Consider the following 57,671-nt stretch of genomic DNA (forward strand, 5'->3'; position numbering starts at 1 on the left):
ATTTCGCCTTCGGGCTCTTGCACGTATATGATTCATCACTACGCGAATTTGTTTAAGGATGAGCCGGAGTGGATGGAGAAAGCCACACAGCTTCAGAATAAAACGTACGAATTTACACAGTTCCTAGTTAATGTTCTCGATATTAAGGACATGGGTGCTGTATTTCCACATAAAGTCACCTATCATCCGTCCTGCCACGGAAGCAGGCTGCTCGGCGTGAAGGAAGAGCCGCTTGCGCTGCTGCAAGGCGTCAAAGATTTGGAGTTGGTTCCGCTGCCTTTTGCCGAGGACTGCTGTGGATTCGGAGGGACGTTCTCTGTGAAAATGGCGGATATTTCCGGTGCTATGGTGCAGGAGAAAGTAGACCACGTGAAGGAAACCGAGGCTGAGGTATTGGTTGGGTTGGATTTGGCCTGCTTGATGAATATTGCAGGGAATTTGCGTTATCGCAACGAGCCGGTGAGAGTGATGCATTTGGCTGAGCTGCTATATGAAGGAGTGAAGCACGCATGAGCCACACAGCTACGGGGAAAGCGACAACGGTTAAGGAACGGGCAGATATCGCGCTGAACGATGAATTTCTGCGCAAAGCGGTTAAGTTTACGACGGAGCGGCTACGCGGCGGGAAGCTGAAAGCAGCGGCTGATCACGGAAACTGGGACGATTGGCGTGAGCGCGGCAGGCAGATTCGTCTGCATACCATTGCGCATTTGGATTATTACTTAACGACGTTTGCGAACAATGCGCGAGCGAACGGGGTTCATGTGCATTTTGCCGATACCGATGCCCACGCGGTCAAAATTTCCCTGGAAATCGCCGCAGCCAAACAGGCCAAATCGGTTGTGAAATCCAAGTCGATGGTGACCGAGGAGCTGCACTTGAATAAAGCGCTGGCCTCTATTAACGTTGAAGCGATCGAGACCGATCTAGGCGAATACATCATTCAGCTGGCGGATGAAACGCCATCGCATATTATCATTCCAGCTATTCATAAAAATAGATATCAAATCGCTGAGCTCTTATCGAAGGATGCAGGGGAGACGTTGGCCCCGGATACGACAATTCTGGCTGGCTATGTGCGCAAGAAACTAAGAGAGAAATTCCTGGAAGCTGACATCGGGATGACGGGCTGTAACTTTGCCATTGCGGAGAGCGGATCGATGGTCCTTTTTGAAAATGAAGGCAACGCCCGCATGGTCACGACGGTGCCCAAGACGCAAATTACGTTGATGGGGATGGAGCGGATTATCCCTACTTGGTCAGACCTCGAGGTCATGGCAACGTTGCTTCCTCGTTCAGCTACAGGTCAGAAACTGACCGTGTACATGTCCGGCATCACAGGTCCGAGAAGAGACGCAGATGCCGATGGGCCGGAAGAGATGCACATCATCATCGTGGACAACGGTCGCTCGCAGCAACTTGGCGATCCGGAGTTCCAAGAGCTGCTGAACTGCATCCGCTGCGGCGCATGCTTGAACGCGTGCCCGGTGTACCGCCATATCGGCGGTCATGCCTACGGGGGCACGTACAGCGGACCAATCGGCGCTGTGCTCACGCCAGCGCTCAAGAAAAATGTGGCGGAATGGGACGACATCGCCAATGCTTCAAGTCTTTGCGGCGCCTGCTATGAAGCATGCCCCGTGAAGATTCCATTGCACGATATGCTGGTGTCGCTGCGCAGGCGTAAGGTCGAAGCCGGCCATGGCGATAAAGTCGAGGCGGCGGGGATGAAGGGCTTTGCAGCGTTGATGGGCAACTCGAAGCGAATGAGCGCCGTGCTCAAGCTAGGCAGAATCGGCCAGAAGCTGGTCGTTCGCGACGGCGGCATCCGCCTGAAGGTTGGACCGCTCAAAGGCTGGAACAGCTATCGCGTAACACCGAGTCTGCCGAAGGCATCCTTCCGCGAAGGCTGGAAAACACTGGAGCAAGAGATTCGCCATGGACTTACGGAGACCGATCCGGCGATTCAAGCCAAGTTGGCTGAGGCATTGGCAGCGCGGAGCAAAAAGGGAGGACATCATCATGGGTAAACGAGACATAACGCCAGAGTGGCAGGAGAAGCTGCAAGTTCTGGATCAGCAATCGCTGGCCGAGCAGGAACGTTTTATCCAAGGCATCGCCAACAAGCTAGGGCGTGCTAGAGTGACGGAGAAACCGGCGCATCCTTTCCAAGGCGCTTCGGATAGCTGGAAAGCGTTCAACTGGTCCCCAGAAGAACGTGTCGAGAACTTCACAGCGAACTTCCATGCCGCAGGCGGATACGTAGTTAGGGTTCCATCGATGGATGAAGCCAAAGCTAAAATCCAAGAACTCGTCAACACGTTAAGTGTCAAACGTGTGATTCACCAGGATCAAGCCGAGCTGCATGCGCTTGAGCTAAGCGAATCGCTTCCAGAGGTTGACTTCTCGGTATGGAATACCGATGAAGGCACCAACTGGAAGGCCAGTGCAGCGAATGCCGATCTGGGCATCGTGATGGCGGACCATGCCGCGGCTTACACCGGATCGCTAACTGTGTTATCATCGAAAGAGAAGGGCCGATCGGTGAGCCTGCTCCCTACGGCTTTGATCGTCCTGCTGCCGATTGAACGATTGCGAACGAGACTAGGCGAGATACTCGCCCCACTCGATCAGATAGCAAGACAAGATTTGCCTGCCGGCATCCACTTCATCTCGGGTCCAAGCCGCTCGGCGGATATTGAGAACGATTTGACAATTGGTGTTCACGGTCCAGGGATTGTGCACGTGCTACTTATCGGATAGAAGAGGTACTCCTATGGAAGTTACGAAGCTGCAGAAACAGAATCACTATGATGAGATCGCTCAGCAGATCAAAGAGATGATTGTGCAGGGACAATTGAAAATGGGGGATAAGCTCCCTTCCACCAAGGAGCTGTCCGAGCGCTTCGGCGTCGGACGCTCCACGATGCGGGAAGCGCTCAGCGCCTTGAAGGCGATGGGTCTCATTGAGATTCGACAGGGGGGAGCAAGCCGCGTCATTCGCGATGCGCCCTCCGAGGTGACGCTCCCCGAGTGGACGTCGCTTCGCATGAATCGGACCACGCTTCTTGAGCTCATGGAAGTGCGGCAATCGTTGGAGATTTCGATTGCATCCATTGCTGCACGGAAACGAACGCCTGAGGACTTAGCCCAGCTGCAGCGCATTATGCAAGACATGGGGAGTTCGGTAGGCAATGATGCGGAAGGGGAAAGAACGGACCTCGGATTCCATCAGCTGCTCGTTCAAGCGACGCATAATAGCATTATGGAGCAAACGTTTGAGTCCATCCGCAACGCCATGGAAATGATGATTCGCGATATCCGCCGTGCGGAGCTTTATGCGAATCAGGAAGTAGCGGTCAAGCTGCTGAAGGAACATAAGGTGATTTATGAAGCGATCGTCAGCGGAGATCCCGTGCTGGCCTCTGCGGCGATGCGCGAGCATTTGGAGCATGTCGAAAGTATTTTGATTAAATATATATGAATACCCAGAGGGGCTTCCCACAACTCAATGAGGTGAGGGGGAAGGCCTTCTCTTTGTGCATCTGTCAAAATCATACACGACATGCGACAAGAATATACACGCCCCCTCTGCCCACAATTCATTACAATGAAGGCAGTAAGGAACAACTTGAACATGAAGAGAGGGGATCTTCAATATGAAGAAATCAATAACGGCTGGCATGGCCCTGCTGACTTGTGCAGCATTAATCACAGGTTGTTCATCAGGCAGCAAAACGGCGACAAGCAGCCCTAACGAAAGTGCAGCTGCCCAAACCGCTAAGGCGCAAGCTCCTGTGACGATTAATTATTTTACATGGGAAGAAAAGCCAGGATACAAAGAGAAGGTTGAAGCTTTCCAGAAGAAATACCCGAACATTAAAGTTGATACCAAAGTGCTTGTTCCCAATGACTCTGCGGAAACGATTAAGAAATTGGATGTTCTCATTGCCGCAGGCGAGAAAGTGGATGTATTTAAGCTCGCGAATATCGAGCAGGTCACGCAGCGTGCAGCGAACGGCGCAATTGCTCCTTTGGACGAGTTTTTTAAGAAGAACAATGTAAAACCAGATGAAGAGTATCATGCCACTCCGAAATACAAGGATCACTATTATGGTGTTATGGATGCCCTTACATTCTGGTTTGTAGCTTTGAACAAGAAGCATTTGGATGAAGCGGGCCTAAGTGTGCCGAAGATGGGCTGGACCTGGGATGATTTCCGTGACTATGCGAAAAAGCTGACCAAGGGTCCGCGCGCTGGTGCTTATTTCCATACATTTGGCGAATATGCGAATCCAACGGCCTTTAGCGAACGTGTAAATCCCTACGTAACCGCTAGTTTGGCGCCGAACTACAATGATCCATCGTTTAAGTCATTTTTCGAATTCAGACGCGCGCTGGAAAAAGAGGATAAATCCGTAAAGCCGATGGCAGACGTCGTGGCATCCAAATATAACAGTGTCCAAGAGTTCCTGAACGGGAATGCGAGTATGCAGTTCGTCGGCAGTTTTATCTTAGCTAACGCGTTGGATGTTACGAAGTATCCGCATGATTTCCAAACGGTTTTCGCCCCAATGCCTAGAGCATCGAAGGATTCAGAGCTGGGCAATACCATTATGGGTGGCGAGTACATGGCCATTGGTGAGAAGTCCGAGAATAAAGAGGCGGCATTCACGTTCGTTCGCTATATGACGTCGGAAGCAGGCGGTACGAAGGAAGGTCTTCAAGGGTGGAAGAAAGGCGATGGGAAAACGGTTATTGCTAAGATTGTTGGTGATAAGAAGAATCTCATCGATGAGCAATCACTTTTTGACACGGTATATGATAAAAATGTGAAGACAAAGGCAGATTCAGGCATCAGCATCTCATACGGTGCTCAGTTGAAGAAAGATGTGACAGAGAAGCTGTTCTCGAAATATATGTTAGATAATGCCCCATTCGATCAGATCCAGAAGGAAATGATGGCAGAGGCAGAAAAGATTGCAAAGCAGAATACAAAATAGTGTATGTAAGGGGAGAGTACTCGATACTCTCTCTTTTTTTACGTTGGGGGGTGAGCGCGATGCTTACCCCTCTATTTCTCATTAAGCATCTCTATCCGAGCAGAGAACTGCAAAAATACATCCTTTTTAGGAGAATAGACCGTTTATTTGAGAATTGCTGCGAAAATACATCTTTTTTTAACGAAACTCAATAAAAAGGAGGAAATGGCTGGAAAAAGATGCATATTCGCATCTTTCCTAATAGACCGAGACTTCTCTAGTGGAAAAAGATGCAAATTCGCATCTCTTTTAGATTCTGACTCTCCGAGGTCGGCACAGCCGTGTTTTATATGGTCAAAATTATACACACAAGACGTCAAAATCTGAAAAAAGATGCTGTCGTCCAACTTATATACTTGATTTATAAGAACAAGGGATGGAGTGAGCAGGATGAAAGGGAAGTATTGGACGAACCGCAGGAGAGAAGTGCTGGTAGGGTATGCATTTGCGACACCGGAGTTTCTAGGCATCTTGATGCTAGGTGTGTTTCCGCTCGTATTCTCCTTATATTTGAGCTTTTGCGAATGGAATTTAGTCGGTGGGTTCTCTGCCATTAAATTCGTAGGGCTGCAGAATTATATCGAGATGTTCCAGGATGATAAATTTTATTTGGCTGTTAAAAATAATTTGATCTACACCTTATTTACGGTGCCTCTAGGCATGCTGATTGCGCTTTTATTCGCTATTCTCATTCATTCACGCGTCTTTCTCAAAGATTACTTTAAGGTTAGTTTTTTTATCCCCTACATCTCAACAACGGTTGCCGTCGCTGCGGTATGGGGAGCTCTGCTGCATCCGTTTAAAGGGCCAGTTAATCAATTTCTAATCTCCATAGGCATGACCAATCCACCAAAATGGCTGGCTGACAGTTCATTCTCGCTATACAGCATTATCATCATCGCGATCTGGGTATCGATCGGCTACAAAATCATTATTTATTTAGCAGGGTTAACGAATATCCCGGCGGATTTATATGAAGCGGCAGATATCGATGGTGCCTCGCGAATCAAGCAATTCTGGACCATCACATTGCCTCTGCTGAGTCCTACTTTATTTTTTCTCAGTATCACGTTAATCATCTCCTCCTTTAAAGTATTTGACCTCATTAAATTTCTCACAGATGGGGGTCCTAATGATTCATCGCTAGTGCTTGTTTATTACTTGTACGAAGAAGGGTTCCTACACTTTAGAATGGGCTATGCCTCTGCGCTATCCTGGGCGTTGTTCCTGATTATCACACTCCTGACTTCCTTCACATGGGCAGCTCAGAATCGTAAAATACATTATTAATTGGAGGACCTTCACATGTTGCAAAACCGTCAGATCGATTATGGCAAATGGGTGATCACTATTCTGATGGGGATTATCTCCATCTTCATGTTGGCACCTCTCGTATGGATGCTTTCCGCTGCTGCGAAGTTCGAGAGTGATGTCATGACGTTCCCCATCCAATGGATTCCAACGCGTTGGAATTTGGTTCATAACTTCACAACCGTCTGGTTAGGGGATGTCCATTTCAGCCTTTACTATTTCAATTCAATTAAAATTGCACTCATCAAAACGTTTTTTACCATTCTATTTTCCTCCATGGCGGCCTATTCGTTCTCGAAACTGAGGTACCCGGGGCAAAACATCATCTTTGCGCTGCTGATCGGCTTCATGATTATTCCTGAGCAGTCGACGTTGGTGCCAAGGTATGTACTGATTAAGACGCTTGGCTTATATAACACACATGCTGGATTAATCCTTATGGGGATGTTCTCAACATACTTCACGTTCATGCTCCGCCAATTCATGCTGGGTATTCATCAAGAGTATATTGAAGCAGCCAAAATGGATGGGGCGGGCTTCCTGCGTATCTACTGGAATCTCATGTTGCCGTTATGTAAGCCGATTATCGCAACGGTGGGTATTATTAAGTTCATTTGGGTGTGGAACGATTTCCAGAATCCACTCATTTTCTTGTATACAGATACCCTCTATACAATCCCGCTTGGTATTTTGAAATTTAAAGAAGAATTTAGCGCGAACTATTCCATTACGATGATGGCTTCTCTTTCAGCTATTATTCCAGTCATTGCTGTATTCATTTTATTACAAAGACAAGTTATTAATGGCATTGCACTCGGAGGCGTGAAAGGGTAAGGAGAGGTGAAGTGAGCTTCCAGTTCTCTACCTTCCTCCCAGAATCAACCTAAGCTACAATGGAAAGTAATAATTAAGCGAGCGAGGTTCAAGAACCGATGAGCATATTCAGAAATGTATCCTACTATCAGAAGCTGCAGCTGCTGCTCATTCTCTTTGTGCTCTTGCCTGTGCTCTTAATTTCGATGCTTTCCTACTCCGTGCTGAAGAATGTTATTACCGATAAGGTTGAAAATAATAATCAACGCTTACTTGAAGTCATCGGCATCCAGGTCAGCAAGATGGTCGATGAAATCGCGTATTTATCGATACAATTAAATCAAGATCCGATTCTTCTTGAGGGGATTAGTGAGCTGAATCGCGTTAAGAAAATTGCAGGCTTTCGAGAATATATGTATTTGGAAAATATTCAAAAGGAACTCACTACGCTGACAACCAAGCTGGCGCAAGTTAACGTGAGAACCTTTATCGTCACACCGGGTGGTTACATTATCAAAACCGAAGCAGGCTCTTCCGATTATACGGAGCTGCAGGATCTCATTTCGCAGGATCTGAATGAGCTTGTACAGGAAGATATGGGAGGCGCACGCTACTCCATTAAGTGGCAGAATACGGCGCTGAATCGCACGCCGACAGCCAATGATAATGGCAGAAGGCATCACTATGTGGCGCAATTGCTGCGTAATACCAAGACGAATGAGACGCTCGGTGTATTGTATATTGGCATTCCTTTCAACTATTTCGCTGAAGTGATTGGTGATCTGAGTAACAGCCAGTTTAAGATTGAGGATCAATTCGGTGGTGATATTTATCATACGGGGGACTCGGTTAAAGAAGCTGCTGATGATCAGGCTCTGATGCGGAATGACTATCAGATTCCCAAATCGAAATGGCAATTAACGCTGCAGACACCACAACGGGAAATAACAGGGGAAATATCCAGAGTTTTCTTCTCGGTAGTCTTGTTAATCATCCTGTGTATACTGCTATTTATTGTGGCTTCCATGTGGATGGCCAGAAGACTTCATATTCCGATAACAACGCTGAAAAACGTCGTTGCCAGATTCGGTACAGGTGATCGCACAGTTCGCTTCGAGGTGCAAGGAAAGGATGAAATTGCGTTTTTGGGCAGCTCCTTTAACAGCATGCTGGATGAGATCACGCAATTAATTATGGATATTGAGAAAGAGCAGGAAGCGAAGCGATTCATCGAATTGAAAGCGCTCTATGCGCAGATTCATCCGCACTTTTTGCTGAACACATTAACATCCATTAAGTGTAATCTGATGTTGGATGGGGATAACGTGCATAGCGGGCAGATTGATTCGTTAATTAGACTATTGAGAGCCTATATGAATGTCTATACGATGAACTCGCTGGAGCAAGAATGTGCACTCTTAAAGGATTACGTGAAGATTATGCAAATGCGTAATGGCCTCGATATCGATTTTATCGTGGAGCTGGATGAGGAGGTTCGGGCCATGCGTGTTCCTTCCCTTTTGCTGCAGCCGGTGGTAGAGAACGCGATTGTCCATGGTTTCATTGATGCGCCAGAGCATCCTCGGATTGCCGTCCATGCGAGCAAGATGGGAGACGTGGTCTCCATCCGGATAGCGAACAATGGTGCAGCACTTACGCAAGCTGATAGGGCTGCCTTACAGGAAATGATCCAGTCGGGTGGTCAGGATGAGATGTTTAATGGTCAAGAGCATGTCGGCATGAAGAACACACTCTCCAGAATGAGACTCACCTATGGGACTCAGGCGGAGATCGTGATTCAGCAAGGAGATCAGGTAAGTGTGACGCTAATGATTCCAATAACGAAGGGGGAGGAACGCTTATGAAGAAATTGATGCTCGTCGACGATGATGTTCCTATCCTTCGTTTCTTGGAGAGGCTGCTTCCGTGGAAGGATATGGGCTTCAGTGAAGTGCGAGTGTGCCAATCTGGGGTTAAAGCACTCCAGCAGGCAGAAACTTGGATCCCTGATGTCCTTATTACGGATATTGGGATGCCGCAGCTCGATGGAATCGCGCTTGCTGATCAAGTGAAAAAGCTGAACCCGGACGTGCTCCTCATTTTTCTAACACATCATGAGAACTTTCAATATGCGAAGAAGGCGCTGCAGTTAGATGCGCTCGACTATATTAACAAGGATGAGTTAAGCGCTGAGCGTATGCTGCAAGCTGTACATAAGGTGATTCAAGCGCTTGAAAGCAAGCATCGAATCCTGGCGCATAATGACTATATGTCGGATATGCAGCGGAATCTGATTTTGCTCAAACAGGGTTTCATGGAGGATTTGATGAAAGGCTTCCACTCTGTCGATAGCGTGATTCGATTCGGTTCAAGGCTTGGTGTGGATTGGGTATATGCCGATTTCATATTAGGACTTGTTCATCTGGACGGCGCTTCTTTTCGTCTAAAATACGCTCGTCAGGATACGCCTACTATGCGATATGCGGTCTATAACATTGCGCAGGAAATAGCAGACAAATTTAATATGGCGAACAATTACATGAAGCTGACGCCATTTCTACCCGGCCGATATATGACGGATCATGATGAGAATGCTTGCTTTATCGTCATTATGAATTATAGGCAAAGTGATCTACAACTGAAACCTTTTGAGAATCTGATCTGTTATTTGAACGAGGTGAACCAGCTAGTGGAGCGTTATTTACAGCTGACCTTGCGAGGTATGTATTCAAACTCGTTCACAAATGTCGAAGAAGTGCCTGCATCGTATAAGAAATTGCGTGAAGCGAATAGGACTTGTTTTTACGAGTCCAATCCATTTGTGCGCTTGCCTTTATCGCAGGTGAAAGCTTGGAAGTCTTCAACACCGCCTCGATTTGAGGAGGAACTTCAACTTTTCCAAGAAGCTTTGGAACGCAGAGACGGTGATACAGCACAGCAGTTGTTAGGGAGTCTACTTACAATTAGCCGAGAGGCGGACATGAATCCTGCGTTAGTCATTGAGCATTTTGTACAAAGACTACAAGTACTTCATATTCCTATGGATCCAGAGACGATTCAGGAAGTGAAGCAGGCTCAGAGAGTAAATGAGATCGCGTCTCTCATTGAGGCACTCATTTGTCGCAGTTTTGCCAAGACGGAACAGGCCGCAGTGAGCTCCAGAGAAATTAAACTGCATGCGATTGAAACGTATATTCTAGAAAGGTTGACGGAGAATGTGACTTCCGGTGAGGTGGCTCAACATTTATTCCTGAATCCTAGTTACTTTTCCAGACAATTTAAGAAGCTAACTGGCGAGAATTTTACAGATTACGTGCACAAACTCAAATTGAATTTAGCCGCACAAATGATTAAAAACGGTTCAGATTCCACCGAGACGATTGCACAAAAATTAGGCTATTATGATCGTCCTTATTTCTCCCGTCTCTTCAAGAAGTACATGGGGATAACCCCTTCCGAGTTTCGCGAGAAGTTCGGGAGAATTTAGCCAAGCCGGTTGCTCACTAGCTGTAGTACAAGTGCAACAAAATAATACACGAAAGGAGTAAAAATCTTACCCTTTTTCTAAGGGTGAGATCGTTACAATATGAATTGTAAGCGATATCATTTTGGGAGAGGAGTGTTTGAATTGACTATGGAGCGACTGAGGAGGGTATATGATGTATGAGAAAAAGAACATGGGTTAACCTAGTGCTCAGCTTATCCATTTCTTTGGTTACTTTCGCTAGTGCACTGGCCTTGCCACCCGTAGTTTCCGCTGCAGGAAATACCTACTATGTGGATTCATCTAGGCTGGATGATAGTGGGAGTGGACTGAGTGCAGCGTCCGCTTGGAAAACGTTGACTAAGGTGAACAGTGTAACCTTTCAACCAGGTGACCAGATTCTCTTTAAAGCAGGCGGGATATGGACTGGACAGTTGCGCCCAGGTGGATCTGGAAGCGCAGCGGGCGGAGCTATTTCTATTGATATGTTCGGTTCGGGTTCTAAGCCAGTTATTGACGGCAATGGGATGACGGGGCAAGGCGTTGTTTATTTCTCCAACCAACAATATTGGGAAATTAATAATCTCGATATTACGAATGATGCAGCAACGGAAGGGGATCGCCGAGGGATTGAAGTTGTAGCAGATACTTCGGGGACGATTAACCATTTCTACATTCGCAATAATGTGATTCATGATATTGAGGGCTCTGTCGGTGGCACGCTTGCGAACAAGAAAACAGCAGGCATTTATTTTGAAGGAAAGTCAGCAACGACGCAGTGGAATGATATCCGTATTGAGGATAACTTGATTCACGATGTGAAGAATGAAGGAATCGTCACTTACAACTCAGTGATTGATTTCGATGCACCTGCCTATTACCCTGGTGAAGCCGACTGGAGCAACGTGAAGTATGCCAATTTAGCTATTCGCAATAATACGCTGTATAACATTTCTAAGAACGCGATGATCATACGTCTGGCAGACGGTGGTGTGGTCGAGAATAACGTTGCGCATGATACAGCGACGGGAACAACAGGGAATACCTTCTTCACAAGAAGCTCCAGAAATACGGTTCTGCAATATAACGAAGGCTATCTCAACAGAAGTACGGGTGTCGATGGTAACATGTATGATCCCGATCTCATGAGCCCGGGAACGATATGGCAGTACAGCTACAGTCATGATAATCATCATGGTCTCGTGTGGTTCTGTACCGTTGCGGAAGACACAGGCTTAGTGGTGAGGTATAACATCTCGCAGAATGATTTGGGCAATATCGTTTATTTAAATTATGCTTTTGCCGGTGCCGCTATTTATAACAATACCTTTTATATAGGCGCAGGGTTGTCACCTACCATTGTGAATGAATCGACGAACCCACACACGTACTCGTTCTATAACAACATTATCTACAACAATAGTACGACGGCAAAATATCAGTTTGGGTCTGTGAACAATACACGTACTTGGGATTCGAATACGTTCTATGGTCAACATCCTGCTAATGAGCCTTCTGCTACGATGGATGTGCATAAGTCAACAGCCGATCCGAAGCTAGTTGGACCAGGAACAGGCGGCATTGGGCGTAATAGCGTGGACGGCTATAAGCTGCTTGCTGGTTCACCAGCTATTGGCAGCGGCACGCTAATCTCAGGTAACGGCGGGAAAGATTACTGGGGCAACACAGTTTCGGCTACAGCAGCACCGAACCGCGGAGCTTATGGCGGAGCGGGTGTCACGTACACAGGCTTCACGCGTGAAACCGAGGATTTAGTGGCTTATGACAGCTCAGGCGATCGTCATATTTCATTCGATGATGCAACGTGCAGCAATGATTTATGTACCAAATATTCTTCGAATGAAGTCAATGATTTTGTGACGTATCGCATAAATGTACCTAAAGCCGGAACGTATCGTGTGAAGGTTGGCGTTAAGAAATACTATGACCGCGGTAAGTTCCAATTAATGGGCGCTGGTGTCAATGTGGGTACGGAGCAGGATCTCTACTCGGCTAGTGCTAGCGTAGTTGAGCTCGATGTGGGTACCGTAACTTATAACCAAACCGGGGATAAAGGATTGAAATTTATCGTGACAGGCAAAAACGCCGCAAGCACAGACTATTTATTATCCTTTGATTACATCAAACTAACCCTGCAGTAATCATTGTAGGGGGGATTGGCAAACAGAGATAGACAGGCGGACAGAGGCAGCTTCGGCTGCCTCATCTAGCTGTTTTTGAAACTGTATGGAAGAGAGATGAATGCGATGAAGGCTAATCGAAAAGGCAGTAATAGCAGCAAGAGATTCTTTGCTTGGATTTGTGTGTGCGTGTTCTTCACAGGCGTTGTTGGAGCCTCGATCTTCTATAAAACATCAGAAGCTTCCAATGAGGCTTATGTCATGCGGATTAACGAAACAGAGGTAGATTTGCGTGAGTTTAACTTGATTCTCTCGCAGGAGCGTGCCGCTACGGCGCAGTATTTTAAAAATAAATATCAAGCTACAATGAATGCCTCGTTCTGGAAGACGGATTACAGTGGTGTGAACCCGGCTGAATATGCAAAAGAGGCTGCGGTGGAACGATTAATCACATTAAAGGTTCAGCAGCAACTTGCACGTGAACATGATATCGAGGTGCCAGCGAGCTATACGGATTTCGTGAAGCAGTGGCAGCAAGAAAACGTACGTAGAAAGGCTGCCGTATCAGAGGGAAGCCCAATCTATGGCCCCACACAGTACGAGGAATGGAATTATTACGACTATTTGCATTCGAATTGGATGATTGCGTTGAAAGATAAGATGAGGGACAACGAACTAAGCGTAGGACAAGATGAGGTTCAAGCTGCTTATGAGACATGGAAAGAAACCCGATATCGACTACCGGATGAAGTAACGATGAATATAATGACATTCCCTCTCAGCCATAAGGCGAAGGCGGAAGAAGCGGTGTTTATGATACAAAATGGTGCCTCTTTCGGGGACACACGCAAGCAGTTCTCGGCTGATGTGCTGTTGCGAGGACGGAATCAAGAGGGAATGAAGCTAGGAGCCAAAGGCTCGGAGGATCCATCCGCCATTGATGAGCTTCTCCTTACCGAATCTAGCAAGCTTACTAAGGGGGATGTTGTTCAAATAACGAACGGGAATAACATTTATGTCCTGCAGTTTCTTGGAAAAATAGTGCAAGGCTATGTGAGTTTCGATGATGTGAAAGAAGCGATCAAAAGTGATCTTATGAAAAAACAATTCGATGTGATCATTGAGCAGTTGAAGAAGCAAGCGAAAGTTGAGCGCAATGAAAGTGTCTATAACCGAGTAGTGGTGAATTAGTAAGAGAGGTAGGAAGGACGAAGAGATGATGAAGAGATGATGAAGAGATGATGAAGAGATGATGAAGAGATGATGAAGAGATGATGAAGAGATGATGAAGAGCCAATATCTAGATATGTTGGAGCTTAGCTTGGGTGCGTATCCGGAAGAACAATTGAGAAAACGGTTGGTTGCAGATGGTCAGACACGCCTGGATTTACATTCCTATTCGCGCATTCTTACCGTAATCGCTTGTTTGATTCACGGGGGAAGACGACTGCAACTGGTACCCCTATGGGAACAAATCATGACGGATTGCTGCCTTGAAATTGTCACGATTCAGAGGGATTACCCTGCTGATTTTGCCATTAAGGAGATCATGTTCGCTTATCATATGATGCATGAGACAGGAAGGCTCCGCGCGGATGATGTTATCCGCTGGGATACACTCCTGCGAGAAATTTGCCCCAGCAGGAACTATAAATCGGTTGCTCGTGATGAGGTTCCTATCGAAAAGCTTCACAACATTAATGTTTACAATATGGTTGGTGAGTTCTTGCGTGAGAAAAGAGGACTTACGGATGTGACGTCTTATTTTGATCAACATTGGCCAATCCAGCTTGGCCGATTCGAGGAATCGACTGGCATGTACAAGGACCCAGGCTGTCCGATGCTCTATGACTTAACAACGCGCAGTCATATTCAGTTGATGATTGGGCTGGGCTATGAAGGGAAATATGCGGAGCAACTCGATGGTTATTTGAAAAAAGGTGGGTTAACCACCTTATATACACAATCTGCTGCCTATGAATTTGCATTTGGAGGGAGAAGCAACCAATTCTTGTTCAATGAGGCGTTGGTCGCCGCGAATGCAGAATACGAGGCTGTTCGATATGATCGTATGCACAACAGCGAACTTGCTGGTGCCTTCAAACGTTGCGCACACTTGGCAGTCACTTCTATTACACGTTGGCTGACCCAAGTACCGCCGCGGCACATCAAAAATAATTTCCCTATTGCTTCCAAGCATGGGACTGAAGAGTATGGTTACTATGATAAATATATGATCACAATGGGTGCTTTCTTAGCGATTGCCTATTGGTTCGCTGACGATGGGATACCAGAAGCAAGCTGCCCTGCGGAGGCAGGAGGCTATGTTTGGCAATCGCCGGATTGCTTTCATCAAATCGTTGCTAATGCAGGCGGGTACTCCCTACAAATTGATACCTCTGCCAATGCCAGTTACGATGCTACGGGGCTAGGAAGATTACATAAGCGAGGGGCACCAACGGAGCTTGCTTTATCTACACCACTGACAATCGGGGAGCATTATCAGATTAGCCCGGGTCTGGAACGAATCGCCGCTGCTATAGGTCCAGGTTGGCGAGGGGATAAAGAGTCGATCCAGTATTTGGCGGCATGCAGCGGTCTGGAGCATGAGCTTACGATCGTGACTCAACAGGAAGATCTTGTTCATTTTAGTGTGACATATACGGGGGATGGTTTGATAGGTTGCGATGCCATCATAGAAACGTATGAATTAGATGGAACGGGACTGCGTCTGGGATTCGAGCTGCTAGGTTCGAAACAGGATGAAATTTATGTCCAAATTCCGTTGCTGGTGGATAACGGGGAAGAGCGAACAACCATCACGGTGAATGAGGGAGACATACGTGTTTCATTAGGCGAGTACGCGTATCGCGTGAAAGCTTCGGATGATAGTTCTTGTGTGATTTCGGAGATGGGCTATGGCAACCGAAATGGTGCTTATCGCATGGCGGCATTACGTTTCGCGGGGAATAAGGCAGAGATACATTTGGATATTATATCTGTATAAAATCGAGGGTCGCAAGTCGGGAAAATCGACTTACGTGCTCCCCAAGTGCTAGCTGAGCGCACGCAACTCGAAAAATTCGAGTTACAGCAGAAGCAAAAGCAGCAGCGGTTATTTTTGCAGAGATAGGACCGCACGTAGCAGAATTATTTTCAAGTGATGCTCAGTTTGCTTCTTGGGCGGGACTCTGTCCGGGTAATAACGAAAGTGCAGGCAAGAAGAAACAATCAAAAACAGTACAAGGGAACAAACACATTAAATCGACACTCTGTCAGGTAGTTTGGGCAAATAGTAGGTCTAATAATCGGATCGGTCGTTTCTTTCGACAGATAAGGAAACGAAGAGGAGACAAAATAGCGAGTGTAGCTACGGCGCATCTACTTTCTCGGATTCTCTATGCGTTAATGAGAGATAAGACGGCATATAAAGAAGACGCACCCATTGGCGGTGGTGCGCCTAAAGAAAAAACGCTAGAGTACTACATAAAACATATCCAGCAGATTGGATATCAAATTCAATTAAACAACAAGGCGCAAACTAATTTTTTCGGAAAAAGTTAGTTTTTCGGGTAGTGGGACTTTTTTTTGCCTATACGCATCATTATATCCAATTTGCAACATTTTATTTCGTATTAAATCGACTTACAGCACGAAATCGCGGTCTATTGGTTGCCACAACTCGAAAAAATCGAGTTACAGCACGTAATCGCGGTCTATTGGTTGCCGCAACTCGAAAAAATCGAGTTACAGCAGGTATCCGTGGCCAACTGGTTGCCGTAACTCGGAAAAATCGAGTTACAGCAACCAATCGCTAGCTGGTCACGCATCCTAATGTACCAATCCAGTGCCTTGGATTTTAACATGCGTTTCTACCTCGAACTTCACCTCTGGATATACGGACTTCCAGTACTCCCAATCCTTCTCTTTACCAAAGTGCTGCCCCAAATAATGAAGCCCAAACCCATACGGGTCAACCTTGGCATCTCTGATCTTGTAGAGGAGCGCCTCTACAGTTTGATTGACATGCTGCTCAAGCTGCGGTTGTACCTTGTGAATATTTAACTTCAAAGTGCCCTGTTCAACCATGCCAGTAAGATGGAGTTGCATCTTAACAACCGGAATATCCGCTTTGGGAATCGAGATATGTTGGGTAACTTTCGCTACATAGAAGGCGAGCGGTTTCTCATTATACGTGATAGCGATCCCTGCCTTGCTAAACTCATTAGCACTCATATTATACAGCTGTGTCTCCTGCGGATTGAGGACGAGACACTGATTGCTTTTGTTCAACAAAGCCAGATGCTCAACAACGTAAGAATCACCATCAAAGCTTATGATCGGAAAATAGGGATCTAACCCTTTTTCCTTGAAGCGTCGGAAGGTGTCAAACAATAATGCAGTTACTGTGTAAGGAGATACTGTTCCCTCTTTTCCGAAGGTGAGAAAAAAGGAGTTCCCTGCAAGTCTTTCGGTTGTTGGGTTGGACTCAAGCAGCTTTCGTGCACTAGGTTCGGCGATGGCTGTATAAGAAATTAATTGAATGTCACGTCTTCGGGTAAGCCAATTCAATGGCTCTTCGAGGGATTTATTCGCTAAGGTAGCTCCAAATAAGAACATACGGCAATGACCGAAATCAAGCTCTTTATCGACGTGTGCTTTGAGGTTCCTTACGGCTTCTGCAATACTTTTGGCTTCTTGGTGTTCGATCTGGCTTTCGGCGAGCCCCTCGCCGACCTTTGAAGCGGGGATAGCGAGCCGCAGTGTGACTAGATAAGGTTTATCCTCTTTGCCTGTCCAATCGACACCCATGGCGACGACGAAGAAGCGCTTGTCAATATCCTTAAAGCTGCATCCGCTAAGACATGAACAGATAAGTAGAAGGGATAGACAGGTGAGCAATAGTTTGTTTCTCATAACTGGATCTGTTCCTTTTTTTGCTTCCATACGAAATACATCATGAGGAAAAGGAAATAGATTTCAAGGAAAAACCGAAGTATTAACCAGCCCTCGGAGAGATACTGATTTCGTTCCAGATTCATAACCCGCATGAAAAGAAGAGCGATGAAACCGATGCCTAATCCGAGCCATACGTTCACCCAAGGAGCAGGGTCTTCTTCAACTTCAATGGAGCCATTGATCATGTAGCGCAGCAACATAATCGTTGTGTGCCAGGTATTCATGACGAACAATAGCGATAGACCTGTAAAGAGGAGCAGAAAGGCAAACAAAACACGGTTAATAAACCCGTACTCGAGCACCATGGAATCCGCTGTCATACTCCATAGGTAAACATAATCCTCAACCCCAACTGTCCCATGAAAACCGATAGGCACAAAAAAAGTAATCAGCAGGAATAAAATACCAAATAACGGCACGATCCAGCGGAAATTAAATTTAAACCCCACTGTATATAGCCGATTAAAAATGAGGAGGCTGAGATAGCCAGAGAATAAGAAGGTAGAGGCCGCGATCGTTGTGAAAGAAGGAGGCTTATTCACATAGCCTGCCACATAGCGTATCGCATCCCAGTTAATATTTTCATTGAAAATGGCTTTTATGATAAACAAAATGAGCATGGGGGAACTAAGAATAACCACGGTTTCATGAATGAATTGGACAGTCCTTGTAGATCGCGTGCAAGCCCACACGGCCGCGGTTGCCATGAGAAACAAATTCATATAGGGGTTAATATCTGGGTAGAAGAACATACGAACCGTTTCTGAATAAGCATAAATCACGATAATGCCAGCTGGTAACCATAGGATTAGCGCAGCAAATAAGATATTGGCTTGCGTAAACCACCTGGGGGTATACCGATCACAGATCTCAGGAAAGCCGAGTCCCGGAAACCGCTCAAAGCATGCCATGGTACCAAGCGAAAGAATGGTGCCAATCATCATCGCGATAAGCATACCCGAAACAGCACCATTGAACCGATCTCGGATCAACAACGAGGGGACAAACATCATGATATTAATCATGCCGACATAGAGCACGTGATAGTAGGTATACCGCGACATGACTTATTTTGACCCCTTTCTAAGGTTATAGTGGTGTGCTTTCGCCTCAAGTTTGGGGATATAGAAGGCCAGATAAGGTTGACCGAAGCTTCTAAGACTGCACCAATAGGAAATTAAGATGAAGCCTAGAACGACGACACCTAGTAACCCAAAGAATATGGCAGCTATGACAAAGATATATTTAACGAAGCGTACTGAGTAGCCAAAACCGTTATTAGGAATGACGAAATTGGAAATTGCGACAACGGAGGTCACGATAATCATAATGGAGCTGACTAACCCCGCCTGTTGGATGGATTGCCCCAGAATGAGACCCCCAACGGTTGTTGCGGTCGAGCCCACATAGCGTGGCAGCCTGAGGCTAGCCTCGTTCAAGGCTTCAATCATGAACAACATGATGAAGACTTCGATAAAGGACGGATAGGGGACGACAACACGGCTTCCTGCAATCGAAAGTGTCAATTGAACGCGAAGCACCTCAGGATTATAGGAGACAATTGCAATATACAGGGCTGGCAGTGTAATTGTTAAAAACATAGCCAAATAGCGAAGAATGAGTAAGCATTTGCTCATCCAATAGGATTCATAGTCATCATCCATGGCATGCAGGAAATCAAAGAGCCGTACCGGAAGAATGAGCCCAAAGCGGCTGCCATCCTGAAGAAGAGCGATTTTGCCGCGTTCCAGCATGGCTGCGATACGATCCGGCCTCTCGGTTTGGATAATGACGGGAAAAAAACGATGTCTCCGTCCCGATAGCGATTGCATAAGCTGGCCGGCAGCTTGAAGAAGCTTGATTTGTATATTGGAAATCCGTTCATTTAATAATCCAAGAACATCTTCATTGACCAGACCTTTGTCATAAAGAACGGTAACGCGCGTGTTCGAAATTTGACCAATTGTATGCGTTTCTACGCAAAGGGATGGCGCATTATAGCGCATCCGAACGAGGCTAATATTTAAATCCAAGTCTTCAGTTAAGGCACTTTGCGGTCCTTGAATCGCGACTTCGACCTGAACGGTGTCGGGCTTGTCCTGAAATTTCCGTTGTACATCGTATCGATAAACTTGATCTTCAATTTGAAAAAGGACAGCCCCTTTAAGCAGCAAAGGTGTCCAATGATCAGATTGATCCACTACCCCAAAGGCTGGATTCGCGTTAAGCATCCGTTCGAATTCTTCCGGATTAAAGCAATAGGAGTAAGGAACGGTCAATCCATTTTTGATTAAAGCAAGATCGCAGAGAGACGGGAAGTAGATCACTTCCATCGGCATATAGCCGTTGTCTAGGGTGTCATAGAATAGGTCAGCTGGATTGTTCAATTCAGCACGGATTTGTTCGATCATGCCAATTCCCCCAATTCCCTTACATTACCATGCGGTTTAGCGTGCCCTGAAAGGGGGGAGAATAAACAGAAGTGGAGGTTATCCTTGCAAATATTGTTCAAATCCAGTTCGCTGCGAATATTTCATTTGTATGCCTGGCTTATAAAATTGATAATTGTTTCGACCTAACTCTTTGGCGGCATACATGGCTTGATCGGCATGTTTAAGCAACTGCTCTAAGGTTTCTCCATCGTTGGGATACATGGAAATCCCCAAATTTGTAGATACGAAAATATCGCCAATGTCCATACGGAAAGGTATTTTTAACAAGGTAATGATGGTTTGAGCTTGTTCGATGAGGGTTACTTGATTCCCTTGGGGAAGTAAGATGACGAATTCATCCCCGCTAAGTCGGAAGGCGGAGCCCTTCTCAGGTAAGCAACTCGTAAGTAAGGAAGCAAATTTATGTAAGGTTTGGTCTCCAATCAGGTGACCGAAATTGTCATTGATCCATTTGAAGCGGTAAATATCTAAATACAACACGCCTAAGGTTTCCTGATGTCGCTGAGCATAGGATAGTGCTAGTTGGAATTGCTCATTAAATTGATTGCGATTGGGCAATCCAGTCAAATGATCGAAGTACGCTAACTGATGTATGAGTGCTTCGGATTTTCTTTTTTCAGTTAAATCTCGGAGGTAGGCTGTGAAAATGGTTTTTCCACCATACATCATATTCGTGATGATAATTTCTGCAGGAAAGGTTGTGCGATCAGCGCGGTATGCCGTAATTTCAAATCGTTTGCCGATGACGGAATCAGCCTTTTGACTTATTAGTTGATACAATAAAGCAGCATCTTGTCCATTTTGATCGAACGGGAAGAGAAGATCGAAAAACGTACGTCTCAGCGCTTCTTGGCGCGTGTAACCGAAGATCGTTTCTGCCGCAGGGTTGAATTCAATAATCCAGCCTTGCGATTTAAACATGAAAATACAATCGATAGCGGATTCCAAAATTGAAGCTTTGAGTGCAATCTGTTCGGCTAGTCGTCGATCAACGGATAACGAACTAATGAAGCTGATTGCAAAGATGAGCAAGGCTCCGAAGGCCACATACATAGCTACAACGTAGAAGTCCAATTCCATATTCATCGCATTGCTACTATGAGAATGAGTTTCTGTAGGGAACGACATGTCAGCAGCTACCATGCCCATATAATGCATGCCAGTAATTGCGGCACCCATAATGAAAGAGCTCGTTAACAGTCTCTGATGATTGCGTTTAAAAAAGAAATAAAGTGCTGTGATGGAAGCGAAGATGGCAATTACAATAGATAGTGTGAAGGGTAGGGGTCTGTACTGGATCGTCACATTTTGTAGAGCTGCCATACCGATATAATGCATGCCGCTGATTGCGAGTCCCATGATGGTACCCCCAATAAGGAAGCTAGAGCGAATCGAACCGGCTTGAAAGGCCACAAGGAGACCAATCAGCGCCCCACCGACCGCCACAAGAACAGAGATACTGACGATAGATATATGATACGTGATGCCACTAGGCAAATGATAAGCCAGCATCGCGATGAAATGCATAGACCATATGCCTACACCCATGACAAGGGCACTACACAGAATCCAACTTTTCTGGTGCCATCCGACTGAATTGGACACTTTCCGAGCTAAATTCAAAGCCGTGTAAGACGAGAGCAACGCAATGACGAAAGAAAGCAAAACAAGGACATAATTATAACTTTCCGCTTGCGAATGATGCATGAGAACCCTCCTACCCATTTCCCAGAATAAAAAAAGGATCATCCCGAATAAAGGATCATCCCTAGTTATTCGGCAACCTGTCAACCATAGCATTCGGGTAAGGAATGCGTTAGGCCATGGCTTTGCGTCTCATCGTTTCCGATGATTTGCCTTTTCAATTTGATCGTACTTACAGGCATAATACCCACTAAATCTATTACTATTTAACCATTATAGAGTAGGGAAAAATTAACTGTATATAGCGATAATTGCGGGCTTTTGTCGAATTCGATAAAGAAAGGTAAAGTCGACCCAGTTATTTACTTTATAGGTAAAATACAAGGATTAGTCCACGATTGAAGTGGCTAAGCCGATAGCTGAGGTGTGGCAGGGGATGGCATCAGGTACATGGACGCAGGCTTTCATAGGTGAATGTTTCATGCCTTTCATTTTGTTTTATTGATGATAATAATAATTTATCAATTTAATAAAACATAAAAATACACATTACCATTAGTAGGGTGTATTCTAGTTAGTAAGCAAAGTACTTTATGGAGGAAATGATAATGGTAAAGAGTACTGGTTAACCACGAGCGCAATCGCAAAAAAGTGAGGGGAATTCGCAATTTTTTTGAGACGCGAAAATTATTTAATTAGAATTTGGGCATACTTGTATTGCTAATAATTGGATCGGTTCTCTCCTCTACCCCATTCTACCTTGGAAAGCCTCGTCATATTATGACAAGGACATGAATTCATGCCCATGAGTGTAAGACTTCTTCAACGCACTTCTTGTCGTATGGCTTATAACTATCATATAATAGTAAGTAATAATTTTCGTTTGGCTTATTAATGATCTGGAAAAGGTGTCTCATTAGGCCGCGACCGGGCTTGCTGTAACGCTTAAGCAGGCGCGCCTTTATCTTTTCTGCAAACTTCAGGGTATAAGGATGGTAAAAATGAGCAACAGACAAACTACAACAGACGTCATTTTGATTGGTGCTGGCATCATGAGTGCGACTTTAGGTACACTTCTGAAAGAATTAGTGCCGGAATGGGAAATTAAAGTTTTTGAGAAACTTGAAAATGCTGGTGAGGAAAGCTCTAACGAATGGAATAATGCGGGTACGGGCCACGCGGCACTGTGCGAGCTTAACTACACGTCTGAAAAACCAGACGGTTCTGTAGATATAAGTAAAGCAATCCAAATTAATGAACAGTTTCAACATTCTATGCAGTTTTGGTCTTATCTTGTAAAGGGCAAGCTTATCGAGGATCCTCAGGACTTTATCATGCCACTGCCTCATATGAGTATGGTTCTTGGGAATCAAAATGTATCGTTTTTAAGAAAACGCTATGAAGCCATGTCGAAAAACTCCTTGTTTAAAGGGATGGAGTTCTCTGAGGATCCCAAAAAATTAATGGAATGGATTCCACTCATTATCAAGGATCGTCCATCCAATGAACCGATCGCGGCAACCAAAATTGACTCCGGTACGGACGTTAACTTTGGCGCTTTAACGCGTATACTATTTGATCATCTAAAGAAGAAAAACGTTGATATTAAATATAAACACAGTGTTGATAATCTAAGACGTACTGGTGACGGTTCGTGGGAATTGAAAATACGCAATATCAACAGCGGCAGTGTTGAGCGCCATACGGCTAAATTTGTATTTATCGGCGGTGGAGGTGGGAGCCTGCATCTTCTGCAAAAATCCGGTATTCCTGAAGGCCGAAATATTGGAGGCTTCCCAGTTAGCGGAATATTCATGGTGTGTAATAATCCAAGTGTTGTCGCGCAGCATCATGCCAAAGTTTATGGCAAAGCGAAGCTCGGAGCTCCGCCAATGTCTGTACCGCATCTGGATACGCGATTTATCGAAAATAAAAAGTCGTTATTGTTTGGACCTTTTGCCGGGTTCTCACCAAAATTTCTTAAAACAGGTTCCATGTTTGATTTGGTAACTTCAGTTAAACCGAATAACTTAGTGACGATGTTGTCGGCAGGTGCCAAGAACATGTCACTGACCAAATACCTTATCGAGCAAGTTATGTTATCAAAAGAGAAACGGATGGAAGAACTACGGGAGTTCATCCCTAGCGCCAAAAGCGAAGATTGGGATCTTGTTGTAGCTGGTCAACGCGTACAAGTTATTAAAGATACAGCTGCTGGCAAAGGAACACTACAATTTGGTACAGAAGTCATTAGTTCAGCAGACGGTTCATTAGCAGCATTGCTCGGCGCTTCTCCAGGAGCTTCTACTGCAGTATCGGTTATGCTTGAGCTAGTAGCGAAATGTTTCCCAGAGCGAATTAAAGAATGGGAACCGAAAATAAAAGAAATGATACCGAGTTATGGTGTGTCACTCCTGAAGCATCCAGAGCTTATTGATGAAATTCATTCTTCAACAACTCGGATTCTTGGTCTGAGCGAAAAGAAAACGTTACAGGCAGCACGTCAAACTTAATGATCTGTCATCACTTCGAATAAAAACAGGCTGTAATCCGACTTTGGGATTGCGGCCTGTTTTTTTATAATCTGGGAAATTTGGGCTAGCGCAAGGGAAATAGCGCCCGAAAGGGGCGCTAAAGCAGTGCAACGCCCGCTGGATGGGCGGGAAGGGAGGATTTAAGGCCCAAAAGAGGCGCTAAATCAGAGCGACCCGCGCACGGCACCGGAAATAGCGCCCGAAAGGGGCGCTAAAGTAGTGCAACGCCCGCTGGATGGGCGGGAAGGGAGGATTTAAGGCCCAAAAGAGGCGCTAAATCAGAGCGACCCGCGCACGGCACCGGAAATAGCGCCCGAAAGGGGCGCTATTGTGTAATTAATGCTCTTAACCTTTCTGACTGGAAAGGTGAGGGCTATTTGAGTTTTTAAACTTAGTTAATGACAGTAAGTAATTCATACTCATGGACTCCCAAAATAACCCAATCTTTTAAACTATTGAAAAATATGTCTTTTTACTAGTGTGATGTACAAGAATTAGAGGAACTAATTGACTATACTGTATAGATCTAAAAAACTATCATCGGGAGGGAAACAAATTGCCAACAAAACGGTCACAAGTTGAAAATCTACTAAATCAACTCGATATCGAAGATATTGAGAAGCTCAAAATTGAGTACTACAACGAACAAAAAGTAAAGCTAGAACTAGATGAAGATCTGGGACCAGTTCAAAGACAGCTAATGATTACTCAGTTTTTGGACAGCATTAATTGGTTTTTCGCAAAGGAATTTGAAGTTCAGATGTATGACGGGTCTGAAATGGAAATCGAATTCGAAGTAGGCGATGATACAGGAGTCACAGGCCCAACAGGAGCAACAGGAGCAACAGGAGCAACAGGAGCAACAGGAGCAACAGGAGCAACAGGAGCAACAGGAGCAACAGGAGCAACAGGAGCAACAGGAGCAACAGGAGTAGCCGGAGCAGCAGGTGCTACAGGTGCAACAGGCGCTACGGGAGCAACAGGAGCTTCTGGCATTACCGGAGCAACTGGAGCAACAGGTGCAACCGGTATCACGGGTGCAAGTGGAGCTACAGGTATTACAGGTGTCACTGGAGCTTCCGGAATCACTGGTGCAACAGGACCTACAGGAGCTACAGGAGCAACAGGAGCAACGGGTGCAACTGGTGAAACAGGAGCTCCAGGTCCTGAAGGAGGAGCAACAGGAGCGACTGGTGCAACAGGCGCAACGGGTGCAACAGGAGATACAGGAGCGACTGGAGATGCAGGAGCAACAGGTGCGACTGGAGGAACTGGCCCAATTGGCCCAACAGGCCCTACGGGAGCAACAGGAACAGGTTTAACAGGAGCGACTGGCGCCACAGGGGCAACAGGAGCAACAGGTGCAACAGGAACTCCAGGATTATCTGGCCCAGCAGGTCCAACAGGAGCAACAGGCCCAACAGGACCTACGGGTGCAACAGGAACTGCAGGTTTAACAGGAGCAACAGGTGCGACTGGTGGAACAGGCCCAACAGGACCTACAGGTGCAACAGGAACTGCAGGATTAACAGGAGCAACAGGCGCGACTGGAGGAACCGGCCCAACAGGCCCTACAGGAGCAACAGGAACTGAAGGATTAACAGGAGAATCAGGTGCGACTGGTCCTACAGGCCCAACAGGCCCAACAGGCCCTACAGGAGCAACAGGAACTGCAGGTTTAACAGGAGCAACAGGCGCGACTGGAGGAACAGGCCCAACAGGACCTACAGGAGCAACAGGAACTGCAGGTTTAACAGGAGCAACAGGTGCGACTGGCGGGACAGGCCCAACAGGACCTACAGGTGCAACTGGAGCAACAGGAGATGCAGGATTACCTGGTGCAACAGGTACAACAGGTGCTACAGGAGCAACAGGTGCTACAGGAGCAACAGGAATCACAGGTCTAACAGGAGCTACTGGTACAACCGGAGCAACTGGTGCAACAGGAGCTACTGGAGAGGGAGCAATTGTTCCTTTCGCATCCGGCTTACCTGTTACGTTAACAACAATTGCAGGCGGTTTGGTCGGTACGACAAGTTTAGTTGCTTTTGGTACTAGTACAGCAGGTGTTTCTCTGATTGGTGGTCTCATTGATACGGTGGCTGTTGCCAACATGGCCTTCTCCGTGCCGCGTGATGGCACGATTACCTCGATGGCTGCATTCTTGAGTAATACAGTTGCACTTGCTCTAGTTGGCACAACGATTACTGTAACGGCACAATTGTATGAATCAACTGCACCAGATAACTCTTTTGCGCCTATTGCGGGAACAGCAGTCACGCTTGCTCCAGCTCTCACCGGAGCAGTAGCTATTGGAACTGTTTCAGATGGTTTATTAACAGGGCTTTCCATACCAGTTACTGCTGGAACACGACTGCTCATGGTATTCTCTTGTAGTGCTACTGGCTTGACACTGATTAATACAGTTGTTGGTTATGCAAGCGGTGGCGTTAATATCGTATAACACATTGCACGCAGAATTAGTGGAAAGAGGCATCCTTTTAGAGGGTGCTTCTTTTTATTTAAGTTGAGTAAAACTAAACTTTCCATAGACCATTTTCATAAATGGAAATAGAATAAGATGCATATGAAATGAAACATAAAAGGAATGAAACCCATTGACTCAAGAAGAAGTGCTGCAAGGCGGTAATGTAAATCACATTGTCCGCAAGGAGAATACGGTTCGCCGACCCATAGGCTATTGGAGTGCGAATGTGCATGAATTGCTCCTACATTTAGACAGACAAGGATTTGAAGGAGCGCCAAGATTTCTTGGAATCGATGACGCTGGTCGTGAAATAGTAACCTTCATTACCGGAGAAGTTCCGGGGAACAATTATCCAAAGCTTGACCCATACATGTGGTCGGACGAAACTTTACGGGGGTTGGCCTGCCTCTTGCGTCGTTTCCATGATGCGACTACAGCATTTATACCTAATTCGGAGGCAAGATGGCAGCTTAGTTATCCTGATGTTACTGAACACGAAGTCATCTGCCATAATGATGCGGCGCTATATAATATTGTTTTTCAGAATGAAGCTCCTGTGGCGCTAATAGATTTTGACATGGCAGGTCCTGGGCCGCGCATGTGGGATATTGCTTATTCCCTGTACACATCGGTTCCGCTAGTAAGTTTCGCACCAGGCTCATCTTCAGGAACAACAACGGCTTACCAATCTGACATACACGCCTCAGATCGCCGTCGGCGAATTCAATTATTCTTTGAATCTTATGGAATTCCAGTCCCTGCTAATCTGCAACAGTGGATTATTCAACGTTTAATTGTACTGTGTGATACGCTGAGAAATGGTGCCGCTGACGGGAATCCTGCTTTTCAAAAAATGGTGGATGAAGGTCACTTGGCGCACTATGAGAGAGAAATTCATTTTGTAACAGAGCATTTCAAAGATTGGATATAAATTCGGCTGATATTGATTATACATGCTATAGCATGTATAATACGGAGTGAATCAGGCTGAGAAACAAAGGAGAGAATGATGGAGCTATTCGAAATTACAGGATTTCAGGTTAATCGTACGAATGTCAAAATGAACAATTATTTTACCAAACAACTAAAGCAATTTGAAATTACTCCTGAACAATGGGGGATTCTTAGTGTCCTCGACAGTGATAAAGCTACAACTCAAAAAGATTTAGCGGAAACGATCGATCGGGATCAGACGACGATTGTTCGAATGATTCATTCATTAGAAAAAAAAGAAATCGTAAAACGCGTTGTCAATGATACGGATAAACGATCGCATAACTTATACTTAACCGCTAAAGGAGTTCAGCTTAAATCCAAGGTTCTTCCTGTGGTGCTCGAAGCCCATAATCATGTGACTAGATATCTGAGCATGTCTGAAATCAGTGAATTGAAAGTTATTCTTGAAAAACTATACGCGAGTGTAAAAGATGAGTAATCTGAAGGGAGGTGAGTAGGTAGAAAGAGGTAAATTCGCTACAGATCAAATACATGCTATAGCATGTATTTGAGAATACAAAAAGATTGGAGTGAAAACGATGATTATTTTGATTTTACAAGTGATAGTGGGCGTGTTTTTTATGTTTACAGGGGTCAGAATTATAAGTGGTAAAATGGCAAATGAATTCAAACGCTTGGGAATGCCACCTGTTTTTAATTTTTTGACGGGACTTATTGAGATTGTCTGCTCGATTGGTATGATTGTGGGAATCTGGGTATCTATGGTCGCAACCCTTACAGGAATTCTTTTAGGAGGAACAATGCTGGTAGCGGCAGGTATGTTGCTATTTGTGGCAAAAGATCCGTTCTCGAAGGCAATTCCAGCCATAATTCTCTGCTTATTGTCCGCGGTTATCGCGATAAGCCACTTATTTGGGGCGGCTGCCTTGTAGCTGAGAATTGTTCTAGTCGTATTTTTTTTGGACTTACTCAACATTGTTTGTTTGATCTTACTTTTAAGGATGTCAGCAAAACTGTTTCTCTAGACCCACACAACTTTCGTCTAGTATGATAGTCATCGACATAGATAGAGAGTGGTGTAAGCATGGAAAACATGTATGATGACATCAAGCAAGGCGAAAAAGGTGCTTGGTTAAGTATAATCACGTACATTATTCTTTCCGCTTTGAAGTTAACCATCGGGTATTTCTCCAATTCCGAAGCGTTATCAGCGGATGGTTTAAATAATGCCACAGATATTATTGCGTCTATTGCTGTTTTAGTCGGGCTAAGAATATCGCGAAAACCACCGGACAAAGATCACCGGTACGGTCATTATCGAGCGGAAACCGTAGCGGCGTTAATTGCCTCTTTTATTATGTTCGCAGTAGGTATTCAAGTACTCTATCAAGCATTTACGAAGTTTTGGGTGGAGCGCATAGAGACCCCTGATATGGTTGCGGCATGGACGGCTGTTTTTTGTGCCGTTATTATGTACTTGGTCTATCAGTATAATGTTCGTTTGGCTAGGAAAATAAACAGTCATGCGATGATGGCGGCTGCACAGGATAATCGTTCGGATGCGTTTGTGAGTATCGGTGCTTTTGTCGGTATCGTTGGTTCTCAATTTGGATTGCCATGGCTGGATCCTATAACGGCACTTATTGTTGGTTTTATTATTTGTAAAACAGCATGGGATATTTTTCGCGATTCTACGCACGCGCTAACGGATGGCTTTGACGATGCGGAGCTTCAAACCATTAAAAAGACGATTCGCGAGATACCTGGCGTTGAAAAAGTAATTGATGTTAAAGCCCGCATTCATGGAAACAATAAGCTGGTTGATGTGACCATCGGTGTAGATCATGAGCTTAACGTAAGCGAAAGTCACGACATTACGGAGCATATTGAGAATAGAATGAATGAACTTCATAACATATCCCATGTCCATATTCACATTGAACCTATCGAAGTATCCAGTAGTCCCAAAAATGACAAAGCAGAGGCTCGCACTTAGTGCGGCCTCTTTTGCTATGCGTTAGTAGGGAATTACCAGGGGAACGAGAAGCGGTGGCGTGTACTTTTCCGGTTCAACGCACCGGTGAATACGAGAGCAGTGAAATAGAGGAACAAGGAAAAGACGATGGAAGTGACTACACACCATGCCGGCGGAAATCCTAGGTTGACAACATAAGTATAGGCCCAGTGACCGCAAATCAGCATCAGCATCATACAAATCGCAACCTTGACATAAGGTCGAATACTCCAATAAAATCCGATCGAGCTTGAGATGGAAAAGAAATTTAGCAATGTTTGAACCACAATGCCGATACCAATACCGTACGCTACACCAATAATGCCATATTGGCTGCCGAACACAAAGATGGAGACACCTTTAACTAAGGTGGCAATGATGTAATTCCACAGCGTCGCTTTCGCGCGGCCAAGCCCCAGTAGTATCGCATGAAGTGGGGCATCGAAATAATGCAGGAAGAACATCGGCGCTAGAATTTTGAGCAGCAAGCCTGCTTCCGGTGAGTGATAGACAAGTGTCGTTAGCGGTGTTGCCCACTCGTACAAGATAACGGTCGCGGGTGCGCCGATCAGTAGTCCCAAGGTCAACGCTTGATTCATCCGCTCATGGATGAGCAGACTGTTCTTGTTCGCCGCTGCCTCGCCAATCGCAGGAATGAGTGCGGTGGACAAGGATTGCGTAATAAAGCTTGGCATGAACAGCAGCGGGAACGCATAACCGGCTAGCATACCGAATTGTTTCGTGGCTAACGCCGTGCCGACGCCAGCCAGCGCGAGGCTGGTTGTAATGAGAAGTGGTTGGAAGGTGCTGTACAACGAATGGATGACTCCGTGCCCTGTCGTCGGGAGTCCAATTTGTAGCAGCTCGCCAAGTGTCCCCTTTCCTTTCTTCAGATTGCTTGCCCATGTCTCTCCGGGCCTCTTCGATTCACCATGAAGCTTGTAGCTAGCCATCAGGAAGAGGAGGCTAATCGCTTCGCTGACAACAGAGGCAGCCATTGCGCCAGCAGCCGCATAAGCGACGCCATAAGGCAGCAAGAGGTGAACCAGCGCAAGTACACATGCGATTTGCACGGTATGCTCCAGCACATCGGAAGCGGCAATGGTCTTCATCTGCTGCATGCCGCGGAAATATCCCTTTAATACAGCGGAGACAGCGACGATTGGCGCGATCGGTGTGATCGCGAGCATCGCGTAATATGCGCGTTGATCGCTAAGCAGAATGGATGCGATCCACTCCGATCCAAATAACGATAAGGTCGTGAGCGTTACACTCAAGAAGCCAGTGACCGCGAGAGAGACATGCAGGATGCGTCTCACTTTGGTCCGTTCACCGCGAGCGTTGGCTTCTGCGACCAGCTTTGAAATGGCGACGGGTAATCCAAGCTCCGTAATCGTAATGACGAGCGGGACGAGCGGATGAGCCATCATCAAGATGCCAATCCCCTCTGCGCCCAGTACGCGAGCGATATACATGCCGCTGATAAAACCGAGAATACGGTTGATGAAAGCAGCGACAGACAAGACCAGCGTACCTCTCATGAACGATTGCCCATGTTGTGACATGATTGTTGCCCTCCTGTTTATCGAATACTTAAATGTATTCAATAATTGGAAAAGCATGCGAACAAGCCGATCTTGATGTCATTGGAATCACGTTGTCACCAAGTTGAGGGCTGTTTTACTCAGAGGAGGAATGGTGCGATAGTGCTACTGAGCGTGCGATTTGGGACGTCTCACGCGAGAGTTTCGTCAATGCTGAAGAGAACAACGATGCGGGTAGATTGTGGTGTACACCAGGATTGAGAAGCACGGGAAGAAGGTTCATTATTCCTAATCATTAACGAAAAGAGGCTGTATCAAAGTCTAAATTGACTTTGATACGGCCTCTTTTTCTGGACGGGGTACGAAGCGCCCAGATGCCGCCAAACTTAACGATGTTCCACGAGATCAATCGCTCCAAGAATCACATGAGCAACTCCGAAACCAAGGACACCGACACCAAGAAGCTTGTACTTGCTTTTCAGCATTGAAGCGCCAGATGCAGAAACGACAGTCCCCAGAACAGCCGGAATCAATCCTTCACGCATGAATACCACTCCTTCAGGTTTGTTTGGCAAGACACCCTTTAGTTTGCTTCAAAATAATAGGCTTATTCAGCGAGAGCTTTATGGAGAATGAGATTGTTGCTGGATTTTCCCCGCCATACACGCTGAATTCCCAGTGAAAATGCGGATATTTTCAAATATGGTATTTAATTTAACAAAGTACCTTGACAGTCATAGTAGTATACCGTATTATGTGGATATGGAGGTGACGATATGAGCGAGAACAAAATCACATCCGACCTGCTTCGCGGACATACGGATACAATGATTCTACGGCTTTTGTCTGAAGCGGATCGCTACGGATACGAGATAGTTAAGCTGATTGCCGAGCGCTCGGGCGGCGAGTATGAATTAAAGGAAGCTACGATGTACTCCAGTGTTCGGCGGCTTGAGACAGACGGCGATATCGAGTGGTACTGGGGCGATGAGACGCAGGGAGGAAGACGCAAGTATTTTAGGATAACTGAAAAGGGCAGAAATGCTTACGTTCGCAACAAGAACAATTGGGAATATTCGAAACGTGTACTAGAAAACTTATTATAAGGAGATGGGATTATGAATAAGAAGTTAACGAATTATTTAAACGGTGTTTTCACACCGTACGATGGGGTAAAAAGTGTTACGGAATTAAAGACCGACCTGCACTCAGATTTGCAGGAGCGATATCGTGAACTCAAAGCCGAGGGCAAAGACGATGATACTGCGTTTGCCATGACCATTGAGAGCATCGGTGACATCGAACAAACGATCCTTGAAGTCGCGAACCTTTCTCGCTCACTGGAACGGCAACTAGTGACAAACTTTAGCGCAAGCGACCTTGCAATGGGCGACTTTGCAGGAGTTAGGGCTCATAAAGGTCAATTTAATGCGAGCGCGCTGCGCGGTGCCGACTTTAAAGGTGCTGACTTGACCGGCAGTTCGTTTAAATCCAGTGATTTACGTGATGCCAATTTTGACGGCTCGAATCTGACGGACTGTGTCCTAACGGCAACTGACCTTACGAATGTTAGCTTCAATGAGTCAATCCTTGTGCGCACGAATTTCAGCGTTTCCGGAATGGAAGGAGCCAAATTCACAGGTGTGAAATTAACCGACGTCACAATCAGCAAGATGGATCTTAAAAAAACAACCTTTGAAGATTGTATCTTTGACGGCGTGGACTTTGAATATTCCGACCTGAGTGGGCAATGTTTTGACGGGCAAACCTTTATCGGCGTTAAGTTTGATAAATCGGCAGTAAACGACGTTTCTTTTAAAGGCGCAATCCTTAAGAATGTATCTTTTCAAGCGTTCTTCTCGTTGACCAATAAGTATTATCGTGCATTCAAAACCATTTGCTTTGACGGTGCGGTCATGGATAAGTTGACTTATGCATCGCTTAAAGGCATGGGGGCAGATTTGTCTAAAGTTACTATTCGATAAGGAGGGGAAATTTATGCGAAACACTTCAATTAAAGTGACAGGGTTGCACAAATCCTATAAGCAGCTTCAAGTTTTAAAGGGTGTTGATTTCGAGGTTGAAACAGGCAGTATTTTCGCCCTCCTTGGCTCCAACGGGGCTGGTAAGACGACGGTCGTGAGAATTCTCAGCACACTGCTGAAACAAGACAGCGGAACCGCCTCCATCAACGGATTCGACGTTGCGACCAAACCAGAGCATGTGCGCCAGTCGATCTCCTTGACGGGACAGTTTGCCGCGGTGGATGAAATTTTGACCGGACGGGAAAATCTCGTCTTGATTGCTAAGCTTCGCTATCTGAAAAATCCGCATCAGGTCGCAGACGATTTGCTTAAAAGCTTCGGTCTAACAGACGCTGCAGACCGCAGAGTCTCTACGTACTCAGGCGGTATGCGTCGCAGGCTTGACATCGCCTTGAGTCTCGTGGGAAAACCGAAAATTATCTTCCTTGACGAGCCGACCACGGGCCTTGATCCCGAGGCACGTATCGAAGTTTGGAAGATCGTTAAGGAACTTGCTAACGGAGGGACTACAGTACTTCTGACCACGCAGTATCTGGAGGAAGCCGAGCAGCTTGCTGATCGAATTGCCATTTTGCATGAGGGTAAAATTATCGCCAATGGCACACTGTCAGATCTGAAAAAGATGTTCCCATCTACGAAGGTGGAGTATGTTGAAAAACAGCCAACATTGGAAGAAATATTCCTCGCAATCGTAGGCAAAAAGGAGGCCATATAAATGGAAACGACAAAAAACCACTTTTTCAGTGACCTGAGCGTTATGCTAGGACGGTCGATGCGCCATATTTTCCGCAGTGTTGACACCATTATCACTGTTACCATCATGCCGATCGCGATGATGCTGCTATTCGTCTATGTGTTAGGCGGTGCCATCCAAACGGGAACGGATAATTATGTGAATTACTTGCTGCCAGGTATCCTCATAATCGCTATTGCTAGCGGCATATCTTACACAGCTTTTCGCTTGTTTACAGATGTACAAAAGGGTATATTCGAACGTTTTCACTCTATGCCGATTTCACGTTCCACACTGCTTTGGGGGCATGTGATGACCTCACTGGTATCCAACGCAATGTCGGTTGTCATCATCATTCTTGTTGCCTTACTTATGGGTTTTCGTTCGACCGTAGGGATACTGCCATGGCTTGCAGTTGCTGGTATTCTAGCGTTGTTTACGCTAGCATTAACGTGGGTAGCGGTCATTCCGGGACTGACGGCCAAAACAATCGATGGAGCAAGTGCCTTCTCCTATCCGCTTATCTTCCTGCCATTTATCTCCTCAGCTTTTGTGCCAACAGAATCAATGCCGCGTGTTGTTCGCGCTTTTGCAGAAAACCAGCCAGTGACTTCGATCGTGAATGCGATTCGTGCGCTGCTGTCGGGTCAGCCAGTGGGCAATGGTATATGGATTGCGCTTGCATGGTGCGTTGGAATCATGATTGTGGCTTATTTCTTCGCTATGAGGGTTTATAAAAATCGGGTGTGAACCGCGATTAACGTTATCCGAATTTAACATCTGTGAGGACTGTAGCTAAAGTATGCAAATAAATAAGTATGACTACTCATACCGATGCCAAAGCCGATGTAAGTCGGAAGGGGTTTCGGTATATTTATCTTATTTTTGAATCACAACACAACAACATTTTAACACATAGCACGGCAAAGACATTTGGATAGAAAGGGGATACAATGGAATCACACTAACAGAGGAGTGGACAAATATGGAGAAAGCCCAAATTCAGTTTGAACGAATATCACCTGAAAAGGCTGGGATTGCATCAGATGCCGTATTGGCCTTTGTGGAAAAGGTGGAGGAATTAGGAATCCCTCTGCATAGTTTCATGCTTCTTCGGAGCGGACGACTTGTTGCTGATGGTTATTATAGTCCCTTCCAAGCAGATCACTTACACCCTATTTTTTCGGTAAGCAAAAGTGTAACCTCCGCCGCTATAGGCATTGCTATAGGCGAGGGGCTTTTGAAACTGACTGACCGAGTTGTGGATTTCTTTCCGGAAAAACTTGAAGATGAGGTTCATCCCTACACAGCGATGATGACTATAGAACACTTGCTGCTTATGGCTACGGTACACCCCAAATCTACACACAAGCAGCAAGCAGAGGACTGGGTCCAAGTCTTTCTAAATACGCCTCCTTCCAAAATGCCGGGTACAAGCTTTGCTTATGACACGACGGGGACTCATACGTTAGCTGCAATTGTGCACAAGGTAACAGGAACTTCCGTCCTGGCCTATCTTCGCCCCCGGTTGTTTGATCCGCTCGGAATGGTGGAACTATGGTGGGAAAACTGCCCATCTGGGATTAACAAAGGCGGCAGCGGCCTGCACTGCACAACGGATGCATTAGCACGGTTTGGCCAGCTTTACCTTCAGGATGGGGTGTGGAATAATGTCCGCATACTTCCTGAAGGGTGGGTAGAACGCAGTACAGGCAATCGAATCGGCACCTACGGCACTCGTTTCATGCTGGACGGTAAGCTGGGCTATGGCTATAAATTCTGGCGGATCCGTAACAACGGCTATTGTGCGTTTGGTATGGGCGGTCAACTTGTCATCGTGCTGCCAGATCAAGAGGTCGTGCTTGTTACTACTGCTAATACACTCGAGTACAAGGATGGGCAAGCGCTTATTTTTGAATGCTTTTGGTCTACTATTTATGCCTCGCTCATAGAGAACGATGGTGCAAGTCTTGCACTCAATTTGCCAGCGGAAAATGCACTGCAACAGCGTCTTACTACATTGAAATTATTCATGCCGGAAGGGAAAGTGAGTTCACCGCTTCTCGGGAATATATCGGGAAGGCGATGGATTCTGGAGCCTAATCAGTACGATTATGAAGCATGTGAGTTCGAGTTGGAGGGAGAGGAGCCGGGACTTTACTTCTACAAAGAGGGCAAACGTGTAGATTTGCGGTTCGGCTTAGGAGATTGGACGCCAGGAGTGGACCCTATCATGCATACAGATTCGACCTCTTATGGTGCTGCAGTATGGACGGATGAACGAACATTGGTTGTGACTGTTCACATTGTCCATCCACTTCAAATGTTTACTTTTACTTGCCGGTTCCTCGAACAAGACAGCTTAAGCGTTCAGATTGTTCCCGCTGGCGTTCACATGAACGAACATGATGGGCATCTTAACGGGTACTTGAGGTAGCGGCTAAGTGAATAAATACATATGAAAAAAATTAACCCACCTTGTGAGATAAGGTGGGTTATTCGTTCACTCGTCTGAACAGTGAAAATATATAACTAGACTTAGGGTATTGTGTAGATTCGTACGTCTATTTGATTCGTCCATGCATTCCTATCTCGCAATCATATAATGAAGAGATGCTAGAAATACGATGAGCTGAAGCATTATTAACTAGGGGGTGCAAATTATGAGTAATGGCGCAACAGGACCGACAGGTACCACAGGAGCAACGGGTGCAACTGGAGCAACAGGTACGACAGGAGCAAAAGGATCTACTGGGGCCATTGGGGCAACAGGACCGACTGGTACCACAGGAGCAACAGGTGCAACCGGAGCAACAGGTACGACAGGAGCAAAAGGATCCACTGGGGCCATTGGGGCAACAGGACCTACTGGTACGACAGGAGCAACGGGTGCAACTGGAGCAACAGGTACGACAGGAGCAAAAGGATCCACTGGGGCCATTGGGGCAACAGGGCCTACTGGTACGACAGGAGCAACGGGTGCAACTGGAGCAACTGGAGCAACAGGAACAGCAGGATTGGTAGGCGCAACTGGCGCGACTGGCGCTACGGGGGTAACGGGCAGTGCAGGAGCAACAGGACCAACAGGTGAAACAGGTACGGCAGGATTGGCAGGCGCGACTGGCGCTACGGGGGTAACGGGCAGTACAGGAGCAACAGGACCGACAGGTGAAATGGGTACAGCAGGATTGCCAGGTGCTACTGGCGCTACGGGTGGAACTGGTAGTACAGGAGCAACAGGACCGACAGGTGAAATGGGTACAGCAGGATTGCCAGGTGCTACTGGCGCTACGGGTGGAACTGGTAGTACAGGAGCAACAGGACCGACAGGTGGAACGGGAACAACGGGATTGGCAGGAGCAACAGGTGCTACAGGGGTAACGGGCAGTACAGGAGCAACAGGATCGACAGGTGCAACAGGAACAGCGGGATTAGCAGGCGCAACGGGTGCTACAGGGGTAACGGGCAGTACAGGAGCAACAGGATCGACAGGTGCAACAGGAGCTTCAGCGAATAGCACTCCTACTTCTATTAACCGTATTTACGTATCAAACGCAAACAGCAACACGGTCTCCGTAATCAATGGTTTTACAAATAGCGTTATTACAAGTATTCCAGTTGGAACTCAGCCGGCTGGTGTCGCTGTGAATTCTATCACGAACCGAATTTACGTAGCGAACACGATCAGTTCCACTGTGTCGGTAATAGATGGAGTTACCAATACGGTCATAGCTACGATTAATGTCGGAACATTGCCTATTTATCTCGCGGTAAATACGAATACGAACCGTATCTATGTAGTAGCAGCAGGGGCCAACGTTGTATATGTGATTAACGGAAATACAAATTTGGTTGTAAATTTGATCGCAGTAGGAGATAATCCAATCGGAATCGCTATTAATCCTATTACAAATCATATTTACGTGGCGAATCAAAATGGTAACACGCTTACCATTATTGATAGTGTTACGGAAACTGTGATAAGTACAACATCAGGATTTTTTACGCCTAGAGGTGTTGCAGTCAATCGTAATACGAATGCGATATACGTGGCAAACTCTGCTAACGGCACTGTATCTGTAGTAAATGGAATTAACTTTTCTATTGTAGCTGTTCCTGTAGTAGGAACGATTCCAGAAACTGTGGACACTAATCCTAATACGAATGCTATTTATGTCACGAACAGGGGAGGAAACAATATTACAGTTATAGAGGGGGTTACTGTAGTAACTTCTACTACAGTAGCGAACTTTCCAGCTGGTGTTGCTGTCAATCCTTTAACAAATGCAATTTACGTGGCAAACGGTGGCAACAACACCGTCTCAGTTATTAATGGAATTACTAATACGCTTCTACTTAATATCGGGGTTGGATTATCCCCATTTGGTGTCGCAGTGAATCCCTAAAGATTAACAACATGAATCATCAGATATTCTATCGTCAAGACGATCTTTCAGAATAGAAAGGGAGCTGTTTACCATAGTCGGTAACAGCTCTCTTTTGCATTGTTTCTGAACCTCATCGATTTTTACACAATTTAGCAACATCCCTGTATAAACAAAGGTTTTAAAAATTGGTATGATGGGAAATAACGAAAGCGATTTCAAAGCGAAAGGTGGGAGTTTGATGTCAGAAAAACCGATAAGCGTGCTAATCGTTGATGATGAGCTGCCGTTACGACAGGAACTTCGCTCCCTGCCGTGGTCGACCTTGGGGGCGCGGCTCGTAGGGGAAGCAGAGAACGGAGCAGAGGCAGTGGCGCTCTGCGAGGAGCTGCAGCCTGATCTGGTCATCACAGACATTACGATGCCCATTATGAATGGGATGGAGTTGTTCCGCACTTTGCGGAACAAATGGCCGCAGACCCAGGTTGTGCTTCTCACCTGCCATAGCGATTTTCATTATGCGCAGGAGGCAGTGAAGCTCGGCGCTTTAGACTACTTCACGAAGCTGTCGTTCGATGAAGAAGATATGCAGGCTTTGATTGATAAAACCCGAGCAGCCATGAGTCGGCAATTGGATCTTCGCCACTACGGTCAAGATCAACAACGAAGACAACTGGCGAAGCTCGTTAATACGCTTACGAAAGAAGGCAGCGTCTCAGCCTTAGAGCTGCAGACGATTTGGGAGGCTTGGCAAACGGAGGCGCCGCTCTACTTGAACCGTCTAGCCATCGATGTGCAAGAAACCAACCGCTTCCACCTCATGACCGAGCTAGAGCAAATATTAAAGCAGTGGGAGCACGCGCCGAACCACTACCACACAAGCGCGTTCCAATGGTGCCTGATCGGCGACCGCGAGGTGCTGCTCGTGTTTCGCCAAGCCGCAAGCGAAGCGGACGCGATGCTCCGCATGGATCAGCTGCTAGCCGAGCTGCATGCTGCGCTAGAAGGGGCGCTGCCGTACATGAGCGGCGCCTTTCAGCTCCTGGCTGTCACCGGCGAAGCCGTCCGACAGCCCCAAGATCTGCTCTCTTCGCTGCGCTCGATCGCGGTGACGCCGGCGCTGCTGTTTTACGGCCGGCCGCTGACGACAACCGCTGCGCGCGACGCCGCGCAGGGTGAGACCGAGCCGGACGCGCACCAAGATGCGCCGCTGATCCGGCAGCGCTGGCTGCAAGCAGCGAAGGACAAAACGGAGCTGCAGCGTTTTTATCAGGAAGACTTCGGCCCGTGGGCGCTTCAGAATCGCTTCAACCCGGCCAAGCTGATCGCTTACTGCATCCGCGTGCGCGAGGAAGCGATAGCGGCACATTCACATCTGCGGCACAGCGAGCAGGAAGCTATGACCGCGCAGCTCCTAGCCGCCGGGACACTGACGGAACTCATTAGCCTCTGCACAAGAGAGCTCGCGTACGGGGAAGGCGATACACGGAAAGTACGTAAAGAAGTCCAGCTCGCCCGCAAGATCATCATGGAAAAACTCGGCGAACCTATAACGCTGACTTCCGTCTCGGAAGAGGTTGGGCTCAGCTCCTACTATTTGAGCCGGCTATTTAAAGAAGTAACAGGGGAATCCTTTAACGACTATGTCACCCGGCTGCGCATGGAAAAAGCCGTCCAGCTGCTGCAGACGACGCAGATGAAGGTATATGAAGTCGCCGAGCAGGTAGGTATCCCGAGCTATCGTTACTTTTCCCAGTTGTTCCGCAACTGGACCGGTGTAGCGCCGACAGAATACAAAAAGGGATGATGACCGCATGAAAGCAATTCTATCGTGGTTCAGCAGTTGGACGATGCTGGCGAAGCACTTTCTATTCTTATCCATCGCAACGGTCGCCTTGTTAGGTGGTTTGGCTTGGAGCAACCTGCGGGAAGCTGAACATTTGTTTCGCATGCAGGTTGTGACGGATGCGCAGGTCATTATTGACCGGACGAATCTCTATATGAATGCCTATCTGGACAACGTGCAGAACATTCTCCTCCTAATCTCGACGCGGGATGACTTGTTTGACGACGGCAAAGAGAAGGAGGCCTCAGAGGTGCTCCGCAACTATGCCAACAAGAACAGCACGCTGTATAAAAACCTGTACTTAGTGCGGGAAGACGGCAACGTCATTACGAATTCGCAGACGACGTTTGATATCATCGGCAATCCCTACATGCAGTCACTGCTTACCAAAGCCAAACAGACCTACGGTATGTTTATTACAGAGCCTTATCAATCCCCAATGTCAGGCAAAACGGTTGCGTTCGTTCTGCCGATTCAAGCGGCGCAGTCGAAGGCTTTTCGAGGGATTGCCGTTGTCGAAATTGACCTTGTACAGCTGACGAATATGCTTGCACAATTTATGAATACGAAGAATCAAACGTTTGCCATCATCACCAATAAAAACAATGTGGTTCACTCCTTCGATACGACGCTTCCGCTCAGCTCTTACCGGCTGCTGCCCTATAACACGTCGGTGTTTCCACCGGAGCTTGGCGCAGATTTCGTGACGCAGATCGCGGATTTGCCGGTAGGTGCCTCTGAACTACAGGGTCCGCAAGGAGGACTGGTGGCGGTCAAGTCAGGCATGAACAAGCTGGGATGGTATTTTATTGCTTTTTATGAAAACAGTTATTTCTACCACAACATTCAAAGCCTATACCGCAACTTCAGTACGGCCGGTCTGTTCTGGATTGTTATTATTTTGCTCAGTACCTACATGATTTCGAGATACATTACGCTGCCGGTGCGCACCTTAGTGGCCAAAATGGACCGGGTACGTGACGTCGACGTTCAGCATACCATCCATGTGGCGGGCAACGATGAAATTGGCCGCTTGACGCGAAGCTACAATGCCATGATGGAGCGGATCCATTACCTGCTGCTGGAGACGAGGGAGGCAGAACGGCGGAAAAAACAATTCGAGCTGAAAATGCTTCAGAGCCAGATTGCTCCCCATTTTTTATACAATACACTTGCCTGTATTTCGAGCTTAGCCAAACAGCATAAAATTCATGAAGTGCGAGAGACAATTAAGGCTTTGGTCGGTCTGCTGTCCTTGAGCTTTGATAAAAGCTCCGAATTTGTTACTTTGGAGGACGAGTTGGAGGGGCTGCGCATGTATGCGTATATTCAGAAGATTCGATACGGGGACAAATTTACAATGTCAATCGACGCGGCGCCGGAAACACGTAAACTGCGGATCTTGAAGCTGACGCTGCAGCCACTGGTGGAGAATGCGATTTTTCACGGCTTGGTGCCGCTCAAACGGACGGGGAGTATTTGGATTCGGGCAAAATGCGTAAGGGAAAAACTCATCATTACGATTCGGGATGATGGACTAGGCATGAGCGCCGACCAGCTCCAGAGCTTATTCGCTGGGCGAACGAAAGCTCCGAGTAAACATAGATTTACCGGCATCGGCGTCATGAACGTGCATGAGCGGATTGGGCTTAATTTTGGACCGACTTATGGGCTCTCTATATTCAGTGTACCGGAGGTCGGAACCCTCATCCGAATGGAGCTTCCGGCAGATCTATATACAGAAAATCAATAATAAAGCGTTTGCAAGAATTCGTACATTTTCGCAGGATCACTGTATATTTTCCGAAGAAAGCGCTTGCTATACTGAGATCAACACTTAGGAGCAAGCGATTTAACGGAAAGAAGGTGGCCTCATGGACCAACAGATGGTTGCACATCGAGAGACGAAGGCCGGAAGCAAGATAAGAGAAACGAGGGCAAAATTGTCAGCGAAGCAGATATGGGCGTTCCGAGCTTTTTACCTTATGCTGCTGCCGGGCATTGTTTATTTCATTATCTTCCGCTACGTCCCAATGTACGGCATTATTATCGCATTCAAGGATTATCAGATGCTGGATGGTATCTGGAAGAGCGGCTGGGCCGATCCTTGGTACAAGCATTTTGAAATCTTTTTCAATTCCCCGTACTTCGGGCAATTAATGGGCAACACGATGATTATCAGCGTCTATAAGCTGGTTTTCGGCACGATACCGCCGATCATTATGGCACTGTTGCTCAATGAATGCCGGCTGAGGTGGTTTAAGACAACCGTACAGACCTTGACCTACATGCCGCATTTCTTGTCTTGGGTCATCATCTACGGGGTGCTCATCGCGCTGTTCTCGCAAAGCTCGGGTCTCGTCAACAACTGGATCGAAGGCGCTGGGGGTAAGGCGATCGGCTTCATGACCTCGACAGATTACTTCCGGGCGATTCTGGTTGGTTCGGAAATTTGGAAAGATCTCGGCTGGGGCGCTATTATCTACTTAGCTGCGATGGCTGCGATTGATCCAACCTTGTATGAAGCCGCAAGAGTCGATGGTGCGAGTCGTCTACGGATGGTATGGCACATTACTTTGCCGGGCATTCGCAATGTGATCGTGCTGCTCCTGATTCTGAAGCTGGGACATATTATGGATGCAGGCTTTGATCAAATCTACATTTTATACAACATTCAAGTTTACGCCGTTGCTGATATTCTGGATACTTGGGTGTTCCGGACAGGTCTTCAGCAGTTGAATTTTTCGCTTGGCGCTGCCGTCGGTTTGTTCAAATCATTGATTGGTTTGGTTCTGGTTGTAGGCTCCAATCAGTTGTCCAAGAAGTGGGGTGAGGGCATATGGTAAGAGGCTGGGAGGATCGAATTGTAAACGCTGTCGTTGTCATTATATTGAGTCTTGCAGGCTTGGCAGCCATTTTCCCGCTCATGTATGTCGTGTCCGTCTCTATCACCCCGTTCTCTGAAGTACTGAAAAACGGCGGTTTTATCCTGATTCCGAAGTCCATCACTTTCTCAGCTTATCATAAGCTTCTGACGGAAACGGCGATTCCTCGGGCGTTCTGGGTAACCATATTCATTACCGTCGTCGGAACTGCGGTCAATCTGGTGCTGACGCTGCTTATGGCGTATCCGCTCAGCCGCCGCAATCTGCCGGGAAGAAGCATGTTCTTGCTCTTGGTTGTGTTCACGATGTTATTTAGCGGCGGTATTATTCCGACGTATCTGATCGTGAAATCGTTAGGTTTGCTTGACTCCGTGTGGTCGATGATTTTACCGAATGCCATTTGGAGCTTTAACGTTCTGATTATGAAAAGCTTTTTCGAAAATCTGCCCGAAGAACTGTTTGAATCGGCAAGAATGGATGGCGCGAAGGAATTCCGCATTCTGTGGCAAATTGTTCTGCCGCTTTCTGTCCCTTCCATGATGACAATTGGACTTTTCTATATGGTTGGCCATTGGAATGAGTTTTTCCAAGCCATTATGTACGTGACGGACCGCAGCTTATTTCCGCTCCAGGTCATCATTCGTGAAATTTTGATGCTGACGCAGCAGCCGCTTGAGAATGCGGAAAATATGCTGCCGACCGAAACCATGCAAATGGCGGCCGTTGTTTCAGCCAGCTTGCCGATTATTCTGGTGTATCCGTTCATCCAAAAGCATTTTGCCAAAGGCATGCTGATGGGCGCTGTCAAAGGTTGATCCCGTTCCCTAGATGCTCGGGACTGCAGCCTGCGCATTCGGTGACGGCAACATATAGCCAAACATATCTTTCATTCAAGAGAAAGAAGGGGTTTAGATGAAAAAGAAATTGTTCGTTCCAGCTCTACTCGCTATGACATTTGCAGGAGGCACTCTGCTTGCCGGTTGCGGATCATCCACGACGGGCACAACAGAGACGAATAAACCGGCGGAAAGCACCAAAGCAGCAGCTACATCGAGCGGCAAGCCTGTTAAAATCGACATTATCGAAACAGGAAGCGGACTGCCTACACCTGATCAGGACATCATTAAGCAGGAGCTGGATAAAGCGCTGAATACGGAAATTAATTTGACCGTATACGCTTCCGGTGACGACTATAAAAATCAACTCAACGTACGGATGGCATCAGCGAACTTCCCTGATTTGTTTGCGGTGGATCGCCAACAGCTGAAACAATTCTCGGAACAAGGCTTGCTGCTTGACCTTACACCTTACATGGATAAGCTGAAGCCTACGAAGGATTTTATCGGTGATGCTTCTTTGAAGAAAGGCGCTCTAAACGGCAAGACGTTTGCCATTGCCAAGTCACCTACGGTTCCTTACAACACGTATTGGATTCGTAAGGATTGGTTGGATAAGCTCAATTTGAAAGTGCCGACGACAGCAGAAGAGCTTTTTAATGTTGCAAAAGCTTTCACTGAGCAGGATCCAGACGGCAACGGGAAGAAGGATACGTTCGGTCTGACGGGTAGCAAATTTGGCGCGTTTGAGCCGGTCTTTGGCACTTATGGTATCGCCTATTCGGGTGCGCCGAGCTTATATGTAAAAGATAATAAGATGGTGAACTCCCTCTATGACCCTAATATGAAGGATGCACTCGGATTCATTCAAAAAATGGTGGCATCGGGTGAGGTTGATCCTGAGCTCATGGCGAATACTGGAACACAGCATCAGCAAAAGGCGATTAAAGGACAGGCTGGTATTGTGTACCTAGACTGGCCGAATGTCACCAAGGATCAGTTCGTTGAACAGATCAAAGCTGTAAATCCGAATGCGAACTGGATACAGGTAGAAGCAATGAAAGGTGTTGGCGGTCAATTCGTCAGCGGAAATGACATTGGTGCAAGCGCAGGCATGTATGCGATTCCGAAATCGCTTGAGAAGAATCCGGAAAAGCTGCAAAAAGTGCTGGATCTCTTGAACTACGTATCTGGTAAAGATGGCTCTCCGCTTGTCCAATATGGTGTGAAAGGCAAGCACTATAATCTGGATGGAACAAAAGTTGTGCCGACAGACCTGATGGGGAAAGAAGGCGGCTACTTCTGGCTCTACCAATTTACAGGTCGTCCGGAAATGGAGTATTTGACAGTGAAGTTTGCACCACAGTCCAAATTCATTGAATTTGCCAGCAAGCAGCCGCGGATCGAAGTCTTGAACGGTTTCGTGGACTTCCCGAACGGTTACAACGCAGCGGATGCGAATCGTTATATTGAAGAAGAATTATCGAAGTTCATTTATGGCAAGCGTCCGCTTAGCGAGTATGACAGCTTCATCAAAACGCTGGAAAGCTCAATGAATTATAAAGCGTATTTAGACGCTGCAGAGAAACGCATCAAAGAGCTTGGTTATATTAAATAAGATTTGGATCGTAAGCGAAGGCGGCTGTCCCACAAGTCATGATATGACGGGGGCAGTCCTTTTTTGCATTGCCTGTTAGTGGGTTGACAAAAAAGCGTGCCGCACTTATTATTTAAACGGACGTTTTAAATGATCGTTTAATGATGGGGAGTGGTAACATGAGACAGTCGATAGCTATGTTTTTGAAGCCTGCGACAACGAAGGTAGGGATTATTACAGCGATTACGTTTCAATTGCTGTTTAGTATTATATGGATGACCGGCTATTCCGGAGTTTCGGATAATACGAAGAATTTGAAGATCGCAATCGTTAATGAGGATCAAGCAATGGGTGGCAAAATTGTTCAAAGCTTGCAGAGTAATCTGCCCTTTAAAACAGAAGTCATCTCTTCTAATGAGGAAGCACAGAGCAAGCTAAATAATCGTGAAGTACAGATGGTCATGCATATTTCACCGGATTTTTCAAAAAAATTACAAACACCAGGACAGACAGTCCCAATCAGCTATACAGTCAATGAGTCTAACCCGTCTATGACGAAGTCGATCATGCAGGCTGTGGCCGCGAACATTACGTCAACAGTGAATAAAGAGGCTGTAGCGGCAGGTGCATCAGCTGTTCTAACACAGATGAATCCACAACTTGCTGCGGAGCAAGCGACTCAGATTGCACAAGGTCTGGCGAGTAAAGTAAGTTCCGATATACAAAGCACGAATAAAGTAAAGGATATGCCGAATCAAATGTTACCGATGATGCTCGTTCTTGCCTCAATCGTGGGTACGATGATTATGGGAATGAACTTCAGCGTAACTAGCAATCTACTTGGTGCATCTCTGACTAAAACGCAAAAAATGGCCGCACGTATCAGTATAACTGTGATTGCTGCGGTTGTTGTTGGTCTCATTAGTGCAACTATGGTTGTTGCATTAGGTGGATCAGTAGACAAAGGATTTGCAGAGCTGTGGGGCTTTGAGTCATTATTCTTATTAACGTTTGCATTGGTTGCACAAATGTTTTTGACATTGTTTGGGAACGCAGGTATGCTATTTAACATTGCTATGTTATCCTTGCAGTTGGTGTCATCCGGTGCGATTGTACCGAGAGAACTTTTGTCACATTTCTATCATTCTATCAGTAATTTCTTCCCGGCAACGTATGCGGTGAACGGGTTGATGAATATCTTATTCGGTGGACCTGGGATAGGCCACGAAGTTGGTTTCTTATTTGTGATTGCCGCAGTAGCATTTGCGATTGATATGCTCGTTGTGGTCGCTAAAAAAGCCAAGCCAGCTCTATCCACAAGTCAAGTTCAATCAAATGCGTAACTATTGATTAGGAGGCCGCTAGGCATGGGTCATCAAGAGTCAGATATGAAAATGAAAATTGTGTTAGCAGCTAAGAAATTATTTGCAAAACATGGTTATGATGCAACTAGCGTACGTCAAATATGTGAGGAGGCCGGGGCCAATGTGGCTCTGGTTTCCTATTATTTTGGCGGAAAAGAGAGCGTTTTCCATGAGGTGTTTAAACAATTTTTTCCCTCGAATGAACTGAGAGATTTCTATGGTATTGATGATCCGTACCTCGGTATCCAAATGGTCATTAGGGAAGTTCTAAAGATTCGAACAGAGGATCCGGAGCTAATTAGCATCATTCAAATGGAGATCATCACGATTACCCCGCGTGTAGATAAAATGAGAGAGATTTTTTTCCCACTGTGGCAAAAGGTTCGTGATTTATTGGACAAGGGCAGACAAGACGGGGTCTATGAGTTTGAATCTCTCGATAGTACGCTCATGTTTGTGTTGGGAGCCATGTTTTTTTACAAGCAACGCGAGTTTTTTGAACCAATTTTTACGGAAGAACGGCCGGATATGGAGACATTGATTGGGCAAACAACGGCGTTCATTATGCGTGCGCTCGGATATAACAAATAGAGGGGAATTGGGGATATGGGCAAAACAACGATCGTCTGCTTAGGAGAGCTGTTGATTGATTTTGTGCCGGAGGAGAATGGCCAAGCTTTGGCCGACGTCGGCAAGTTTGGTCGTGCGGCGGGTGGAGCGCCGGCCAATGTAGCTGCGGCAGTCGCCAAACTAGGCGGCGACGCTAGGTTTATTGGCAAAATCGGCCGAGATCCCTTCGGCGATTATTTAGTACGCACGCTCCAGGACGTGGGCGTGCAGACAGCTGTGCTGCAGACCGATGAGGCGAAGACCGGTCTGGCTTTTGTGTCGCTGCGCGCGGACGGTGAGCGCGACTTCTTGTTTTTCCGCGACCCCGCGGCGGACATGCTGCTGCGCGCAGACGAAGTAGAGTCGCAGTGGTTGGAAGAGGCCGCGGTCTATCACTTTGGCTCGGTATCACTGATCGCCGAGCCTTGCCGTACCGCAACGCTCGACGCTGCGCGGCGAGCGAGAGACCTTGGTGCATTGGTGTCGTACGACCCCAATGTTCGGTTAGCCCTGTGGCCGAGCGCGGATGCGGCTCGGGCTGAAATCCTTGCGCAGCTTCCGCTTGCGGATGTGGTCAAGGTCAGCGAGGAGGAGATTGAATTCCTCCTCGGCGTGGACGCGACCACGGGTGCGCAGCAGCTGCTGCAGCGCGGGCCCAAGGTGATCGTTATCACCTTGGGGGCGCAAGGCTGCCGCGTAGTTACCGCGCGGCAGGATGTCGTGATTGCCGGCGTGCCTGTGGCAGCTGTCGATACGACTGGCGCCGGCGACAGCTTTGTCGGCGGCATGCTCTTTCAGCTGGCGCGGATAGGCGTTACGCCAGCTACGGTTGTGGATGCGCTGGCTGAAGCCGGAGCTGCTGAACGTATCTTTGCCTTCGCGAATCGCGTCGGCGCAATTACTACGACGCGCAGGGGAGCAATTCCTGCGCTGCCAACACTCGCAGAAGTTAATGAGGGGATCCAGCTGTAGCTGGGTCTCTTTTTTTGCTGAATTCTGAGGTATCTACAGCATGAAGATGTAACTAGTTGAGTCGGACATCCCGCTTGAACCGAAATTCTGAGGTATCTACAATTTGAAGATGTAGCCGGTTTAGTGAACATCTCGCTTGACCCGAAATTCTGAGGTATCTACAACTTGAAGATGCACCCGTTTTGGTGAACATCCCGCTTGAACCGAAATTCTGAGATATCTACAATTACCTGAGTCAAAGGGATAGTGTACATAGATAGAAGTGTGAATAAATCATTACCTCATTACAAAATGGTCCATTAAAGATTGTCTGGCTGTTGTGAAGAAGGATACTCCTGAGTCAAAGGGATAGTGTACATAGATAGAAGTGCGAATAAATCATTACCTCACTACAAAATGGTCCATTAAAGATTGTCTGGCTGTCGTGAAGCTAGATTACTCCTGAGCCAAAGGGATAGTGTACATAAGTAGAAATCCTGGTGTAAGGGAGTGCTCATCTAGTAATAAGCGGATACTTTCGTAATCGGAATGACGTTATAACAGGGCGCTTTCATTTGTATAGTCTATTAATTTGTAAATAGATGTTGAAAATTGGAAGTTTATGTGATACTTTTATTGTATTGTTTCGAACTTAAGTGAATAGAGTTGGATTTGCGAAGAACGCAAATTTCGGGAGATGAATTTTCCGAGGTTTGCGTTTTTTGTTGTTTTTAAAGGATTACATAGAAAGGAGGTGATTAATTGAACCACAGGAGAAGCCTGCTTATTAGTGTAGTTGCTGCACTGCTAGCCGGGGCGCTCGTATACGGTGTGTATGTGTTACAAGTGAACCAGGTAGAACTGCAGCAGACGGTACAGGTTGTGGTTCCGAAGGATTTTATTCGCGCGGGCCAGTTTATTCGTGATGATATGCTTGAGTTCAAGTCGATTCAGAAAGGAGGTTACTCCTCGGAGATGATGACGAAGTTTACTGATGTTGTCGGGAAGGAAGCTATGATTCCTCTAGGGACACGGGAACCTATTTTAAAGTGGAAGGTGAATCGTTATCATCTTTTACCGAATGAGCAACAGGCTACTTTTCAAATTCCTAGAGAGTATCTGCTTTCGGTTTCGAATGGCATACGGGCGGGAGATCGGGTTCGCATGTATGTATCGGGGACGGATGGGAGCTCACGCAGGCTGTTCAATGAGAAAGAAGTGACTGTTGCTTCAGTGAAGTCATCTGCCAATGTGGAGGTAGACAATCCCAAGAATTCAAATTTGCTATCCAAAGTTGAGGGGGATGAGGAGAAGATGTATATCTCCAGACTGGAAGCTAATGGGGCGATCGATCAGATCAATTTGAATTTGACGGAAAGCGAATGGCTTCAGATTGACCAATTATGTTCAGCGAAAAAGGCGAAGCTTGTGATTGCTTTTAGCTCCACGTCGATTCTGGAATCAGGTAGTTGAGGGGATAGAGGAAGTGCGTGTGCAGCAGTAATATGGCAAAAAAAGAGAGGTGAAAGCCAATGCAGATCGCTTTAGTTTCGACGGATCAACGGTTAGTCGATGAGCTTACGAATGTGGTGTATGAGAAACCGTTTGGGTGGCAAATATTTTCGGATGCGAATAATTTAGGAACTAAATTAAAGGAGCATGCTTACTCGCATGTCATTCTATCAGATCGGGAGCTAGTGTACGGGGAGCTTGAGGAGTTGCTTGAAGGCTTGCTAGGGCAGGATGAAGTGATGAAGATCATCGTGTTACTTTCGAATTATCATGATGGCTCGATCAATGAGAAGTATGTGAAAATGTGCAAACTCATGAAGCTGGATTATATTCTTCCAGGCCGCAGTACAGCTGCGATTGCAGATGAAATTAGAGCATGGGTGGATGGAGCAAGCGAGGGGGGCTCGAAGAAGATACCTACTGGTAAGTTAATTACGTTCGTTGGCTCTACACCGAATATTGGAACGACGTTGGCGTCCTTCGGTGTGGCTGCCATGTTAGCGATGGAGACATCTAAAAAGGTTGGTTATCTGTGTTTGAATCTCAAAAGTTCTAAACTTCATCGCTATCTCGGACGCGAAGAACACTACTTTACGTTAGATGGGTTGAGAGCGGAACTTAAGGCACATAGCTTAACCCCCGAGAGGCTGCTCCACGTCTGTGATAAGCCGAAGGAGGCGCATGGTTTGCATATCCTTTATGGGAATATGCTGCGTGAGCAGGCGGAGTTTTTTACGCCATCGGAAATTATCCATTTGCTGCGGGTGGCGCGTGGCGCTTTCGATATCTGTATTATTGAAGTCAGCGCGTATTGGGATAATGCGGCGACGGTCAGCGGTCTGCTCGAAGCTGACAGCAAAATTGTCGTCACGACCGGGGATATTGCCCATTTTCAGGAGGATTTCTCGAGGTGGATTCGTCAGGTTGGGGCAGTGTTTGGCTTGCAGCCGCATGCATTCGAGTTGATGGCCGTGCAAACGGATCGCAATGCGAAGCAAAGCGAATTTACAATTAAGGATATTCGCAAAGAAACGCAGCTGCACTTAATTGGACATGTCAGTAAACATGGGGATGCCCTCGCGCGTTGTAACCAAGGTAAGCTTATGGAGATGTTGACCCCCACGCATCCTATGCATCAAGAAGTGAGGGTGGTAGCGCGGAAATTTGCTGATTTCTATAAGTTGCCTTTGAAGGTGAATATTCGGCATGATACTTGGTTTCAGAAGCTTATCACAGGCAAACGCGTGGTTAGCTAAATCCATTTGAGGAGGATAGAGGAGTGAGTGGGAAAAGGTTTTCGATGATTACGTACATGCATGAACGTAGGACGGAAGAAGCTGTGGTAGGTTTTAATCACGATCTGAAACAACAGGCTGCTGGCATTAGGCATCCCGATGGGGAAGTCGGTGAATGGAACAATAGTGTGCGTGTAACCGTGAACAGTCAAGATTATGTAGGCACCGGTGAGGAAGCTATTTTTCAGCAATGGGTACAGGATATTCGGAGTGAGCTTGTTGCCTTAAAGGGCAGATCTGAAATTGAGAAACAGTTGTACAATGAGACGCTGAATCGCGCTATTCTGGGTTATGAAGAAGACCGTGGCAAGCTGCTGGCTATCATTCATGATCTTGTATCGAAAAGAAGACTTTCGGATATTCCACCTCGAACCAGCGGATATACGACATTACCTGAAGCGATTTTTGCCGAAATTATTGGCTTAAATGTCCTTGAGCTTGTCCTCAAACAGAAGGAAGGATTAGAAGAGATACAGGTTGTGGGGAAGCGGATTTTTGAAGTGCGTGGAGGAGTAGCTAGACCATCTGCGTATGAGCTTCCATCCGTCCGAGAACTAGAACGGATTCAACAAAATTTGGTGTTATTCAACCATGATACTCTTAATCCTAGGAAACGTTGGGCTGAGGTGGTTTTGCAAGATGGCTCGCGTGTGACGATGACGGGCTTCGGATTTACAGCTGAACCCACTTTGACAATACGCTTTTACACAGTTAAAAGATTTGATTTAACCTCCCTTACCTCGCCAGATCTGGCCACAATGGATGCCCGCATGGAGATATTACTTCGATGTTTTATCCACACATACTTCAATATGGTCGTTATTGGACCGACAAACTCAGGAAAAACGAATCTACTCAAGGCAATTATTGCCGAAATGAATGATAATGAGCGAATAATCACGATTGAATCCCGATTCGAATTGCACTTAAAGCGAGATTTCCCCCATAAAAATATCGTCGAATATGAAATAGACGAGGAAGATCCGAGACATTCAGGCCTACAGGCTTTTAAACTTGCCTTAAGGCAGTCTCCTAAACGCATATGTCATGCAGAGATAAGGGACGAAGATGCTAATTTGTATGTTCGTGCTTGTACACGTGGTCATGAGGGCAGTTTGACGACGGTTCATGTGAGTGAGCTGGAGGATGTGCCAGATGCCATTACAGATATGTGCATGTTGGATGGCAGAGGGATGGATTCCAAGCGCTTGACGAAGCGGATTACTGAATTTGTGACACATATCGGCATTGAAATGCAGGTTGTTCAAGGGAAAAGAAAGATTGTGCGAATCGTCGAATATCGGTATGAAAATGAAGGCGTTTTCGTCACGAATCTAGCACTTTATGACAACTCGACAGACAAATGGACATTTCCCGGGAAATTGTCGCTTCATGCTTCGCGTAGAATAAGAAAAATGGATGAAGCTTGGTTCACGCTGTTGATGGAGCACGGATTTACTGAAAATGAAGGGAAAGAGGGCGGTTTAGAGCAGTGATTTTCGCCAAATATGTCTTTCTCTTGTTGTTATTTGTGCTCGTTTATGTGGGTTTTAGGGCGCTGCTACAACTGTTTATCCGACAACGCAAGGCGAGGTTTAGGCTTTACTATGTAAGAAACGCCACTTTTAGCGCGAGATTAACCGCTTATTTGGAGACAAGAGGCTGGATATCTAAGCATATTAAAGAGTTGTTAGAAGCCGTCGAATCGAAAATTAGCATGCAGGTGATGTTGACAATCAGTCTAGTGGGGTTGTTATTCGGCTTGTTGGCTGGCGGGCTGTTTTTCCAATCCATAAAAGGTGCGCTTATGATGACGATGATTGGCGCTTCGATGCCTTATTTGCTGCTTCGAGTGAAGCTGGTGAGTGTCCGTTTACGAACACGGCTAGAGTTTCTTCCTGCTGTCGAAGTCTTTTATCAGTCTTACTTAATTGACCCTAATCAAAATATAAAAATTGCGCTGAAGTATTGTATAGAGGAAAATCGGATTTTATATCCCATTAAGCCTGTTTTCGAGCAATTATATCGTCATTTGATGACGCAAAGGGATACAGAGGAAAGCTTGCGCATCTTCTCCTTGTCGTTGGGTCACATCTGGGCAGATTATTTTACCGGGATTATGCGAGTGGCATTGAAAGAAGGAAGCTTTGTGGGGGATAGCCTGAAAGAGCTTATTACAGATATGCGTAAAGCACAGCGTTTTGATCAAATTGAAAGAAATCGATTATTGGAAATTCGTATTGCTAATTTTACTCCAATCGGGTTTATGGTCTTATTTATGTGGATTAATTTCAAAGTAAATGGGGATAACGCTTATTTATATTATGTGATCGACCCTGCTGGTCGGAATATGATTTTGGATGCGTTGTTGTTGATATTTGTATCTTTTTTGATGGGAATCTACTTGTCTATGCGAAGAATGTAAGGAGGTGAATCCTTTGGTTATGGTCAATAACCAGCTGCTTGTGCTGCAGTATGCTACACGTTTTGTATTATTTATGCTTGTCATGCTGATGATCTATCATGTCCTCAAGCTCATACCTGTTCGCAAAAGGAGATGGCGATCCTTACAGGTAAAAAACACGCTGAAAGAGATTAAAATTCCCTCGCAATTGTATACCTTACTGGGGATGAGTACGAAAGTTGTAGAGACGAAGCGACAGTTGCTGTTAGGATGCGGAATTTGGATGAATGCGAACCTATATGAGGGTGCGAGAAGGTTGCTTTTAGTATTAGCGATGCTTATCGGAGTTATAGGATATGCGGCTTTCAGGCATCCTTGGCTCGCTTTGCAAATACAGCCTGCGTATGTCCTTGTTAGCGTGGTGGTACTGTCGATTTTTCTAATGTGGGATCAAAAAGTACTTACGGTACTAAAAGAAAAGCGGTCCCAGCGCATCGTGCGGGATATTTATGCGATCAGTCGACAGCTCTTATACTATAATGATTCGAAATTGAATTTGCATGACAAATTGTCTTTATGTGTCGGTCAAACGACGTCGATTCGAGCTCATGTCGAGCTGCTGCTGAATGAGTGGTATCAGGGAGCTGAGGAGGCAATTGTTCATTTTAAAAAGAGACTGGGGACCGATGAAGCTCATAGCTTTGGTGAGACACTGAATGCGCTAAGGTTGAATGAGCACGGGGACTATTATGAACTGTTAAAACAACGTATTCAGGACTATAAAGAGAAAATGGAATTAATACGCGAGAGCAAGAAAGAAACGGTATCCTATGTGCTTTTCGTACTTGCAGGATTGCCGATATTGAATACATTTCGGGTATTTATGTACCCGTGGATCGTTGAAGGGCAACGATTATTTGATGCTATTAACTAATTACACTAGGAGCGCGAAAATATGAGAAATATTTTGGTAACGGTAATGATGCTGATCGTGGTTGCTTATTTGTTTACTACGATTATTAATGACGGATCCACGGGAATGAGACGGAATATAAGCACGCATGGGACGACAGCGAATACAAACATTTCCTCGCTTCAACCGTAGCAACGTGGGTAATGGATGAGGTCAATTCTTGTTACGGTGATGTTGGTAATGGTCGTTATCGGTATTTATATCGATGTTGTTGGAGGAAGTACGGGAACGCGCAGGCAAGTGAGTGATAGTGGAGCTAGAATAAATGTGTCAATTGAGCGGATTAATCCATGAAGCAGATTTTGGTGTTTATTCTTTTTGCTGCGATGCTCTGTTGGTTTATGTTTTCACCGGTGTACAAGCATGTCATCATAGTTCGACAAGCTGTGTTGCAAAAGGAAGTCGATTATATGCTCGAGGTCGGAGCGAATGGCAGCCATGGGTATATCAATGCAGCGATGATTGCCGAGTCCAGGGATCGTATGGCGGAAAGAGGATTCGTACCTGGAGAAATTACTTATGAGGTGGGAACCAACTCTGGCGTTAGTGGAATGGATGCGAACACACCTGTTTGGAGAGGAACAGGTCTGAAGCTAACGATTACGTATCCGTATCAGCGGCTTTTTGTAATTGATCAACTTATCGGTATACCGGTACCTGCTACATCAGATCGCATGGGGGCAACCGGTATGAAGATGAGTGAATATGTACCTTGAGAGTTGAGGGAACGGTGTGTATAAGCTGCTTTTAATGATGCTAATGAGCGTGGTGTTTATGTCTTTGTATGCCTTACAAACGGATGAAGAACTAGCGATGCATACCGTTTTTCAGGGAAAGCATGGGTTGAATCATGCGGTACATGCGGCAGCACAGCAAAGTGATGTGGTAAAGCTGGCACAAGGAATTCATGCCATTGATGAGGTGAAAGCTAGAGAGGCTGCGATGGCGTATTTGCAGGGGAATTTACGCTTAGATGCAGATAATGAGCCCTTGCCGGATACCTTTTTGCAAAGTACAGTGGTTGTTGACTTCTTTAAGGTGGTTAATGAGGGGGAAATATTTCCCTACACGTACCGAGATGATGCAAGGGACTACACGGTTACGTTGAAACGCCCTGGTGTTATTATGTTTATTCGGCTGGCGTTTCCGCGAACGTATGCGGTGGTGCAGCCGATTACTTGGACAATTAAGTCTTCAGCGGAGATGGTGTATTGAGGGGAAACGAGTTGCCATAGAGTGTCCATAGCGCGATAGCGGTTATTTCCATGTATAATGTGAAAGTGGGGTGTTAATCTACGGCGTATAGGAGTTGATTTCTATGACAATTTTTCAGCAAAGGCAGCAGTGGCTGCAAGATGAGATGCGCAAACGAGGGTGGTCAGGCTTCCTGGTCACGCACCATGTCGATATATATTATTACTGTGGCTCGATGCAGACGGGGTATTTGTTCATTCCAACTGAGGGAGAGGCGATTTACCTCGTTCGTCGCAGTTTGGTACGTGCGCAGGAGGAAGCAGCAGCGGATGTTGAAGCTCTTGGCTCTTGGAAAACGCTCGGCGAGCGGCTTCGCGCGCGAGCTGAGGGCGTGGACGCAGCGGCTGGTGGGACGCTGCGTGTGGCGACGGAGCTGGACGTGTTACCCGTCCAGCTGTACATGCGTTTGCAGACCGCGCTGCCCGGCGCGGTCTGGGAGGACGGCTCGCTGCTCGTACGAGAGCAGCGCATGATCAAATCGCCGGACGAAGTCGCGGCGATTCGGGCGGCAGCGCGCGTCGTGGACGGCGCGCTGGAGGCGGTCATCCCCCACATTCGTGAGGGGATGGCGGAATTTGAGCTGATGGCGCTCATTGAGCATCAGCTCAGGCTGCGCGGGCACCAAGGGCTGATGCGCATGCGCGCGTACAATTCCGAGTTGATAACCGGAATGGTCGCGGCAGGCGCGTCGGCAGCGGTGCCGACGTATTTTGACGGGCCGGCCGGGGGCACGGGGCTTCACCCGTCCAGCCCGCAAAGCTCGGGCCGCGCGCTGATTCAGCGCGGCGAACCGATCCTCGTCGATATTGGTTGCACCATCGACGGGTATTTGATCGATCAGACGCGTACGCTGGTGATCGGTGATCTAGACCCTGAGCTGCAGCGAGCCTATGACGTGGCGGAGGAGGTCCTCCGCGCCACGGAAGCTAGGCTGCAGCCAGGTATGATCGCCGAGCATCTCTATCTGCTCGCGCTGGATCAAGTGCAGGAAGCTGGGCTTAGCGCCCACTTCATGGGGTACGGCGCTGACCAAGTGAAATTCCTTGGTCACGGCATCGGGCTCGAGATCGACGAGTTACCCGTTCTCGCCAAGGGTTTTAAATATCCGCTGGCACCGGGTATGGTTATCGCGATCGAGCCCAAGTTCACTTTCCCCGGGCGCGGGGTCGTGGGTATTGAAGATACGTATCTAATCACCGAAGGTGGATACGAGAAATTGACCGTATCCCGGGATGGGATACGGTGTATTTAAGCTGACAGATGAGCAATATTCGCTCCATTTCTGAGCTAACGGTATAGTGTCCATAGAGATCTGTGTGAATCCAATTCATGCAGGTCTCTTTTTTTAGCCTTGAACATGATAAACCCGCGCCACGCCTGAAACATCAGCCATTCGTGCGATATTTGCACATGCTGCGAAATATGAATCATGGGCGGATTTGTGCGAATAGTGCATCATGGCAAACTGCATCGGTTCTTTCCAAGAGCGAAAACCATTCTCTATAATGAAATCACGGAAGCGGTTACCAAATACCAAAAGCATTGGAGAAATCGATTCGTACAACTAGTCATTTGGGAGGGATTCCTATCCAGCAGTC

The 57,671-nt window shown here is 46.5% G+C and carries 48 protein-coding genes, 1 pseudogene and 1 riboswitch (1 of these 50 only partly in view); of the genes and pseudogenes, 43 read left to right on the forward strand and 6 right to left on the reverse strand.

Annotated features, from left to right (window positions below):
* The 13 genes from AC58QT_RS28405 to AC58QT_RS28465 form a co-directional block, all read left to right on the forward strand.
* A protein-coding gene (locus AC58QT_RS28405) for a (Fe-S)-binding protein (RefSeq protein WP_310499508.1) crosses the window boundary here: on the forward strand, positions 1–513 show its 3' portion. Its footprint begins 216 nt before the window's first position; only the last 513 of its 729 coding nucleotides appear in the window; the start codon falls outside the window, past its left edge; it ends in the stop codon at positions 511–513.
* A complete protein-coding gene (locus AC58QT_RS28410; protein ID WP_497411922.1) occupies positions 510–2,030 on the forward strand; it encodes a LutB/LldF family L-lactate oxidation iron-sulfur protein in 1,521 nt (506 codons plus the stop codon). Before AC58QT_RS28405 ends, AC58QT_RS28410 begins: the two co-directional genes overlap by 4 nt.
* Complete coding sequence (locus tag AC58QT_RS28415) at positions 2,023–2,763, forward strand: LutC/YkgG family protein (RefSeq protein WP_497411923.1); 741 nt, start codon at positions 2,023–2,025, stop codon at positions 2,761–2,763. Before AC58QT_RS28410 ends, AC58QT_RS28415 begins: the two co-directional genes overlap by 8 nt.
* A gap of 13 nt (positions 2,764–2,776) precedes the next feature.
* Positions 2,777–3,484 carry a FadR/GntR family transcriptional regulator gene (locus tag AC58QT_RS28420; RefSeq protein WP_310499505.1) on the forward strand — a complete coding sequence of 236 codons (708 nt, stop codon included), beginning with the start codon at positions 2,777–2,779 and terminating at the stop codon, positions 3,482–3,484.
* Between the two features lie 175 nt (positions 3,485–3,659).
* The gene (locus AC58QT_RS28425; protein WP_497411924.1) at positions 3,660–5,003 is read left to right on the forward strand and encodes an ABC transporter substrate-binding protein; all 1,344 of its coding nucleotides are present in this window, start codon (positions 3,660–3,662) and stop codon (positions 5,001–5,003) included.
* 429 nt (positions 5,004–5,432) lie between these two features.
* On the forward strand, positions 5,433–6,332 hold the full coding sequence (locus AC58QT_RS28430) for a carbohydrate ABC transporter permease (RefSeq protein ID WP_497411925.1): 900 nt from the start codon (positions 5,433–5,435) through the stop codon (positions 6,330–6,332).
* 18 nt (positions 6,333–6,350) lie between these two features.
* Positions 6,351–7,187 (forward strand): carbohydrate ABC transporter permease, encoded by an 837-nt coding sequence (locus AC58QT_RS28435; RefSeq protein ID WP_497411995.1) that lies wholly within the window; start codon positions 6,351–6,353, stop codon positions 7,185–7,187.
* Positions 7,188–7,285: 98 nt separating this feature from the next.
* On the forward strand, positions 7,286–9,031 hold the full coding sequence (locus AC58QT_RS28440; protein WP_497411926.1) for a sensor histidine kinase: 1,746 nt from the start codon (positions 7,286–7,288) through the stop codon (positions 9,029–9,031).
* A complete protein-coding gene (locus AC58QT_RS28445; protein ID WP_497411927.1) occupies positions 9,028–10,653 on the forward strand; it encodes a response regulator in 1,626 nt (541 codons plus the stop codon). Before AC58QT_RS28440 ends, AC58QT_RS28445 begins: the two co-directional genes overlap by 4 nt.
* A 176-nt stretch (positions 10,654–10,829) precedes the next feature.
* A complete protein-coding gene (locus AC58QT_RS28450) occupies positions 10,830–12,812 on the forward strand; it encodes a DUF7594 domain-containing protein (RefSeq protein WP_497411928.1) in 1,983 nt (660 codons plus the stop codon).
* Positions 12,813–12,917: 105 nt separating this feature from the next.
* Positions 12,918–13,982 carry a hypothetical protein gene (locus tag AC58QT_RS28455; protein WP_497411929.1) on the forward strand — a complete coding sequence of 355 codons (1,065 nt, stop codon included), beginning with the start codon at positions 12,918–12,920 and terminating at the stop codon, positions 13,980–13,982.
* Between the two features lie 91 nt (positions 13,983–14,073).
* Positions 14,074–15,798: a hypothetical protein gene (locus AC58QT_RS28460; protein ID WP_497411930.1), complete on the forward strand. Its 1,725-nt coding sequence runs from the start codon at positions 14,074–14,076 to the stop codon at positions 15,796–15,798.
* A 110-nt stretch (positions 15,799–15,908) separates the two neighbouring features.
* Positions 15,909–16,355 (forward strand): transposase, encoded by a 447-nt coding sequence (locus tag AC58QT_RS28465; RefSeq protein ID WP_497411996.1) that lies wholly within the window; start codon positions 15,909–15,911, stop codon positions 16,353–16,355.
* A 267-nt stretch (positions 16,356–16,622) separates the two neighbouring features.
* On the opposite strand, the gene AC58QT_RS28470 is transcribed toward AC58QT_RS28465, so the two are convergent.
* From AC58QT_RS28470 to AC58QT_RS28485, 4 genes are all read right to left on the reverse strand, one after another.
* A complete protein-coding gene (locus AC58QT_RS28470; protein WP_497411931.1) occupies positions 16,623–17,708 on the reverse strand; it encodes a Ger(x)C family spore germination protein in 1,086 nt (361 codons plus the stop codon).
* On the reverse strand, positions 17,705–18,814 hold the full coding sequence (locus tag AC58QT_RS28475) for a hypothetical protein (RefSeq protein ID WP_497411932.1): 1,110 nt from the start codon (positions 18,812–18,814) through the stop codon (positions 17,705–17,707). Before AC58QT_RS28475 ends, AC58QT_RS28470 begins: the two co-directional genes overlap by 4 nt.
* Before the next feature lie 3 nt (positions 18,815–18,817).
* Positions 18,818–20,161 carry a spore germination protein gene (locus AC58QT_RS28480; RefSeq protein ID WP_497411933.1) on the reverse strand — a complete coding sequence of 448 codons (1,344 nt, stop codon included), beginning with the start codon at positions 20,159–20,161 and terminating at the stop codon, positions 18,818–18,820.
* Positions 20,162–20,239: 78 nt separating this feature from the next.
* A complete protein-coding gene (locus AC58QT_RS28485) occupies positions 20,240–21,910 on the reverse strand; it encodes a diguanylate cyclase domain-containing protein (protein ID WP_497411934.1) in 1,671 nt (556 codons plus the stop codon).
* 68 nt (positions 21,911–21,978) lie between these two features.
* A riboswitch (cyclic di-GMP riboswitch) is annotated at positions 21,979–22,071 on the reverse strand.
* Positions 22,072–22,806: 735 nt separating this feature from the next.
* Here AC58QT_RS28485 and AC58QT_RS28490 point away from each other — a divergent pair.
* From AC58QT_RS28490 to AC58QT_RS28515, 6 genes and pseudogenes are all read left to right on the forward strand, one after another.
* A pseudogene (locus tag AC58QT_RS28490) lies at positions 22,807–24,360 on the forward strand (malate:quinone oxidoreductase); the annotation flags it as partial.
* A gap of 781 nt (positions 24,361–25,141) precedes the next feature.
* Entirely contained in the window at positions 25,142–26,845 is a 1,704-nt protein-coding gene (locus AC58QT_RS28495) for an exosporium glycoprotein BclB-related protein (protein WP_497411997.1), read from the forward strand.
* 154 nt (positions 26,846–26,999) lie between these two features.
* On the forward strand, positions 27,000–27,800 hold the full coding sequence (locus AC58QT_RS28500) for a phosphotransferase (protein WP_497411935.1): 801 nt from the start codon (positions 27,000–27,002) through the stop codon (positions 27,798–27,800).
* Positions 27,801–27,878: 78 nt separating this feature from the next.
* Positions 27,879–28,304 (forward strand): MarR family winged helix-turn-helix transcriptional regulator, encoded by a 426-nt coding sequence (locus tag AC58QT_RS28505; protein ID WP_497411936.1) that lies wholly within the window; start codon positions 27,879–27,881, stop codon positions 28,302–28,304.
* A gap of 100 nt (positions 28,305–28,404) precedes the next feature.
* On the forward strand, positions 28,405–28,758 hold the full coding sequence (locus tag AC58QT_RS28510) for a DoxX family protein (RefSeq protein ID WP_497411937.1): 354 nt from the start codon (positions 28,405–28,407) through the stop codon (positions 28,756–28,758).
* Positions 28,759–28,910: 152 nt separating this feature from the next.
* On the forward strand, positions 28,911–29,822 hold the full coding sequence (locus AC58QT_RS28515; RefSeq protein WP_497411938.1) for a cation diffusion facilitator family transporter: 912 nt from the start codon (positions 28,911–28,913) through the stop codon (positions 29,820–29,822).
* Between the two features lie 32 nt (positions 29,823–29,854).
* Here AC58QT_RS28515 and spoVB read toward each other — a convergent pair whose 3' ends face one another.
* The gene (gene spoVB / locus AC58QT_RS28520) at positions 29,855–31,405 is read right to left on the reverse strand and encodes a stage V sporulation protein B (protein ID WP_497411939.1); all 1,551 of its coding nucleotides are present in this window, start codon (positions 31,403–31,405) and stop codon (positions 29,855–29,857) included.
* Positions 31,406–31,770: 365 nt separating this feature from the next.
* The gene (locus tag AC58QT_RS28525; protein ID WP_310499493.1) at positions 31,771–31,929 is read right to left on the reverse strand and encodes an asparagine synthase; all 159 of its coding nucleotides are present in this window, start codon (positions 31,927–31,929) and stop codon (positions 31,771–31,773) included.
* A gap of 231 nt (positions 31,930–32,160) precedes the next feature.
* Here AC58QT_RS28525 and AC58QT_RS28530 point away from each other — a divergent pair, with 231 nt between their 5' ends.
* From AC58QT_RS28530 to AC58QT_RS28645, 24 genes are all read left to right on the forward strand, one after another.
* A complete protein-coding gene (locus AC58QT_RS28530; protein WP_310499492.1) occupies positions 32,161–32,490 on the forward strand; it encodes a PadR family transcriptional regulator in 330 nt (109 codons plus the stop codon).
* Positions 32,491–32,502: 12 nt separating this feature from the next.
* Entirely contained in the window at positions 32,503–33,369 is an 867-nt protein-coding gene (locus tag AC58QT_RS28535) for a pentapeptide repeat-containing protein (RefSeq protein ID WP_497411940.1), read from the forward strand.
* 13 nt (positions 33,370–33,382) lie between these two features.
* Positions 33,383–34,144, forward strand: coding sequence for an ABC transporter ATP-binding protein (locus AC58QT_RS28540; protein ID WP_497411941.1), 762 nt, complete (start codon positions 33,383–33,385; stop codon positions 34,142–34,144).
* Positions 34,145–34,912 (forward strand): ABC transporter permease, encoded by a 768-nt coding sequence (locus AC58QT_RS28545; protein ID WP_310499489.1) that lies wholly within the window; start codon positions 34,145–34,147, stop codon positions 34,910–34,912.
* A gap of 235 nt (positions 34,913–35,147) precedes the next feature.
* On the forward strand, positions 35,148–36,599 hold the full coding sequence (locus AC58QT_RS28550; RefSeq protein ID WP_497411942.1) for a serine hydrolase domain-containing protein: 1,452 nt from the start codon (positions 35,148–35,150) through the stop codon (positions 36,597–36,599).
* A 226-nt stretch (positions 36,600–36,825) separates the two neighbouring features.
* A complete protein-coding gene (locus AC58QT_RS28555; protein ID WP_497411943.1) occupies positions 36,826–38,568 on the forward strand; it encodes a beta-propeller fold lactonase family protein in 1,743 nt (580 codons plus the stop codon).
* 220 nt (positions 38,569–38,788) lie between these two features.
* The gene (locus tag AC58QT_RS28560; protein WP_497411944.1) at positions 38,789–40,354 is read left to right on the forward strand and encodes a response regulator transcription factor; all 1,566 of its coding nucleotides are present in this window, start codon (positions 38,789–38,791) and stop codon (positions 40,352–40,354) included.
* A gap of 7 nt (positions 40,355–40,361) precedes the next feature.
* Positions 40,362–42,146 (forward strand): cache domain-containing sensor histidine kinase, encoded by a 1,785-nt coding sequence (locus tag AC58QT_RS28565; RefSeq protein WP_497411945.1) that lies wholly within the window; start codon positions 40,362–40,364, stop codon positions 42,144–42,146.
* 232 nt (positions 42,147–42,378) lie between these two features.
* Entirely contained in the window at positions 42,379–43,239 is an 861-nt protein-coding gene (locus AC58QT_RS28570; protein WP_497411998.1) for an ABC transporter permease, read from the forward strand.
* The gene (locus tag AC58QT_RS28575) at positions 43,233–44,093 is read left to right on the forward strand and encodes a carbohydrate ABC transporter permease (protein ID WP_310499483.1); all 861 of its coding nucleotides are present in this window, start codon (positions 43,233–43,235) and stop codon (positions 44,091–44,093) included. Before AC58QT_RS28570 ends, AC58QT_RS28575 begins: the two co-directional genes overlap by 7 nt.
* A 97-nt stretch (positions 44,094–44,190) precedes the next feature.
* Complete coding sequence (locus AC58QT_RS28580; protein ID WP_497411946.1) at positions 44,191–45,732, forward strand: extracellular solute-binding protein; 1,542 nt, start codon at positions 44,191–44,193, stop codon at positions 45,730–45,732.
* A 158-nt stretch (positions 45,733–45,890) separates the two neighbouring features.
* On the forward strand, positions 45,891–47,054 hold the full coding sequence (locus tag AC58QT_RS28585) for a YhgE/Pip domain-containing protein (RefSeq protein ID WP_497411947.1): 1,164 nt from the start codon (positions 45,891–45,893) through the stop codon (positions 47,052–47,054).
* A gap of 24 nt (positions 47,055–47,078) precedes the next feature.
* Positions 47,079–47,666, forward strand: a complete 588-nt coding sequence (locus AC58QT_RS28590) for a TetR/AcrR family transcriptional regulator (protein WP_497411948.1) — start codon at positions 47,079–47,081, stop codon at positions 47,664–47,666.
* A 15-nt stretch (positions 47,667–47,681) separates the two neighbouring features.
* On the forward strand, positions 47,682–48,656 hold the full coding sequence (locus AC58QT_RS28595; RefSeq protein WP_497411949.1) for a PfkB family carbohydrate kinase: 975 nt from the start codon (positions 47,682–47,684) through the stop codon (positions 48,654–48,656).
* A 741-nt stretch (positions 48,657–49,397) separates the two neighbouring features.
* On the forward strand, positions 49,398–50,108 hold the full coding sequence (locus AC58QT_RS28600) for a CpaB family protein (RefSeq protein WP_497411950.1): 711 nt from the start codon (positions 49,398–49,400) through the stop codon (positions 50,106–50,108).
* A 59-nt stretch (positions 50,109–50,167) separates the two neighbouring features.
* Entirely contained in the window at positions 50,168–51,403 is a 1,236-nt protein-coding gene (locus AC58QT_RS28605; RefSeq protein WP_497411951.1) for a CpaE/TadZ family protein, read from the forward strand.
* A gap of 23 nt (positions 51,404–51,426) precedes the next feature.
* Positions 51,427–52,938: an ATPase, T2SS/T4P/T4SS family gene (locus AC58QT_RS28610; RefSeq protein WP_497411952.1), complete on the forward strand. Its 1,512-nt coding sequence runs from the start codon at positions 51,427–51,429 to the stop codon at positions 52,936–52,938.
* A complete protein-coding gene (locus AC58QT_RS28615; RefSeq protein WP_497411953.1) occupies positions 52,935–53,867 on the forward strand; it encodes a hypothetical protein in 933 nt (310 codons plus the stop codon). Before AC58QT_RS28610 ends, AC58QT_RS28615 begins: the two co-directional genes overlap by 4 nt.
* Before the next feature lie 13 nt (positions 53,868–53,880).
* Positions 53,881–54,780, forward strand: a complete 900-nt coding sequence (locus AC58QT_RS28620) for a hypothetical protein (RefSeq protein WP_497411954.1) — start codon at positions 53,881–53,883, stop codon at positions 54,778–54,780.
* A 21-nt stretch (positions 54,781–54,801) separates the two neighbouring features.
* Positions 54,802–54,951, forward strand: a complete 150-nt coding sequence (locus AC58QT_RS28625; RefSeq protein ID WP_497285127.1) for a hypothetical protein — start codon at positions 54,802–54,804, stop codon at positions 54,949–54,951.
* A gap of 15 nt (positions 54,952–54,966) precedes the next feature.
* Positions 54,967–55,113 (forward strand): hypothetical protein, encoded by a 147-nt coding sequence (locus AC58QT_RS28630; RefSeq protein WP_497411955.1) that lies wholly within the window; start codon positions 54,967–54,969, stop codon positions 55,111–55,113.
* On the forward strand, positions 55,110–55,535 hold the full coding sequence (locus AC58QT_RS28635; protein WP_310499471.1) for a hypothetical protein: 426 nt from the start codon (positions 55,110–55,112) through the stop codon (positions 55,533–55,535). Before AC58QT_RS28630 ends, AC58QT_RS28635 begins: the two co-directional genes overlap by 4 nt.
* Before the next feature lie 16 nt (positions 55,536–55,551).
* A complete protein-coding gene (locus AC58QT_RS28640; protein WP_497411956.1) occupies positions 55,552–56,034 on the forward strand; it encodes a hypothetical protein in 483 nt (160 codons plus the stop codon).
* A gap of 103 nt (positions 56,035–56,137) precedes the next feature.
* Positions 56,138–57,325 (forward strand): M24 family metallopeptidase, encoded by a 1,188-nt coding sequence (locus AC58QT_RS28645; protein ID WP_497411957.1) that lies wholly within the window; start codon positions 56,138–56,140, stop codon positions 57,323–57,325.
* The last annotated feature ends 346 nt before the right edge of the window (positions 57,326–57,671 follow it).

This window comes from Paenibacillus sp. J31R109 (assembly GCF_059692055.1).

What these genes read in the sequence shown, in the direction of transcription:
- AC58QT_RS28410 (WP_497411922.1), top strand. Translation starts at nt 510, where the DNA reads ATGAGCCACACAGCTACGGGGAAAGCGACAACGGTTAAGGAACGGGCA.
- AC58QT_RS28415 (WP_497411923.1), top strand. Translation starts at nt 2,023, where the DNA reads ATGGGTAAACGAGACATAACGCCAGAGTGGCAGGAGAAGCTGCAAGTT.
- AC58QT_RS28420 (WP_310499505.1), top strand. Translation starts at nt 2,777, where the DNA reads ATGGAAGTTACGAAGCTGCAGAAACAGAATCACTATGATGAGATCGCT.
- AC58QT_RS28425 (WP_497411924.1), top strand. Translation starts at nt 3,660, where the DNA reads ATGAAGAAATCAATAACGGCTGGCATGGCCCTGCTGACTTGTGCAGCA.
- AC58QT_RS28430 (WP_497411925.1), top strand. Translation starts at nt 5,433, where the DNA reads ATGAAAGGGAAGTATTGGACGAACCGCAGGAGAGAAGTGCTGGTAGGG.
- AC58QT_RS28440 (WP_497411926.1), top strand. Translation starts at nt 7,286, where the DNA reads ATGAGCATATTCAGAAATGTATCCTACTATCAGAAGCTGCAGCTGCTG.
- AC58QT_RS28445 (WP_497411927.1), top strand. Translation starts at nt 9,028, where the DNA reads ATGAAGAAATTGATGCTCGTCGACGATGATGTTCCTATCCTTCGTTTC.
- AC58QT_RS28450 (WP_497411928.1), top strand. Translation starts at nt 10,830, where the DNA reads ATGAGAAAAAGAACATGGGTTAACCTAGTGCTCAGCTTATCCATTTCT.
- AC58QT_RS28455 (WP_497411929.1), top strand. Translation starts at nt 12,918, where the DNA reads ATGAAGGCTAATCGAAAAGGCAGTAATAGCAGCAAGAGATTCTTTGCT.
- AC58QT_RS28460 (WP_497411930.1), top strand. Translation starts at nt 14,074, where the DNA reads ATGATGAAGAGCCAATATCTAGATATGTTGGAGCTTAGCTTGGGTGCG.
- AC58QT_RS28470 (WP_497411931.1), bottom strand. Translation starts at nt 17,708, where the DNA reads ATGAGAAACAAACTATTGCTCACCTGTCTATCCCTTCTACTTATCTGT.
- AC58QT_RS28475 (WP_497411932.1), bottom strand. Translation starts at nt 18,814, where the DNA reads ATGTCGCGGTATACCTACTATCACGTGCTCTATGTCGGCATGATTAAT.
- AC58QT_RS28480 (WP_497411933.1), bottom strand. Translation starts at nt 20,161, where the DNA reads ATGATCGAACAAATCCGTGCTGAATTGAACAATCCAGCTGACCTATTC.
- AC58QT_RS28485 (WP_497411934.1), bottom strand. Translation starts at nt 21,910, where the DNA reads ATGCATCATTCGCAAGCGGAAAGTTATAATTATGTCCTTGTTTTGCTT.
- AC58QT_RS28495 (WP_497411997.1), top strand. Translation starts at nt 25,142, where the DNA reads ATGTATGACGGGTCTGAAATGGAAATCGAATTCGAAGTAGGCGATGAT.
- AC58QT_RS28505 (WP_497411936.1), top strand. Translation starts at nt 27,879, where the DNA reads ATGGAGCTATTCGAAATTACAGGATTTCAGGTTAATCGTACGAATGTC.
- AC58QT_RS28510 (WP_497411937.1), top strand. Translation starts at nt 28,405, where the DNA reads ATGATTATTTTGATTTTACAAGTGATAGTGGGCGTGTTTTTTATGTTT.
- AC58QT_RS28515 (WP_497411938.1), top strand. Translation starts at nt 28,911, where the DNA reads ATGGAAAACATGTATGATGACATCAAGCAAGGCGAAAAAGGTGCTTGG.
- spoVB (WP_497411939.1), bottom strand. Translation starts at nt 31,405, where the DNA reads ATGTCACAACATGGGCAATCGTTCATGAGAGGTACGCTGGTCTTGTCT.
- AC58QT_RS28525 (WP_310499493.1), bottom strand. Translation starts at nt 31,929, where the DNA reads ATGCGTGAAGGATTGATTCCGGCTGTTCTGGGGACTGTCGTTTCTGCA.
- AC58QT_RS28530 (WP_310499492.1), top strand. Translation starts at nt 32,161, where the DNA reads ATGAGCGAGAACAAAATCACATCCGACCTGCTTCGCGGACATACGGAT.
- AC58QT_RS28535 (WP_497411940.1), top strand. Translation starts at nt 32,503, where the DNA reads ATGAATAAGAAGTTAACGAATTATTTAAACGGTGTTTTCACACCGTAC.
- AC58QT_RS28540 (WP_497411941.1), top strand. Translation starts at nt 33,383, where the DNA reads ATGCGAAACACTTCAATTAAAGTGACAGGGTTGCACAAATCCTATAAG.
- AC58QT_RS28545 (WP_310499489.1), top strand. Translation starts at nt 34,145, where the DNA reads ATGGAAACGACAAAAAACCACTTTTTCAGTGACCTGAGCGTTATGCTA.
- AC58QT_RS28550 (WP_497411942.1), top strand. Translation starts at nt 35,148, where the DNA reads ATGGAGAAAGCCCAAATTCAGTTTGAACGAATATCACCTGAAAAGGCT.
- AC58QT_RS28555 (WP_497411943.1), top strand. Translation starts at nt 36,826, where the DNA reads ATGAGTAATGGCGCAACAGGACCGACAGGTACCACAGGAGCAACGGGT.
- AC58QT_RS28560 (WP_497411944.1), top strand. Translation starts at nt 38,789, where the DNA reads ATGTCAGAAAAACCGATAAGCGTGCTAATCGTTGATGATGAGCTGCCG.
- AC58QT_RS28565 (WP_497411945.1), top strand. Translation starts at nt 40,362, where the DNA reads ATGAAAGCAATTCTATCGTGGTTCAGCAGTTGGACGATGCTGGCGAAG.
- AC58QT_RS28570 (WP_497411998.1), top strand. Translation starts at nt 42,379, where the DNA reads ATGCTGCTGCCGGGCATTGTTTATTTCATTATCTTCCGCTACGTCCCA.
- AC58QT_RS28575 (WP_310499483.1), top strand. Translation starts at nt 43,233, where the DNA reads ATGGTAAGAGGCTGGGAGGATCGAATTGTAAACGCTGTCGTTGTCATT.
- AC58QT_RS28580 (WP_497411946.1), top strand. Translation starts at nt 44,191, where the DNA reads ATGAAAAAGAAATTGTTCGTTCCAGCTCTACTCGCTATGACATTTGCA.
- AC58QT_RS28585 (WP_497411947.1), top strand. Translation starts at nt 45,891, where the DNA reads ATGAGACAGTCGATAGCTATGTTTTTGAAGCCTGCGACAACGAAGGTA.
- AC58QT_RS28590 (WP_497411948.1), top strand. Translation starts at nt 47,079, where the DNA reads ATGGGTCATCAAGAGTCAGATATGAAAATGAAAATTGTGTTAGCAGCT.
- AC58QT_RS28595 (WP_497411949.1), top strand. Translation starts at nt 47,682, where the DNA reads ATGGGCAAAACAACGATCGTCTGCTTAGGAGAGCTGTTGATTGATTTT.
- AC58QT_RS28605 (WP_497411951.1), top strand. Translation starts at nt 50,168, where the DNA reads ATGCAGATCGCTTTAGTTTCGACGGATCAACGGTTAGTCGATGAGCTT.
- AC58QT_RS28625 (WP_497285127.1), top strand. Translation starts at nt 54,802, where the DNA reads ATGAGAAATATTTTGGTAACGGTAATGATGCTGATCGTGGTTGCTTAT.
- AC58QT_RS28630 (WP_497411955.1), top strand. Translation starts at nt 54,967, where the DNA reads ATGAGGTCAATTCTTGTTACGGTGATGTTGGTAATGGTCGTTATCGGT.
- AC58QT_RS28635 (WP_310499471.1), top strand. Translation starts at nt 55,110, where the DNA reads ATGAAGCAGATTTTGGTGTTTATTCTTTTTGCTGCGATGCTCTGTTGG.
- AC58QT_RS28645 (WP_497411957.1), top strand. Translation starts at nt 56,138, where the DNA reads ATGACAATTTTTCAGCAAAGGCAGCAGTGGCTGCAAGATGAGATGCGC.